The 56485-nt window shown below is 61.0% G+C and carries 57 protein-coding genes (2 of these 57 running past the window's edge); 25 read left to right on the forward strand and 32 right to left on the reverse strand.

Features of this window, described 5'->3' with window-relative positions; translation table 11 throughout:
• The 6 genes from PH603_RS13945 to PH603_RS13970 form a co-directional block, all read right to left on the reverse strand.
• Positions 1-537: the start of a M28 family metallopeptidase gene (locus tag PH603_RS13945; RefSeq protein ID WP_289503150.1), read on the reverse strand. It extends 1113 nt beyond the left edge of the window; 537 of the gene's 1650 nt are visible here — the first part of the coding sequence; the start codon lies at positions 535-537; its stop codon lies off the left edge, out of view.
• 106 nt (positions 538-643) lie between these two features.
• Entirely contained in the window at positions 644-1924 is a 1281-nt protein-coding gene (locus PH603_RS13950; RefSeq protein ID WP_289503151.1) for a DsbA family protein, read from the reverse strand.
• On the reverse strand, positions 1921-2448 hold the full coding sequence (locus PH603_RS13955; protein WP_289503152.1) for an NfeD family protein: 528 nt from the start codon (positions 2446-2448) through the stop codon (positions 1921-1923). The genes PH603_RS13950 and PH603_RS13955 overlap by 4 nt, the downstream gene beginning before the upstream one ends.
• A 25-nt stretch (positions 2449-2473) precedes the next feature.
• Positions 2474-3439 carry an SPFH domain-containing protein gene (locus PH603_RS13960; RefSeq protein ID WP_289503153.1) on the reverse strand — a complete coding sequence of 322 codons (966 nt, stop codon included), beginning with the start codon at positions 3437-3439 and terminating at the stop codon, positions 2474-2476.
• A gap of 117 nt (positions 3440-3556) precedes the next feature.
• The gene (locus PH603_RS13965; RefSeq protein ID WP_289503154.1) at positions 3557-4039 is read right to left on the reverse strand and encodes a peroxiredoxin; all 483 of its coding nucleotides are present in this window, start codon (positions 4037-4039) and stop codon (positions 3557-3559) included.
• A gap of 94 nt (positions 4040-4133) precedes the next feature.
• Positions 4134-4946 (reverse strand): protein-disulfide reductase DsbD domain-containing protein, encoded by an 813-nt coding sequence (locus PH603_RS13970; RefSeq protein WP_289503155.1) that lies wholly within the window; start codon positions 4944-4946, stop codon positions 4134-4136.
• A 177-nt stretch (positions 4947-5123) separates the two neighbouring features.
• Here PH603_RS13970 and PH603_RS13975 point away from each other — a divergent pair, with 177 nt between their 5' ends.
• Positions 5124-5687, forward strand: a complete 564-nt coding sequence (locus PH603_RS13975; protein ID WP_289503156.1) for a YqgE/AlgH family protein — start codon at positions 5124-5126, stop codon at positions 5685-5687.
• Positions 5688-5699: 12 nt separating this feature from the next.
• Here the strand turns inward: PH603_RS13975 and PH603_RS13980 are convergent, their stop codons facing one another.
• The 11 genes from PH603_RS13980 to coxB form a co-directional block, all read right to left on the reverse strand.
• The gene (locus PH603_RS13980; RefSeq protein WP_289503157.1) at positions 5700-6323 is read right to left on the reverse strand and encodes a PAS domain-containing protein; all 624 of its coding nucleotides are present in this window, start codon (positions 6321-6323) and stop codon (positions 5700-5702) included.
• A 124-nt stretch (positions 6324-6447) separates the two neighbouring features.
• Positions 6448-7686 (reverse strand): M16 family metallopeptidase, encoded by a 1239-nt coding sequence (locus PH603_RS13985; RefSeq protein ID WP_289503158.1) that lies wholly within the window; start codon positions 7684-7686, stop codon positions 6448-6450.
• Complete coding sequence (gene thrC, locus PH603_RS13990) at positions 7683-9080, reverse strand: threonine synthase (protein WP_289503159.1); 1398 nt, start codon at positions 9078-9080, stop codon at positions 7683-7685. The genes PH603_RS13985 and thrC overlap by 4 nt, the downstream gene beginning before the upstream one ends.
• Before the next feature lie 93 nt (positions 9081-9173).
• On the reverse strand, positions 9174-9881 hold the full coding sequence (locus tag PH603_RS13995) for an SURF1 family protein (protein WP_289503160.1): 708 nt from the start codon (positions 9879-9881) through the stop codon (positions 9174-9176).
• The gene (locus PH603_RS14000; protein WP_289503161.1) at positions 9871-10293 is read right to left on the reverse strand and encodes a DUF983 domain-containing protein; all 423 of its coding nucleotides are present in this window, start codon (positions 10291-10293) and stop codon (positions 9871-9873) included. The genes PH603_RS13995 and PH603_RS14000 overlap by 11 nt, the downstream gene beginning before the upstream one ends.
• The gene (locus PH603_RS14005) at positions 10293-11159 is read right to left on the reverse strand and encodes a cytochrome c oxidase subunit 3 (protein ID WP_289503162.1); all 867 of its coding nucleotides are present in this window, start codon (positions 11157-11159) and stop codon (positions 10293-10295) included. The genes PH603_RS14000 and PH603_RS14005 overlap by 1 nt, the downstream gene beginning before the upstream one ends.
• A gap of 58 nt (positions 11160-11217) precedes the next feature.
• A complete protein-coding gene (locus tag PH603_RS14010) occupies positions 11218-11784 on the reverse strand; it encodes a cytochrome c oxidase assembly protein (protein ID WP_289503163.1) in 567 nt (188 codons plus the stop codon).
• On the reverse strand, positions 11781-11909 hold the full coding sequence (locus tag PH603_RS14015) for a cytochrome c oxidase system small membrane protein (protein ID WP_289503164.1): 129 nt from the start codon (positions 11907-11909) through the stop codon (positions 11781-11783). Before PH603_RS14015 ends, PH603_RS14010 begins: the two co-directional genes overlap by 4 nt.
• Positions 11909-12832 carry a heme o synthase gene (locus PH603_RS14020; RefSeq protein ID WP_289503165.1) on the reverse strand — a complete coding sequence of 308 codons (924 nt, stop codon included), beginning with the start codon at positions 12830-12832 and terminating at the stop codon, positions 11909-11911. The genes PH603_RS14015 and PH603_RS14020 overlap by 1 nt, the downstream gene beginning before the upstream one ends.
• Before the next feature lie 42 nt (positions 12833-12874).
• The gene (gene ctaD, locus PH603_RS14025) at positions 12875-14482 is read right to left on the reverse strand and encodes a cytochrome c oxidase subunit I (RefSeq protein WP_289503166.1); all 1608 of its coding nucleotides are present in this window, start codon (positions 14480-14482) and stop codon (positions 12875-12877) included.
• Between the two features lie 22 nt (positions 14483-14504).
• Entirely contained in the window at positions 14505-15395 is an 891-nt protein-coding gene (gene coxB / locus PH603_RS14030) for a cytochrome c oxidase subunit II (RefSeq protein ID WP_289503168.1), read from the reverse strand.
• A gap of 310 nt (positions 15396-15705) precedes the next feature.
• On the opposite strand from coxB, the gene tldD reads away from it, so the two are divergent.
• From tldD to PH603_RS14060, 6 genes are all read left to right on the forward strand, one after another.
• Positions 15706-17142: a metalloprotease TldD gene (gene tldD, locus PH603_RS14035; protein WP_289503169.1), complete on the forward strand. Its 1437-nt coding sequence runs from the start codon at positions 15706-15708 to the stop codon at positions 17140-17142.
• A gap of 19 nt (positions 17143-17161) precedes the next feature.
• Positions 17162-17953: a 23S rRNA (adenine(2030)-N(6))-methyltransferase RlmJ gene (locus PH603_RS14040; protein ID WP_289503171.1), complete on the forward strand. Its 792-nt coding sequence runs from the start codon at positions 17162-17164 to the stop codon at positions 17951-17953.
• Positions 17950-18696 (forward strand): substrate-binding periplasmic protein, encoded by a 747-nt coding sequence (locus PH603_RS14045; protein WP_289503172.1) that lies wholly within the window; start codon positions 17950-17952, stop codon positions 18694-18696. The genes PH603_RS14040 and PH603_RS14045 overlap by 4 nt, the downstream gene beginning before the upstream one ends.
• A 29-nt stretch (positions 18697-18725) precedes the next feature.
• Positions 18726-20096 carry an alkaline phosphatase family protein gene (locus PH603_RS14050; RefSeq protein WP_289503173.1) on the forward strand — a complete coding sequence of 457 codons (1371 nt, stop codon included), beginning with the start codon at positions 18726-18728 and terminating at the stop codon, positions 20094-20096.
• An 88-nt stretch (positions 20097-20184) separates the two neighbouring features.
• Positions 20185-21582 carry a sulfatase-like hydrolase/transferase gene (locus PH603_RS14055; RefSeq protein ID WP_289503174.1) on the forward strand — a complete coding sequence of 466 codons (1398 nt, stop codon included), beginning with the start codon at positions 20185-20187 and terminating at the stop codon, positions 21580-21582.
• On the forward strand, positions 21579-22340 hold the full coding sequence (locus PH603_RS14060) for a hypothetical protein (RefSeq protein WP_289503176.1): 762 nt from the start codon (positions 21579-21581) through the stop codon (positions 22338-22340). Before PH603_RS14055 ends, PH603_RS14060 begins: the two co-directional genes overlap by 4 nt.
• A 62-nt stretch (positions 22341-22402) precedes the next feature.
• On the opposite strand, the gene PH603_RS14065 is transcribed toward PH603_RS14060, so the two are convergent.
• A complete protein-coding gene (locus PH603_RS14065; protein WP_353507420.1) occupies positions 22403-23032 on the reverse strand; it encodes a CoA transferase subunit B in 630 nt (209 codons plus the stop codon).
• Positions 23032-23736, reverse strand: a complete 705-nt coding sequence (locus PH603_RS14070) for a CoA transferase subunit A (RefSeq protein ID WP_289503180.1) — start codon at positions 23734-23736, stop codon at positions 23032-23034. Before PH603_RS14070 ends, PH603_RS14065 begins: the two co-directional genes overlap by 1 nt.
• A 244-nt stretch (positions 23737-23980) precedes the next feature.
• Here PH603_RS14070 and PH603_RS14075 point away from each other — a divergent pair, with 244 nt between their 5' ends.
• Complete coding sequence (locus PH603_RS14075; RefSeq protein ID WP_289503182.1) at positions 23981-24190, forward strand: hypothetical protein; 210 nt, start codon at positions 23981-23983, stop codon at positions 24188-24190.
• Here PH603_RS14075 and PH603_RS14080 read toward each other — a convergent pair.
• Positions 24187-24909 carry a helix-turn-helix transcriptional regulator gene (locus PH603_RS14080; protein ID WP_289503184.1) on the reverse strand — a complete coding sequence of 241 codons (723 nt, stop codon included), beginning with the start codon at positions 24907-24909 and terminating at the stop codon, positions 24187-24189. The two genes, PH603_RS14075 and PH603_RS14080, sit on opposite strands and share 4 nt — an antisense overlap.
• 134 nt (positions 24910-25043) lie before the next feature.
• On the opposite strand from PH603_RS14080, the gene PH603_RS14085 reads away from it, so the two are divergent.
• Positions 25044-25778 (forward strand): glutathione S-transferase family protein, encoded by a 735-nt coding sequence (locus PH603_RS14085; protein ID WP_289503185.1) that lies wholly within the window; start codon positions 25044-25046, stop codon positions 25776-25778.
• Positions 25779-25924: 146 nt separating this feature from the next.
• Here the strand turns inward: PH603_RS14085 and ppa are convergent, their stop codons facing one another.
• Both ppa and ubiA read right to left on the reverse strand, forming a co-directional pair.
• Entirely contained in the window at positions 25925-26452 is a 528-nt protein-coding gene (gene ppa / locus PH603_RS14090) for an inorganic diphosphatase (RefSeq protein ID WP_289503187.1), read from the reverse strand.
• A 31-nt stretch (positions 26453-26483) separates the two neighbouring features.
• Positions 26484-27407 (reverse strand): 4-hydroxybenzoate octaprenyltransferase, encoded by a 924-nt coding sequence (gene ubiA, locus PH603_RS14095; RefSeq protein WP_353507421.1) that lies wholly within the window; start codon positions 27405-27407, stop codon positions 26484-26486.
• Positions 27408-27536: 129 nt separating this feature from the next.
• Between ubiA and PH603_RS14100 the strand changes: the two genes are divergently transcribed.
• From PH603_RS14100 to PH603_RS14120, 5 genes are all read left to right on the forward strand, one after another.
• The gene (locus PH603_RS14100) at positions 27537-28271 is read left to right on the forward strand and encodes a 16S rRNA (uracil(1498)-N(3))-methyltransferase (RefSeq protein ID WP_289503191.1); all 735 of its coding nucleotides are present in this window, start codon (positions 27537-27539) and stop codon (positions 28269-28271) included.
• A 120-nt stretch (positions 28272-28391) separates the two neighbouring features.
• Positions 28392-28922, forward strand: a complete 531-nt coding sequence (locus PH603_RS14105; RefSeq protein WP_289503192.1) for a cysteine dioxygenase family protein — start codon at positions 28392-28394, stop codon at positions 28920-28922.
• 123 nt (positions 28923-29045) lie between these two features.
• Positions 29046-30410, forward strand: coding sequence for a glutamate--cysteine ligase (locus PH603_RS14110; protein WP_289503194.1), 1365 nt, complete (start codon positions 29046-29048; stop codon positions 30408-30410).
• A 9-nt stretch (positions 30411-30419) separates the two neighbouring features.
• Positions 30420-30902 (forward strand): GNAT family N-acetyltransferase, encoded by a 483-nt coding sequence (locus PH603_RS14115; protein ID WP_289503195.1) that lies wholly within the window; start codon positions 30420-30422, stop codon positions 30900-30902.
• 126 nt (positions 30903-31028) lie between these two features.
• The gene (locus tag PH603_RS14120; protein WP_289503196.1) at positions 31029-31865 is read left to right on the forward strand and encodes a flagellin; all 837 of its coding nucleotides are present in this window, start codon (positions 31029-31031) and stop codon (positions 31863-31865) included.
• 77 nt (positions 31866-31942) lie between these two features.
• On the opposite strand, the gene PH603_RS14125 is transcribed toward PH603_RS14120, so the two are convergent.
• The 3 genes from PH603_RS14125 to xseA all read right to left on the reverse strand — a co-directional run bounded on the left by PH603_RS14125 (position 31943) and on the right by xseA (position 35238).
• Entirely contained in the window at positions 31943-32896 is a 954-nt protein-coding gene (locus tag PH603_RS14125) for a CsgG/HfaB family protein (protein ID WP_289503198.1), read from the reverse strand.
• A 108-nt stretch (positions 32897-33004) separates the two neighbouring features.
• Positions 33005-33688: a TorF family putative porin gene (locus tag PH603_RS14130; RefSeq protein ID WP_289503200.1), complete on the reverse strand. Its 684-nt coding sequence runs from the start codon at positions 33686-33688 to the stop codon at positions 33005-33007.
• 74 nt (positions 33689-33762) lie between these two features.
• Positions 33763-35238, reverse strand: coding sequence for an exodeoxyribonuclease VII large subunit (gene xseA / locus PH603_RS14135; protein ID WP_289503201.1), 1476 nt, complete (start codon positions 35236-35238; stop codon positions 33763-33765).
• Between the two features lie 112 nt (positions 35239-35350).
• On the opposite strand from xseA, the gene purD reads away from it, so the two are divergent.
• From purD to PH603_RS14150, 3 genes are all read left to right on the forward strand, one after another.
• A complete protein-coding gene (gene purD / locus PH603_RS14140) occupies positions 35351-36634 on the forward strand; it encodes a phosphoribosylamine--glycine ligase (protein WP_289503202.1) in 1284 nt (427 codons plus the stop codon).
• Between the two features lie 105 nt (positions 36635-36739).
• Positions 36740-38551 (forward strand): potassium/proton antiporter, encoded by a 1812-nt coding sequence (locus PH603_RS14145; RefSeq protein ID WP_289503203.1) that lies wholly within the window; start codon positions 36740-36742, stop codon positions 38549-38551.
• Between the two features lie 13 nt (positions 38552-38564).
• Positions 38565-39395: a sterol desaturase family protein gene (locus tag PH603_RS14150; RefSeq protein WP_289503205.1), complete on the forward strand. Its 831-nt coding sequence runs from the start codon at positions 38565-38567 to the stop codon at positions 39393-39395.
• Positions 39396-39403: 8 nt separating this feature from the next.
• On the opposite strand, the gene PH603_RS14155 is transcribed toward PH603_RS14150, so the two are convergent.
• Positions 39404-40921, reverse strand: a complete 1518-nt coding sequence (locus tag PH603_RS14155) for a PAS domain-containing sensor histidine kinase (protein ID WP_289503206.1) — start codon at positions 40919-40921, stop codon at positions 39404-39406.
• Positions 40922-41170: 249 nt separating this feature from the next.
• Here PH603_RS14155 and PH603_RS14160 point away from each other — a divergent pair, with 249 nt between their 5' ends.
• From PH603_RS14160 to PH603_RS14170, 3 genes are all read left to right on the forward strand, one after another.
• Positions 41171-42379 (forward strand): efflux RND transporter periplasmic adaptor subunit, encoded by a 1209-nt coding sequence (locus tag PH603_RS14160; protein ID WP_289503207.1) that lies wholly within the window; start codon positions 41171-41173, stop codon positions 42377-42379.
• Positions 42380-42394: 15 nt separating this feature from the next.
• Positions 42395-45541: an efflux RND transporter permease subunit gene (locus PH603_RS14165; protein WP_289503208.1), complete on the forward strand. Its 3147-nt coding sequence runs from the start codon at positions 42395-42397 to the stop codon at positions 45539-45541.
• Positions 45542-45653: 112 nt separating this feature from the next.
• On the forward strand, positions 45654-46109 hold the full coding sequence (locus tag PH603_RS14170; RefSeq protein ID WP_289503209.1) for a VOC family protein: 456 nt from the start codon (positions 45654-45656) through the stop codon (positions 46107-46109).
• 3 nt (positions 46110-46112) lie between these two features.
• On the opposite strand, the gene ggt is transcribed toward PH603_RS14170, so the two are convergent.
• The 3 genes from ggt to PH603_RS14185 all read right to left on the reverse strand — a co-directional run bounded on the left by ggt (position 46113) and on the right by PH603_RS14185 (position 50089).
• Positions 46113-47867: a gamma-glutamyltransferase gene (ggt, locus tag PH603_RS14175; protein ID WP_289503210.1), complete on the reverse strand. Its 1755-nt coding sequence runs from the start codon at positions 47865-47867 to the stop codon at positions 46113-46115.
• Between the two features lie 97 nt (positions 47868-47964).
• A complete protein-coding gene (locus PH603_RS14180; protein ID WP_289503211.1) occupies positions 47965-48522 on the reverse strand; it encodes a PAS domain-containing protein in 558 nt (185 codons plus the stop codon).
• A 94-nt stretch (positions 48523-48616) separates the two neighbouring features.
• A complete protein-coding gene (locus PH603_RS14185) occupies positions 48617-50089 on the reverse strand; it encodes a flavin-containing monooxygenase (RefSeq protein ID WP_289503212.1) in 1473 nt (490 codons plus the stop codon).
• A gap of 97 nt (positions 50090-50186) precedes the next feature.
• Here PH603_RS14185 and PH603_RS14190 point away from each other — a divergent pair, with 97 nt between their 5' ends.
• Positions 50187-51575, forward strand: a complete 1389-nt coding sequence (locus tag PH603_RS14190) for a M20/M25/M40 family metallo-hydrolase (RefSeq protein ID WP_289503213.1) — start codon at positions 50187-50189, stop codon at positions 51573-51575.
• 3 nt (positions 51576-51578) lie between these two features.
• Here PH603_RS14190 and PH603_RS14195 read toward each other — a convergent pair whose 3' ends face one another.
• Together PH603_RS14195 and PH603_RS14200 are read right to left on the reverse strand one after the other, a co-directional pair.
• Positions 51579-52382, reverse strand: a complete 804-nt coding sequence (locus PH603_RS14195) for an enoyl-CoA hydratase/isomerase family protein (RefSeq protein ID WP_289503214.1) — start codon at positions 52380-52382, stop codon at positions 51579-51581.
• A 7-nt stretch (positions 52383-52389) separates the two neighbouring features.
• The gene (locus tag PH603_RS14200; protein WP_289503215.1) at positions 52390-53082 is read right to left on the reverse strand and encodes an SOS response-associated peptidase; all 693 of its coding nucleotides are present in this window, start codon (positions 53080-53082) and stop codon (positions 52390-52392) included.
• 67 nt (positions 53083-53149) lie between these two features.
• Between PH603_RS14200 and PH603_RS14205 the strand changes: the two genes are divergently transcribed.
• From PH603_RS14205 to def, 4 genes are all read left to right on the forward strand, one after another.
• Positions 53150-53620: an NUDIX hydrolase gene (locus PH603_RS14205; protein ID WP_289503216.1), complete on the forward strand. Its 471-nt coding sequence runs from the start codon at positions 53150-53152 to the stop codon at positions 53618-53620.
• A complete protein-coding gene (locus PH603_RS14210) occupies positions 53620-53856 on the forward strand; it encodes a DUF2842 domain-containing protein (protein WP_289503217.1) in 237 nt (78 codons plus the stop codon). Before PH603_RS14205 ends, PH603_RS14210 begins: the two co-directional genes overlap by 1 nt.
• Positions 53853-55268, forward strand: coding sequence for an amidohydrolase (locus tag PH603_RS14215; RefSeq protein WP_289503218.1), 1416 nt, complete (start codon positions 53853-53855; stop codon positions 55266-55268). The genes PH603_RS14210 and PH603_RS14215 overlap by 4 nt, the downstream gene beginning before the upstream one ends.
• Before the next feature lie 96 nt (positions 55269-55364).
• Positions 55365-55976 carry a peptide deformylase gene (gene def / locus PH603_RS14220; RefSeq protein WP_289503219.1) on the forward strand — a complete coding sequence of 204 codons (612 nt, stop codon included), beginning with the start codon at positions 55365-55367 and terminating at the stop codon, positions 55974-55976.
• Between the two features lie 48 nt (positions 55977-56024).
• Here def and PH603_RS14225 read toward each other — a convergent pair whose 3' ends face one another.
• A protein-coding gene (locus PH603_RS14225) for a phosphoenolpyruvate carboxylase (protein ID WP_289503220.1) crosses the window boundary here: on the reverse strand, positions 56025-56485 show its end. Its footprint extends 2344 nt past the window's final position; the window shows 461 of its 2805 coding nt (coding positions 2345-2805); its start codon lies beyond the right edge, outside the window; its stop codon occupies positions 56025-56027.

The raw sequence follows: 56485 nt of genomic DNA on the forward strand, positions 1-56485 counted from the left end.
CTCGCTGTTCAGGCCCTTGGGTGCGCCCGAGACAACAACAACGATTTTGCCATTGAGGTCCAGCCCGGCAAGGTCATCCCAGCCAGCCTCCGGCGAATAGACCCCGTAGCCCGCGAAAACGACATCACCCGTGGCGGTCATCGAGGGCAGTTTCACTTCGCCAGCCATCAGGAAGTCGGTGCCAAAGGCGAGCTTCTCGGCCTTGCCGTTCATCGTCAGCGTCAGCGACGAGGCTTCGTCATCGATCATCGCGCTGCGGAACGGCACCTGCTGGAAATAGGTGCCGTCGGCGGCGGCGGGTTTCAGCCCGATCAGCTCGAACTGGGTTTTCACATAATAGGCCGCGAGCGCATAACCGCGCGTGCCGGTGCGGCGACCTTCCATCAGGTCGTCCGACAGGAAGGCCATATCGGCCTTGATACGATCCTGGCTGAAGAGGGGCTCATGGCTCGCCGTCTTCGCATTCCCCGTGGTGGCGCAGGCTGACAGGAGCATCGCTCCGCCCATCAGTGCCATCATTGCCATTTTTGTTTTCATTTTGCGGTTTCCCCCGTCTTCATTCTGAATAGATCATTGGCCGAAACGAAATATTGGACCGTAACGCGGCTGTGCGCCACGTCAATTGGCCAAAAGTTGCCTGAAATCAGTCGTGCCGCAGGGCTTCGACAACGGCCCAGAGCCTGTCCTGCCCCCAAAGCGTGGTGCCGCCGACCCGGAAAGTGGGCACACCCCAGCTGCCGGCATGCAGCATGTCCTGCCGGTTGCGCTCGGCTTTCGCCCGCCAGCCGGCATCGACCTCGATCCGCGCAAGCCGCGCGGGCAGGCCTGCAGCTTCAAGGATATAGGCCATGCCCTTCTCGGAATTGCCGTCCACGCCCTCAGCCCATACGGCTGTCATGAAGGAGCGGAAAAAGGCCATGTCACTGCCGTCATTCGGCAGCGACATGCCGATACCCAGTGCACGCTCGGCGGCTGCCCCTACGGGGTCGACAATCGCCCCGAACGGGATACCCAGAAGCCGCGCCTCGCGCGCCGCATCGAACACGATATAGCGCCGCTTGGCCGCCGGCACCGGCAGGCCGCGCATCACCATCGGCAGCACGGGCCGCAGGCGCAGGGAAACGCCAGCGGCTTCCACGAGCTTCGCCGCCTGCTCCATCGCGAGATAGCTGTAGGGGCTGCGCACCGAGAAGAAGAATTCGACCGTACGACCGGTGATCGAACGGTCGAGGTTCGATAGCGCATATTGCCACAGGCGGGTCAGCTCGAAATGGGTTTCCCCGTCACCGAGCCCCAGCGCGTTCAGGCGGCGTTCCAGATGATCCAGCCGGTCGAGGCCCGGATAGAATTCCCCGCCATAATGGATCGTTCCGCTTGCGTAATGTCCAAGCCAGCGGAGCAGCTTCTGGTTTTCCTCAAGCCGCTGCTCGCCCATGTCGGCACCAGCACAAAGCTTGCGGATCGCCGTCACATCCTGCCGCCAGACCGCCGCCCCCACCTCCTCGGCAAGCCCGAAGAAATCCGGATGCGCCTCATTGGCGGCAAGGAAGCGGCTGGCCATGCCGATCGCCAGCCTGTCAGGCACCAAGGCCGTGTGCGGGAAGCCGAGGCCATAAAGCCGGGCGAGCCGCGCCGAATCGAGAATCGAATAGGCCTCGAATCGCGCCGGATCGGGATACATGGCAGCCGGCAGGCGTTCCACCACCCGCGGGCGGATCGTCACATCGAACCGCTCCTTCAGCTCGGGCAGCACCTGCACCATCAGCTGACTATAGGGATCATCCACGCGGTGGAAATAGGTCAGCTCATGGCCCTGACGGCGCACCCGGCGGGCGATTTCGGTGCCCATGCGCTGAAGATTGAGCCGCGCCTTGCTGGTGATCCAGCTCGCAGCCCCGGCCTTGACGAAACTCTCGAAACTCATCGCGAGGCATCGCCTCCCGGCAGCTGGCTGCCGCTGCGATCATCAACCGTGTCGATGCCCGCCGTGTTTTCAAGCGGAGCAACGATCAGGACAATGCCATCAACCGCCACCACGCGCACCGGTGTGCCGACAGCGGCATCCGGCCCTTCGGCAAGCCAGCGGCTGTCGCCCACCTGCACATGGCCGCGGCCGTTGGCGATGGCATCAACGACGACATAGACCTTGCCGACATGCCCCTGCCCCTTCCGGTTGACACTTGTCACGGTCGAGGACGTGTCGCGGCTGTAAATATAGCGGCTGGCAATATAGATGGAGGCACCGGCGAGGACTGCAAAGACAACGCCCTGCCCCTCAAGCCCGCTACCCGGCCAGATGAAGGCGAAGGCACCGGTGATGATGCCGGCGATGCCGATCCACAGGAGATATACGCCGGGCAGAACCATTTCCCCGGCAAGGAGCAGGAGCCCCGCGCCCCACCACAGCCAATGGGCGTTTGCCACAAGCCAGCCGCTTTCCAGTTCCATCGCTTATCCCCCTCGCTTTTTCTGCTTATGCGTTGCTGTCGGGTACGCTTGTCCGGGCGCCCTTATTGCGGGTCGGCTTGCCGGTCTCTTCAAGCAGTTCCTTGATGCCGCCGATGGCGCCGATCACGCTGGCTGCTTCCATCGGCATGAAGACGAGCTTTTCGTTCGGCGAACGGGCGAAGGATTCAAGCGCCGACACATATTTCTGGGCCACGAAGTAATTGATGGCCTGTGCATCGCCCTGCGCGATAGCGTCTGACACCATCTGGGTCGCCTTGGCCTCTGCCTCGGCTTCGCGTTCGCGGGCTTCTGCATCCTTGAAGGCAGCTTCGCGGCGGCCCTCGGCCTGCAGGATGGCAGCGCGCTTCTCGCCTTCAGCTTTCAGGATTTCAGCCTCGCGCTGGCCTTCGGCGGTCAATATCGCGGCACGCTTGTCGCGTTCGGCTTTCATCTGGCGCGCCATCGAATCAACGATATCGCGCGGCGGGGTGATGTCCTTGATCTCGATCCGGGTGATCTTCACCCCCCACGGGCGGGTGGCATCGTCCACCACGCTCATCAGGCGGCTGTTGATCTCGTCGCGTTTGGATAGAAGCTCGTCGAGGTCCAAGGACCCCATCACCGTCCGGATGTTGGTCATGGTGAGATTGAGGATAGCGAGCGTCATGTTCGAAACTTCGTAGGAGGCTTGTGCTGCATCCATCACCTGATAGAACACGACGCCGTCGGCCTCGACCATCGCATTGTCGCGGGTGATCACTTCCTGGCTGACAATATCCAGCACCTGTTCCATCACATTGACCTTGCGGCCAACCCGGTCGATGAGCGGGAAGATGAAGTGCAGGCCCGGCTGCAATGTCTCGGTATAGCGGCCAAGCCGTTCAACCGTATATTCGTAGCCCTGACGCACCGTCACGACGCCCGAAAAAACGAGAACGATGGCGAAAAAGCCCAGAAGAGCAACGATGATGCCCGGCAGTTCCAATTCCATGCGACTATCCCCCGATTTTGCCCGATAGGCTGACTGTGCCCTCTCCCCTTTGGGGATGCAAGGCTCATGAAAAAGGGCGGCCAAAGCCGCCCGTTTCCAACTGGATTATGGGATGGATCAGAGCTGGCCGAGCATATGGTCGGCGCTCGAAACCTGGAAGGCACCTGGCTCTTCCACATTGAGCGCGGTGACCTTGCCGTTATCGACAATCATCGAGAAACGCTTGGAGCGCTTGCCCATACCGAAGCCGGTGCCGTCCATTTCAAGGCCGAGCGCGCGGGCGAAGTCGCCGTTGCCGTCAGCCAGCATCGTGACCTTGCCGTCTGCCGTGTTGGCCTTGCCCCATGCATTCATCACGAACACGTCGTTCACGGCCACGCAGGCGATTTCGTCAACGCCTTTGGCTTTGATGTCAGCGGCTTTGTCGATGAAGCCCGGCAGATGCTTGGCCGAGCAGGTCGGCGTGAAGGCGCCGGGCACGGAGAAGAGCGCGACCTTGCGGCCCTTGAAGAACTCTTCGGTCATCACCGGGCCGGGGCCATCGGCGGTCATGGTGGTGAGCTTGACAGCGGGAATGGTATCGCCAACGGCAATGGTCATGATGTCTCTCCTTGACTGACCTGAATGTTCGGACTGCGAGACTAACCCTTTCGGGAAATTTGGCAATCGCTATCCGGGCGTCGCCGGTATGCGATCAGGGAATAGCGATGCTGCGGTCGATGGCATGGCCGCGACCGTCGGTGAAAGTCAGCCGTACCGTCTGCCCCTTGAGGCTGAGACCGGCCTTCTCGCCTGCGCGGGTCAGGGCTGTCGGTACCACAAACCGGGCTGCCATGCCGCCTTCCATCAGCCGGCGCTCGGCCACGCCGAACTGGATTGCCTCATCGCCTTCCACCAGCAGATCGGCGGCATCAAGCGCATCGGCGCCGCGAACGGTAACGATCAGCCGTTCGTGCCCCACCTGGCCTGTTGCCTGCACCTTTGCGACTTCCAGCCCGACGCCTGCATCACCTTCCCTGTCCGGGACAGCTTTCAGGGCGGCTTCCATGCGGATTGCAGCCGGGCCGGATTCCGACGCCGGCAGGCTGTAGCTGCCGTCATAGGGGATACAGATATCCTTGCAGACCATGAAACCGACCGAAACCGGATCGCCCACCTTCGCGTCCGCCTTGAACGGCAGGATAAGGCGGCCGTCATAGCCATAGGTGACAAGGCCGAAAAGTTCAAACCGGTGCGGCAGCGGATAAAGCGCCTCCACCGGGTTGCCGTTCACGGCAACGGTAACCGGCAGCCCGGCTTCACCGGGCGAACGCCAGTAGGTTTTCCAGCCCGGCGCCATTTCGGCTTCCCAGCCATAGACGGTTTGGCCGTTCATGTCCGCCGCCACGATGCGGGTACGAACGTGGGAATCATGCGCAACCCAGCCGCCGGCGTCCTGCGCACCCACGGGGGTCGCACTCATCGTTCCGGCAAAAAACACTGCCATCGCCACAGCCAGCTTTTTCAAAGCGCACAACTCCCTATCAAAGCATCAGGGCAAAGCCCGTTCGCGCCCTGTTTACCTGTAAGCCCGCCCCGCATCCAGCCAAACTGCATCACATTGGCGTCACCCCGATTCCGCCAGAGCCATTTGCCTCGCCCCTGAAAGCGAGTTAAGCTTGGCCCTTCTATGGAAAGGACTTCGATGACCTCCTCCCTTTCGCTCAGTGGTCAATTGCTGCTTGCCATGCCGGGCATGACCGACCCGCGTTTCGACCGTAGCGTCATCTATATGTGCACGCACGATGAGGCGGGCGCCATGGGGCTGATCATCAATCAGCCAATCGATTTCCTCACCTTCGAAGGCCTTCTCGAGCAGCTTGAAATCACGGCCGCCCCTGAAGTGCCGGAAGTGACCATCCATTGCGGCGGACCGGTGGAACCCGGGCGCGGCTTCGTGCTGCATTCGGCCGATTTCGTGCAGGAAAGCACCCTGATCGTCAGCGAAACGCTGGCCCTGACGGCGACCGTCGATGTGCTGAAAGCCATCGCGAGCGGCACGGGCCCGCGCAATCATTTGCTGGCGCTTGGATATGCGGGCTGGGGGGCTGGCCAATTGGAAAACGAGATCACCCAGAACGCGTGGCTCACAGCCGAAGCGGACGAGGAAATCATTTTCCATACGGAAGTTGACCAGAAATGGCCGCGGACGATGGCGATGCTCGGGATCGATATCTCGATGTTGTCGAGCCTCGCGGGCCACGCCTGAGCAAACCGGCGCCTAGTCCGCCCCTTGCCCTTCCAGACGCTTTTCCGGCATGCGGCCGACGGAAATGCCCTGACGGCGCGCCAGATGACGGATATCGGCTGGCACGGCCTCGTGGTCGAACGGCTGGCCGACATGCACTTCGAAAATCTCGTCGAATGCGATCTCGACCTTGCCCCAAAGGTTGGTGAAATCGCGGTTGCGGTTATCAAGCGGGCGCCAGACCTGAACAAAGACGCAACTTCCGGGGCGCTCTGATGATTTGTCATCAATGAAAGGCAGGCCGAGGCACGAAAGCGGCAATCCTGGATGAACGGCGCTCGTGAAACTTCCATTCAGGTAAAGCCCGGTGCGGTGGGCCATCGCCTGCTTGATGAAGGCAACGGCGATTTCGGCGATCCGCGCGTTGCTCGCCAGTTCGACAACGCGCCGCCCGCGAATGCCGCAGCCAAGCTCGGCTTCGAGCCCGCCCCCGCCCAAGCGGAAGCGCAGGTCGCCGTCATTATCCATTTCCAGGATTGTGATCCATGGCAGGAGGGCTGCAATCGCGCGCAACTCAAGCCGCGACAGGCGGGCTACCCCACCGTCCTCGGCAATAGCGTTCCACAACGCCAGAAAGCGTTCTTGCGACTGCAGCACCCGTTGACCCCCCTGATCAATCGGCGCGGAGTGTACCAGTATGACACACCAACGCCAAGCAAGAATCAGTATGAATTACAACGTTCCAGTGAATTTATTGGGAGGACCGCCAAGCCGATTGGCACTAGTACTGCATTTTTTCGATGATGCTGTCGCCAATTACAGCCATGGCGGGTGTTTTTTCTTGCGCAATACGGTGCGCGACAGCCTGAACGGCCTCGGGCGTTACCGCATCGATATCGCTGAGGATTTCATCCACCGGGATGATCCGGTCGAATAGCAATATCTGGCGGGCAAGCTGTTCCATGCGCGACGTGGTCGCTTCCATGCCCATCACGAGCCCGGCCTTGAGCTGGGCACGCGCAACATTGAGCTCGGCTTCCGGCAGCTCGGCAGCAAGCTTTTCAATCTCACCCCGGACGACCGGCAACAATTCTTCCGCCATTTCAGGGCCGGTGCCGGCATAGATGCCGAACATGCCGGTGTCAGCATGGCTCGAGGCAAAGGAATAGACGGAATAGACAAGTCCGCGCTTCTCCCGCACTTCCTGGAAAAGCCGCGATGACATGCCGCCGCCTAGGACGGTCGAATAAAGCTGCATCGGATAATAGTCGTCGTCATGGAACGACGGCCCGCCCCAGCCGAGGGTCAGGTGCACCTGCTCGAGGTCCCGGACATCGAGATGCCGGCCACCAACGAACTGTGCTTTCTGGTCGCTGCGCACGTCGCCCACCTGCACATGGCCGAAGGCGGCTTCCACGGCCTGCACGAACTCGTCATGGTCGATACTGCCAACGGCGGAGACAACCATATTGCGGCCCACATAATGCCGGTCGATATGGCCGATCAGGCTGTCGCGCGTGAAGCTGCGAACGGTATCTTCGGTGCCAAGGATGCTGCGCCCGAGGGGCTGCGCCTTGAAGCAGGCCTCCTGCAGATAATCGAACACGATATCGTCGGGCGTGTCGTTCGCCTGGCCGATCTCCTGCACGATCACTTCCTGCTCTCGGGTCAGCTCCGCAGGGTCCAGTTCGCTATGCAGGAGGATATCGGATAGAAGATCAAGCGCGAGCGGCAGATCATCCCGCATCACACGGGCGTAAAATGTCGTCTGTTCGCGGCTCGTATAGGCGTTCAGGTGGCCGCCTACGGCTTCGATCTCGAAGGCGATATCGCGCGCACTGCGGCGCTTCGTTCCCTTGAACACCATATGCTCAAGGCAGTGGGTGATGCCATTCAGCGCTTCGGTTTCGTGGCGCGCACCAACATCGACCCAGACGCCAACAGCAACCGACTGCAGCGTGCGGCGGGTTTCACTGACGACACGGATTCCGTTCGGCAGACGCGTCAGGCGTGCGGTCAAGAGCGACCTCCGGCCCGCATCAGGGCCTTCAGGGCATTAAGGTCATTCGGCAGCGTCTGGTAACGCTCCTCACGGCCCAGAAGATCGGCAAGGTGCGCCGGCAGCACCGGGTCAACGCCGACAGCCGCTTTCACGGCGGCACCGAACTTGGCGGGGTGTGCGGTCGACAGGGTCACGCGCGGCGTGCCGGTTGCGGGCAGGCAAACCTCGGCCGCGCGGATACCGACCGCCGTGTGGGGGTCAGCAACATAGCCGGACGCCTTGTACACCGCTTGCATCGTTGCGCTCGTTTCCTTGTCGTCCACACGGGCGGCTGAGAAAAGATCCTTCAGGGCTGCATATTCTGCAGGCGCAAAGCTGAAGGAACGGTTAGCAGCGAACGTATCCATATAGGCGCGCACGGCGGCACCGTCGCGGCCAGCCAGATCAAACATCAGGCGTTCGAAGTTCGAGCTGATCTGGATATCCATCGAAGGCGAGATCGTCGCATGCACATCGCCCATGGCGTAAGAGCCGGTCTTGAGCGTGCGGGCGAGAATATCGTTGGCGTTCGTTGCAATCACCAGTCGCTCGATCGGCAATCCCATGCCGCGCGCGATATAGCCCGCGAAAATGTCACCGAAGTTGCCGGTCGGCACGCTGAAGGATACGGGACGCTCGGGTGCACCCAGCGACACCGCAGCCGTGAAATAATAGACGATCTGGGCCATCACGCGCGCCCAGTTGATCGAGTTGACCGCACCAAGCGACACTTCATCGCGGAAGGCATGATCGTTGAACGCGGCCTTTACCAGCGCCTGACAATCATCGAAGGTGCCTTCAACGGCGATATTCACCACATTCGGGGCAAGGATCGTCGTCATCTGGCGGCGCTGCACTTCGGAGACGCGACCCTTGGGGTGCAGCATGAAGATCGAGACATTCTCGCACGCCCGCACGGCTTCGATAGCAGCCGATCCGGTGTCGCCCGAAGTGGCGCCCAAAATGGTCAGGCGCTTGCCCTGCCGTGCCGTGAAGTGATCAAAGAAGCGACCAAGAAGCTGCAGCGCGAAATCCTTGAAAGCGAGCGTCGGGCCGTGGAACAGCTCGAGAAGCCAGTCGTTCGCGCCAATCTGGTTGAGCGGAGCAGTGGACGCATGGCGGAAAGTATCGCCGTAGGTTTCGTCCAGCATCGCCTTCAGCTCGGCGTCCGTCAGGCTGCCTTCCACGAAGGGACGGATCACCCGGAAGGCGGCTTCGGCATAAGGCAGGCCGCGCAGCGCGCGAATATCATCGAAGGACATTTTCGGCAGGCTTGCCGGCATATACAGGCCGCCGTCACGGGCGAGACCGGTCAGCGTGACCTCTTCGAAAGACAGGGTATCGGCAAGGCCGCGGGTCGATACATATTTCATGCTTGGACGCTTCCAACTATCGGCTGTTCAAACGGGGGAGAGTCTTAGGGGCTCAGGCGCGGGAACGCAAGCAATGTCCGCTTTTCCTGTGGCTTAGCTTTTCCGTGCCCGGCGCACGCCATAAGCCACATAGACCCCGACAAGGGTGAGGGCGAGACCGAACCAGGTCATCGCATATTCGAAATGGTTATTGGGAATATCCACCCGCGCCTGCCCGGCTTCCGGCAGCGGTGCATCCTGCCACGGGTCCGCGATCACCCGGAAATGATAATATTCCTTGGTGCGCAGCCCGAAAACAGCCGCCATCTCGTGCACATCGGCTGTATAGAACACCCGCTTTTCCGGCTCGTTTTCTGGCGACATGAAGCCCGGTACGGCGCTCACACGGAAGACCCCGCTGAGGGCCACTTCCTGCCCGCGCGGCAGCGGCACGTCCATCTGGTCCATCGGTACCCAGCCGAAATTGACCATCACCGCCATGCCAAAGCGCGTCTTGACCGGCAGATACAGGTGATAACCGCCCTTGCCCGTCTGGTTCGTGGCGAACACCGGCAGGGGATCAGCATCGGCGACGATGCCTTCAAGGCTCACCCGGCGCCAGTCAAGCATGGTCGGATCGTCCACATGCACCGGCAGCGGCATCGGATCGGTCGTCAGCCCCACATGGATACGGTTGAGAAGCGCCCGTTTTTCGGGAATACGGCCAATCTGCCAACTGCCGAGGCCGATGAGGATGGCAAGGGCGACAAGCGTGGCGATGGTCAGCCCCATGCCGGGGCGGAAGCGGCGCTCACTCGTCATCGTGCAGTCGGCCTTCATGGGCATCGTGGCGAACTTGCAAGGCAAAAAGGATGCCCTTGAAAACCCGCAGCATCCACAGCCCGAGCCCGGACACAAACACCGGCCACAGGATGATATGCACCCAGGTGGGCGGCGCGATTTTCACTTCCACGATGATGGCGGCGATCGTGACGATGGCGCCAAGGATCAGGATCACGAAAACGGCGGGGCCGTCGCCGGGGTCAGCGGAGGAAAGGTCACGGCCGCAATCAGCGCAGCGCTCGTTCAACGCCAGCGAAAAGAAGCTCGGGAACAAGGCACCCTTGCCGCAATAGGGGCAACGGCAGCCAAGACCGGCCTTAAAAGGCGACACCGGCCCGGGCTTGCCGCCCGGACCGGTGTGCATCGTATCGTTTTGGCCTTCGTCAGCCATCAGTGCGGCGTACCGCCATAGACGACATAGACGAAGATGAAGAGGAACAGCCACACCACGTCCACGAAGTGCCAGTACCAGGCAGCAGCCTCGAAGCCGAAGTGATGATCTGGCTTGAAGTGACCGCGGTAAGCACGACCAAGGCAGACGGCAAGGAAGATGGTGCCGACAAGGACGTGGAAACCATGGAAGCCCGTCGCCATGAAGAAGGTGGCGCCGTAAATGTTGCCCGAGAATGCGAAAGCTGCATGGGCATATTCATACACCTGGACGCAGCTGAAGAAGGCGCCAAGGAGAACGGTGCACCACAGGCCCTTCTTGAGGCCGTCACGGTCGCCGTGCAGGATCGCATGGTGCGCCCAGGTCACGGTCGTACCCGAGAGCAGCAGGATCAGCGTGTTCATGAACGGCAGGTGCCAGGGGTCGAAGGTCTCGACGCCGGCCGGCGGCCAGGCTGCATCGGTGCTGATCACATCCCAGAAGCTGCCCATGTCAGCGATATGATGCAGCGGGTACATGGCAGCGCCGAAGAAGGCCCAGAACCAAGCCACGAAGAACATCACTTCCGAGGCGATGAAAAGGATCATGCCATAGCGCAGGCCGATGCGGACAACGGGCTTGTGGTCGCCGCGTTCGGCTTCCTTCACCACGTCTTTCCACCAGGCGAACATGCTGTAAATCGTGCCGAGGAAACCGGCACCGAAGAACCACAGGCCGAACGACGCGCCTTGCGCACCAAAAAGGGTGGCTTCCGGTTTCATGCTGAAGACGGCACCAACCATCATGAACAGAACAGCCAACGAGGCCACAGCCGGCCACGGGCTGGGGTCTACAAGATGGTAGTCGTGATGAACATCGCCCGCCATAAAGTCTCTCCTTGAATAGCACCGGTCAGGGCCGGCGTTTCCATACCCTATACTGACCTCAACGCCCGCTGGCTACTTCCTTTTCGTCCTTGACGAAAAAGGTGTAGGACAGGGTCACTTCGGTCACTTCTTCCACACTGCGATCCTCGACCATTGCGGGATCGATGAAATAGACAACGGGCATCATCACCCGCTCGCCCGGCTGCAATGTCTGCTCGGTGAAACAGAAGCAGTCGATCTTGGCGAAATAGCCGCCAACCTTCAAAGGCGCCACATTATAGGTCGCCGTACCGGTGATTGCCCGGTCTGTCGGATTGTAGGCTTCATAATAGGCCAGCGCCTGCTCGCCCAGACGCACGGTCTGGTCATGCTGCGCGGGTTTGAACTGCCACGGCATGTCGCCGTTGAGGCTGGCATTGAAGCGCACGCGCATGGTGCGATCAAGCACTTCGCCGGTCACCCCTTCAGCGCGCGAGGTGGTGCCGCCGTAGCCGGTCACCTGGCAGAAAAGCTTGTAAAGCGGCACAGCGGCATAGGATGCGCCAACCATGCCAAGCGCCACAACACCGACAATGATACCAACCCGGTTGTTCCGGCTGATCGATTTGTCCACAGGTGCGGTCACGGGCTCAGAACCTCGATCTTGAAGAAGCTGACAACACCGATGAAGATCACAAGAGCTGCGAGCGCGAGGCCCACCGCACGGTTGCGCTTCTTCATGCGGGCGTGCATTTCCGAATAATCGTCCATCAGGCTAACATCCTCGATACGATCTTCTCGCCGGCCAGAACCGCGAAAATGGTGAAGAGATACAGGATCGAGAAGGCGAAAAGCTTGCGGTCCGCCTTTTCAACCTTGCGCCAGACCTGCACGGCAAGGGCGACAAGCACCAGACCGAACAGGATGGAAACGGCGCCGTAAACAGCACCTGCGAAACCCATGCCCCACGGCGCCACGGCAATCGCGGCGGTCAGTAGGGCATAGAGAAGGATCTGGCGGCGCGTTTCGTCCTCGCCGGCCACCAGCGGCAGCATCGGCACGCCAACGCGCGCATAATCCTTCGAGATGAACAGCGACAGCGCCCAGAAATGGGCGGGCGTCCACAGGAAGATGATCCCGAACAGCACGAGCGATTCCAGGCTGACCGTATCGGTTGCCGCCGCCCAGCCGATCACCGGCGGGAAAGCGCCTGCAGCCCCGCCGATCACGATATTCTGCGGCGTGCGGCGCTTCAGCCACATCGTGTAAACGACGACATAGAAGAAGATGGTCAGCGCCAGCAGCACGGCAGACGTGATGTTGACGGCGAGCCCCAGAAGCACAACGGACGCCACCGAAAGCACCATGCCGAAGCCGAGTGCGGTTTCCGGTCCCATGCGGCCAGCCGGGATCGGGCGGCCTGCGGTGCGGTCCATGATCGCGTCGATATCGGCGTCATACCACATATTCAGGGCACCGGAGGCACCGGCACCGATGGCGATCAGGAGGATCGCGGTGGCAGCCAGAACGGGGTTCATGGTGCCGGGTGCCGCAATCAGGCCCACGAAGGCCGTGAAAATGACAAGCGACATCACCCGCGGCTTCAAAAGCGCGAAGAAATCATGCGCTTCGGCCTCCCGCGCGCCGGTTTCACCGGATGCGGAAGGCCGATTTGCTTGTTTCAAGGCTGTCATACTCTCAGCCAATTGCAGTTCCTTCAAACGAACCGGACAGTCTTACTTGATGTGCGGCAGTTCGTTGAACTGGTGGAACGGCGGCGGCGACGAGAGCGTCCACTCAAGCGTCGTGGCACCTTCGCCCCACTGGTTGTCCGCAACGGTCTTCTTCGTGAAGAACAGCGTCTTGGCCATCACCACGATGAACAGGAGCACGCCAACAGCGGTGATTTCATAACCGATGGACGAGATCTTGTTGTAGTAGGCGAAGGCATCCGGATAGTCGACATAGCGACGCGGCATGCCCTGCAGGCCAAGGAAGTGCTGCGGGAAGAAGATGGTGTTCACGCCGATGAAGGTGATCCAGAACTGCAGCTTCGAAAGGAACTGCGGATACTGTTTACCCGACATCTTGCCAATCCAGTAGTACAGGCCGGCAAAGATACCGAACACGGCACCAAGCGACAGTACATAGTGGAAGTGCGCAACCACATAATAGGTATCGTGCAGCACGATATCAGCGCCGGCGTTCGACAGGACAACGCCCGTAACACCGCCAACGGTGAAGAGAAGGATGAAGGCGATGGCATAAAGCATCGGTACTTCAAACTTGATCGAGCCGCCCCACATGGTGGCGATCCACGAGAAGATCTTCACGCCGGTCGGCACTGCGATCACCATCGTGGCAGCCACGAAGTAAGCCTTGGTGTCGACGTCGAGGCCAACGGTGTACATATGGTGCGCCCACACGACGAAGCCGATGAAGCCGATGGCCGCCATTGCGTAGGCCATCCCGAGGTAACCGAAGATTGGCTTTTTCGAGAAGGTCGATACGATGTGGCTGACGATACCGAAGGCCGGCAGGATCATGATGTAAACTTCAGGGTGACCGAAGAACCAGAACAGGTGCTGATACAGGATCGGGTCGCCGCCACCAGCCGGATTGTAGAAGGTGGTGCCGAAGTTGCGGTCGGTCAGCAGCATGGTGATGGCACCGGCAAGAACCGGAAGCGACAGCACCAGGAGGAACGCGGTGATCAGGATCGACCAGGCAAAGAGCGGCATCTTGTGGATGGTCATGCCGGGTGCACGCATGTTGAAGATGGTGGTGATATAGTTGATCGCCCCCATGATCGACGAGGCACCAGCCACGTGCAGCGAGAAGATCGCCAGATCCATCGACGGCCCAGGGTGGCCGATGGTGGAAAGCGGTGCATATGCCGTCCAGCCGCCGCCGAAGCCGTTCATGCCGCCCGCACCCTCAACCACGGTCGAGAGCAGCAGCAGGATGAATGCCGGGGGCATCAGCCAGAAGGATACGTTGTTCATGCGCGGGAACGCCATGTCCGGCGCGCCGATCATCAGCGGTACGAAATAGTTGCCGAAGCCGCCGATCAGCGCGGGCATCACCATGAAGAACACCATGATGAGGCCGTGGCCGGTGGTCAGCACGTTGAACATGTGACGGGCATGATCCTCGGTGATGCCGAGGACCGAGGGCAAGAACTGGACGCCGGGTTCAGCGAGTTCCATCCGCATCAGGCCAGACATGCCGAAACCGATCATGCCAGCGATGAAGGCGAACCACAGATACATCACGCCGATGTCCTTGTGGTTGGTGGAATATACCCACCGACGCCAACCAGTCGGGTTTCCGTGAGCAGCCATTGCTCTATCCTTTCCTGATCACTCAGCGACCGAGTGCAGTGGTGCGCGCGTCGGCATATTCAGCCTTGGCATGCTCCACCCACTTGGCGAAATCTTCTTTGGTCATAACCTCGACCACGATCGGCATGAACGCATGGTCCTTGCCGCACAGCTCCGAGCACTGACCGTAGTAGGTGCCGGGCTTGTCAGCTTCGAACCAGGTTTCGTTCAGGCGGCCGGGAACGGCGTCAAGCTTCACACCGAAGGCCGGAACGGTCCAGGCGTGGATCACATCGGAAGCGGTCAGCTGCACTTTCACCTTGGTGTTTGCCGGCACCACAAGGCGGGTATCGGCATCCAGAAGGCGGGCATTGAGCGTGGCCGGCTTGCCGAGGAAGCCCGTGAGGGCTGCTTCGTATTCGGCACGCTCGCTGGCGTTCACGAAGGCGCTGTCCGGCACGACAACCGAGGTGAACTCGATGCCGTCATGATCCGGGTAGCTGTAGGTCCAGTTCCACTGGTTGCCGGTCACACGGACGGCAAACTCGGTTTCAGGAACCACGTCTTGATAATAAAGCAGCGGCAGCGAGGTAAAGCCGATCACCACAAGGATCAGGATCGGAACCACAGTCCACACGAACTCGATGATCGTGTTGTGACTGGTTTTCGAAGGAACCGGGTTGGCCTTGGCGCGGTACCGGAACATCACCCAGAACATCAGCACGAAAACAAAGATGGTGATGACGGTGATGATCCACATCAGCATGATGTGGAAGTCGTCGATCCGCTGGGCCTGCTCGTTGGCCGCCGGGATGAGCCAGTGGCCGCCATCGACGGGCATATGCTCTGCGGCATCGGCGAGCGCCGTGGCTGCGAAGCCGAACGCTGCTGCAACGGCAGCCACGATTCCGGCGAATAGCCTTTTGACGATCATAGTAAGCTTTCCTCTTTTTCCACCCAATGGGACGGGTTTCCGCCATTTCCGGAGTATTTTCCGGCTAAGCGAAATGGCCTGCGCGACACCAAGACCGGTGCCGATAACAGACCTGAATGCGGCGACGTTATACCAGACGATTACGCACGCTCAAGCCTCATCAAGGGCTTGCTGCCATTTTTCTGCCGCAGGGCTTAAAATTCGGCAGCGCTTCTGGCATAGACCCCGAGCCCACCCCATTATAAGGTGAGAGAAACCGGCTTGTCGCGTGCCAAGGCATCTGCGTCTGCCCAGTAACCGGAGACCCTTCATGGCCGAGACCGCCCCAGCCCTCGATTTCTTCTTCGCCGAAAACGGCCTCGACGAGGCGCGTACCCTGCAGCTTGTGGACGATGCACTGGCCGGCATGGACGACGGAGAACTGTTTTTCGAGGCAACACAGGCCGAGTCCTTTTCTTTCGATGATGGCCGCCTGAAGGCCGCAAGTTTCGACAGTGCGCAGGGATTCGGCCTTCGTTCCGTCCTTGGCGAGTCGACCGGTTATGCGCATTCAACCGATATGAGCGAGGAAGCGATCCGCCGTGCCGCTGAAACCGTGCGCGCGATCCAGACGGGGGCAAGTGGCTCGATGGCGATTGCGCCTGCGCGGTCGAACAAACGTCTTTACGGTGACCATAACCCGCTTCTCGGCATCGATTTCGCGAAGAAGGTGAAGCTTCTGGAGGAAATCGACGCCTTCGCCCGCGCCGCCGATCCGCGCGTAAAGCAGGTTTCCGCCGCCCTTGTCGGCAGCTGGCAGCAGGTGGAGATCATCCGGGCCGGCGGACATCGGGTGCGCGACATCCGCCCGCTCGTGCGGCTCAATGTCTCGGTCATGATGGCGGACGGCGACCGGCAGGAAACTGGCTATGACGGCGCCGGCGGCCGCCGCGACTATGATTTCCTTTTCGACGAAAACCAGTGGCAGGCGCAGGTGCATGAGGCAATCCGGCAGGCCAGCGTCAATCTTGAAAGCGTCGATGCGCCCGCAGGCGAGATGACCGTGGTGCTTGGCCCCGGCTGGCCCGGTGTGCTGCTGCATGAAGCCGTCGGCCACGGGCTTGAGGGCGACTTCAACCGCAAGAAAACCTCGGCCTTCGCCGGGCTTCTGGGTGAACAGGTTGCTGCCAAGGGCGTAACCGTGGTGGACGATGGCACCATCGAGGCACGCCGTGGGTCGCTTTCGGTCGACGACGAAGGCACGCCCACCGAGCGTACCGTGCTGATCGAGGATGGTATTCTGAAAGGCTATATGCAGGACCGGCTGAACGCCCGCTTGATGGGTATGAAGCCCACCGGCAACGGCCGCCGCCAGGGCTTCTCGCACAGCCCCATGCCGCGCATGACCAACACGTTCATGCTGGCCGGCAACCATGACCCCGCCGAGATCGTGGCAAGCGTCAAGGACGGTCTTTACGCCGTCAACTTCGGGGGCGGACAGGTGGATATCACGAGCGGCAAGTTCGTCTTCTCCTGCACCGAGGCCTACCGCGTGCGGAACGGCAAGGTGATGGAGCCGGTAAAGGGCGCCACGCTCATCGGCAACGGGCCGGATGTGCTGAAACGCGTGTCGATGATCGGCAATGACCTGAAGCTTGATAACGGCGTCGGTATCTGCGGCAAAGCGGGGCAAAGCGTGCCTGCAGGTGTTGGCCAGCCGACGCTGAAGATCGACGGCCTGACCGTCGGCGGCACGGCTGCGGCCTGAACGGAGAAGTCACCCTACCATGCTCTCCTACCAGCACAGCTATCACGCCGGGAATCTGCCCGACATCCACAAACACGCCGTTCTGGCCACCTTCCTGAAGGCCATGACCGAAAAGCCCAAGGCCATGACCGTGGTGGAAACCCACGCCGGACGCGGGCTTTATGATCTGGGTGGCATGGAAGCCCAGAAGACGGGCGAGGCCAGCGAAGGGATCGTGCCGCTTCTGAAAAAGAAGCTGTTGCCTGCCGACCACCCGTTCCTCACCGCCGTTGCCGCCACCCGCAAGGCGCATGGGGCCAGCGCCTATCCGGGATCGCCGCTGATCGCCCAGCATCTGCTGCGCGAAGGCGATATCCTGCATCTAATGGAACTGCACCCGCAGGAGCATGCCGCACTGCGTGAAACTGCCCGCGCACCGGGCGTGAATATTCACCGCCGGGACGGCTACGAGGGCGTGCTGTCCGTCTCGCCGCCCACGCCGCGGCGCGGCCTGGTACTGATTGACCCGAGCTACGAGATCAAAAGCGAATATATGGAAGCAGCTTCCTTCATCAAGGAACTGCATGCCAAATGGCCGGAAGCCACCATCCTCCTCTGGTATCCGATCCTGAAGGCGGGCCTGCACGAGCTGATGCTTGATGCACTTGAAGGCACCGACCTGCCGGGCGTCTGGCACGATCAGGTGTTGTTCAGCGACACGAACCTGCGCATGCTCGGCTCCGGCCTTTTCGCCGTCAACCGGCCCTATGGCATCGACGAGAGCCTTGGGGAAATTTCCGCGGCTGTTTCCAGACTGGCGGGCAATCCATGATCCGTGCCTTTGGCGTTTCGCTTTGTCTGTTGATGAGCGTCGCGGCAAAGGCAGACGATGCGCCGCCCATTGCCGTGCCCTATTACGAATATCCGCCCAAGATGGTGATCGTGAACGGCGTGCCCACAGGCAGCTATATCGACACATGGAAAGCGATTGCCGAAAGGGCCGGTGTCCAGCTTGAATGGATGCCCTCATCAATCTCCGAAGAAACCGCCATGCTGGATCGCGGCACCCGGCCCATGTGCAACACCGGGCGGCTGATGACCGAGGAACGCCGCAAGACATGGGTCTTCCTGCCCTATGTTTATGACTGGCTGGCCGAGGATGTGATCGTCACCAGCCCCGCGTTCAGGCAGCGCATCGCAGCGCACCCGCACCTGAGGGACCTTCTGACCGATACGAGCCTGCATCCGACCTTCGTCGGCGGGCTGGCTATCGGTGAAGGCGTTGAAGGCGCGAAGGCCAACCGCTCGCACTGGCGCGATCTGGATGTGAAATCCGAAGCACAGGCGGTGCGTATGGTGGGGGCGGGCCGCGCCGACTATACATTATCAAACGCCGATCAGTTTGCCGAAGCCGTCCGGGATGACCCGGCACTTGGCAAGCTTGTGACGTTGCGGCTGCCCGGCATGTATCCGCGCACGCCAGTTTCCATTGCCTGCACGCGCGGCACACCGCCAGCGCTGATCGAGGCAATCGGCAAGGCAATGCAGGAACTGGGATACGTACCTGCCCCCTGACGGGCGAGCGAAGGCGTAAGGGGGGCAGCATGGCGGAAACACAGGAACAATCAGAAACTGGCATCGATGGCCGCCGCCCGGTCAGCAACCTCACCTACATGCTGGCCAGCATCCTGATCTGCAACCTGCCCTTCATCGGATTCTATATCATCGGCAGCGCCCCGCGCCTGCCCTTCATCCTGGCCTATACCGTCCTCGCCATCCTTGTTGGTGTGCGGCCCCGTATCCTCTATCTCCTCGCCTTCTGGGCCATGCTGATTTACGACCTGCTTACAACGGCTGCCGGGGTCTTCTATTTCTCGGTCGAGGAAATCGCGGCGGCGGCCAAGTTCCTGCCGATGCTGAGCCCGTCCGAAGGTTTTGCCTTCTATCTGCCGTTCGTTGCCATTCTTGTATGCGGCACGCTCGCGACCCTTGGCGCGCTGCGCTACCGCCCCGCCAATCCCGTTCGGCTGATCCTGCCGTTCATCGGCCTCACGCTGGCTGTGGGGGCGGTAGAACATCTGAATGTCGCCCTCAGCGGCTATCACCTTGGCAAGGCAATGGGACAGGACAAGCCGTTCGAATCCGCCGTGAACGCCTCGGGCTTAGAAGCCCGTGTCGAAGCCCTGCCGAAGGGGCGCAAGGCACTTCTGGTGATGGTGGAAAGCTACGGCCTTTATCTTGACCCCGCGATCAGGGCGCAGATTGCTGCCCCCCTTCACGCCCCTGCCTTGCAGGAACGTTTCTCCATTCGCGAAGGCACCACCACATTCCTTGGCCACACGACCGACGCTGAAATGCGGGAACTCTGCGGCACGTGGGCCGGATACCGCGACATCGGCGCGCCCGACAGCCTGCCCATCGGCCCCTGTCTGCCCCAGCGACTGGCGGGTGCTGGCATTGAAACAGTCGCCATCCACGGGTTCTGGAGCGCCATGTTCAACCGCGCCGACTGGTTCCCGAAGATCGGCATCGGTCGCAGCATCTTTTATGAACAGATGAAAGGCTTGGGGCTTGAAGAATGCCGGGGCGTCTTCATCGGCCCGTGCGACCCTGAAATGCTGGACAGCAGCGTCGTGGACGAACTCACAAGCGGCGACACGAAGCTTGTCTATTTCCTTACGCTCACGAGCCATCTGCCCTTTGTGGCAACCGATCGCTACGACACACCCTTCCCCTGTGGCACGGACACATCGCCCATCACCGATTACCAGGCCTGCAAGCAGGCGAACTATCTGCACAGCTTCTTCGTCCATCTGGCCGGCACGCTGGCGCGCGATGACCTGCCGGTCGATACGATCCTGCTGGTCGGCGACCATGTGCCGCCGTTCCTGAAGCGGGACGCCCGCGCCCTTTTCGATCCCGGCGTCGTGCCATGGGTCGCCTATGACCGGCACGCAGAAAAAAGCGCGAACTGACTGATTTTATTCAAACATAAAGCGCTTCTTAACGGTCACGTGTCACGCTGGGCTCAAATCGGCAAAACGGGCGGGGGTCCGGACGGGCATGACTTTAGTTGAGACGCAAAAGGCGGCTGCACAGGCAGACAATCGCCGCCCTATCGGCAATTTCGCCTACATTCTGGCCTGTCTGGTGATCTGTAACCTGCCGTTCGTCGGCTTTTACATCATCGGCACCGGATCGCGCGCCAACTATCTGGCGCTTTATGCACTGATGGGCATCCTCCTCGCCCGCAAGGCAAAGCCTGGCTATGTGGTGCTGTTCTGGCTGATTTTCCTATCGGATATCGTCTCGACTGCGGCACGGATCTTTTCCTTCTCGCTTCTCGAGTTCACCGCCGCCTTCCGCTTCATCCCGATGCTGACACCGACGGACGGCCTTGCCTTCTATGCGCCTTTCGCCCTGCTGTTTGTCGCGGGTATTGCCGTCACATGGGGTATCTATCGCTACCGCCCGGCCACACCTGACAAGCTGACCATGCCCTTTGCCCTTGTCACGCTCGTCGCCGTTGGGGCCGAGCATTTCGTGGCCTCCGTGCCCGCAGCCAACATCTATGGCCCCGGCGACGCGCCGTTCCAGTCGGCCATGATGCAAACAGACTTCGAGGCGCGCACGCTGGCGCTTCCGGAAAATGGCAAGACGCTGCTAATCGTCGCCGAAAGCTACGGCGACTATCTGGACCCCGCCATCCGGCAGGCCATCAGTGCGCCGCTGATGTCAGCCCCGGTGACCGCACAGTTCGATGTGCAGGAAGGCACCTCCCGTTTCGCCGGCCACACGCCGCAGGGCGAACTTCGCGAGCTTTGTGGTCGCTATCTCGATTACGAGGATATCGACGCTGCAGCGAAGGCAGATATGCCCTCCTGCCTGCCCGAACAGGCGAGCGAAGCCGGCGTTGAGACAGTCGGCATTCATGGCTTTTCCGGGTGGATGTTCGACCGCACCGAATGGTATCCGCTGGTCGGGTTCGACCGCATGGTCTTCGCCGAAGACCTTCAGAACCAGCAACTCAAGGAATGCAAGGGTATCCTTGTTGGCCTCTGCGATATTCCGCTTCTGGAAACCCGAATCGCCGAGGAACTGCAGGGGGAAGGACGGAAAATGGTCTATTTCCTGACCCTCACAAGCCACCTGCCCTTCGTCGCTCACGAATATGGCGAGCCGTTTGACTGCGAAGGGGAAGACCGCGCAATTGCGGATTTCCAGGCCTGCCAGCAAGCCAACTATCTGAACGGCCTGATGGGCCGGGTGGCTGCACTGATCGCAAGTACGGGCCCCGAGCTTGATTCGGTGCTGATTGTAGGTGACCATCGCCCGCCTTTCATTAAGCGCGATGCGAAGGAAATGTTCAGGGTCGATACTGTTCCCTATTTCTATCTGACCCGAAAGCGCAACGACGTCGCCCACGGCGACGTGGCAGAGAATGTGGAGTCCGGTGTATGAGTAAGGCTTGGGGAAGCCTCGTATCGCTTGTGTTTCTGAGTGCCCAGATTCTGGCCGCGGACGACAGGCCCGCGATCAACGTGACCTATTACGACTATCCGCCGACCATGAAGATCGTCGATGGCCGTCCGGCCGGCCCCTATGTGGACCAGATCGTCAGGGTTGCCGAAACCGCCGGCCTCACAATCCATTGGCTGCTGACCACCATCAACACCGAAACAAAGATGTTGGATCAGGGCGTGCGGCAAATTTGCACAACAGGACGCCTGCACAATGAAGATCGCGCTTCGCGCTGGCTTTATGTGCCCTATGAATGGGATTGGTTGCCCGGTGACATCATCATCGCCCAGCCCGACAAAGCGACGGCTGTGGCCGAGCATGCCCACATACTCGATCTGTTGCATGATCGTAGCCTGCACCCGATGATGGTGGGCGGCAGCACTTTTGGAAACGTGATCGACAAGGCTATCAAGTACCGCGACCACTGGATTGCAAACGATGTAGGCTCGGAAATCCAGGTAATCAAGCTGCTGGCCGCGGGCCGCGCTGATTATACGGTCATTGCCTTCGACCAGTGGGAGGAAGCACTGGCGGCTGACCAGAGCCTTTCGTTCCTTTCCGCCTTGAAGATCGACGGTGTCCTGCCACCTGCCCCAATATACCTGACCTGCAGCAAGGCGACCGATCCAATGGTCATCACCAAGCTGGGCGAGGCCATGGGCAAGCTCGGCTACAAATACCGACCCGACATCCACTGACCAGCAACAAAAAGGGCCGGCAACCTTGCAGCTACCGGCCTTTTCCAATTCCTTCTACAAGATCAGCTGACGAGCGTGGCTTCCGTCTTGGCCTTAACTTCGTCAAGCGTCACGCCGTCGGCAAGCTCGACAACCTTCAGGCCGCCTTTGACCACATCGAACACGCCAAGCCCCGTGATGATGCGGTCCACAACGGCAGTGCCTGTCAGCGGCAACGTGCAGGTCTTCAGGAGCTTCGACTCGCCCGCCTTGTTGGTGTGATCCATGATCACCACAACGCGCTTCACACCGGCCACAAGGTCCATGGCGCCGCCCATGCCCTTCACCATCTTGCCGGGGATCATCCAGTTGGCGAGATCGCCGTTTTCGGCCACTTCCATGGCGCCGAGGATCGACAGGTCGATATGCCCGCCGCGGATCATGCCGAAGCTGTCGGCCGACGAGAAATAGCTGGTGGTGGCGAGTTCGGTGATCGTCTGCTTGCCGGCGTTGATGAGGTCAGCGTCTTCCTCGCCCTCATAGGGGAACGGCCCCATGCCGAGCATGCCGTTTTCGGACTGCAACGTCACCTCGATCCCATCCGGGATATGGTTTGCTACAAGCGTCGGGATGCCGATGCCGAGGTTCACATAGAAACCGTCTTCGAGTTCACGGGCGGCACGTGCCGCCATCTGGTCGCGGTCCCAAGCCATCATGCGGTCTCCTTCTTGCGCACGGTGCGCTGTTCGATGCGCTTCTCGAAGCTGCCCTTGATCAGGCGCTGCACGAAAATGCCGGGGGTGTGGATATGATCGGGGTCAAGGCTGCCGGCGGGCACAATCTCCTCGACCTCGGCGACCGTCACCTTGCCGGCAGTTGCCATCATCGGATTGAAGTTCCGCGCCGTTTTCCGGTACACGAGATTGCCTTCGGTATCGGCTTTCCATGCCTTCACGATGGAAAGGTCGGCCACAAGGCCGGTTTCCATGATGTAGGTTTCGCCGCCGAAGTCCTTGTGTTCCTTGCCCTCAGCAATCAGGGTGCCCACACCGGTCTTGGTGTAGAAACCGGGAATACCGGCGCCGCCTGCGCGGATGCGTTCGGCAAGCGTGCCCTGCGGGTTGAACTCAAGCTGCAGTTCGCCCGCCAGATACTGGCGTTCGAATTCCTTGTTCTCGCCCACATAGGACGAGATCATTTTGCGGATGCGCTTGGCATCCAGAAGCACACCAAGGCCGAAGCCATCGACGCCGCAGTTATTGGAAATGACCGTGATATCCTTCACGCCGCTTTTGAGAAGCGCCGCGATCAGATTCTCCGGGATGCCGCAAAGGCCGAAGCCCCCCGACATGATGGTCATGCCGTCAAACAGCAGGCCTTCCAGCGCTGTTCCGGCATTATCAAACACTTTTCTCATGGCCACTCCCCAGGCTTGTTGGCACCGCTGGCGCCAAAATTTCAATGAGCGTTGAAAATCGATAACGATTTTTTGCACTGCACGCAAGACGGAGTAGCTTTGAATATGCCGTATTTCGGCCTATATTGAAGGCACAAATATAAAAGCCGGATCACATTCCGGCGACAGCGAGCGGAGACCAACCATGATGCGCATCCTGTGCCGCACAATAGGCACCTTTTTCTGTCTGATCGGAATAGTCGGCATGCTGACGCCCATTCCGCTTGGCCTCATCTTCTTCATTATCGGCCTGATGTTCCTGATCCCGTCGACCCCTTCGGCGGCAACTGCCGTGCGTTGGGCGCGCCGCAAGTCGGACATTTTTGACCGTTCGATGGATGCCGTCACCGTGCGCCTGCCGGTGCCCTACCGCCGGGTATTGCGCCAGACCGAGATAGATTTCTACGAGGTTTAAGCCAGGCTTGCGCCTTCATCGGGGCAAGCCGCCCGACGCTCGCGGCTGGCTTCCTCGAACCAGCGGCGCACCAGATCGTCGCGCCTGCCCGGGTAGCGCGCCCCCACAAGGCTTTGCGAGACCATCCTGTCCGGCCGGAAGTTCCTGAAGCTCCGCCGCATCTCGCACCAGGCGCCGAGCACTGCCGAGTTGCCGAAAAAGACCAGCGCGATCGGCCAGATGGTCCGTTCCGAGCGCTCCCCTTTTTCATTGATATAGGCAATCGTCACCTTCTCCTGCCCCCTGATGGCGCCACGGATTAAGGTGAGGTCGATAGGCCCGGCGAGCCGGTCATCAATCGGTGCAGCGAAATAGGCAGTGGCTTCCATATCGGCCCGCACGTCTTCGGGCAGCACGGTGCGCACCTTGGCAAGCAGCGATTCGGCTGCCCGGATCAGCGCCTTGTCGCCGTACCGGCCGGCGAGTTTGGCGCCGATCACCACGGCTTCCACCTCTTCGGTTGTCAGCATCAGGGGCGGCAGGTGATAGCCGGCGTGCAGCACATAGCCGATCCCGGCCTCGCCCTCGATGGGGACGCCGTCAGCCTGCAGGCCGGCGATATCGCGGTAAACGGTCCGCACGGAAACGCCGATTTCTGCGGCGATATGGTCTGCCGTTACCGGCCTGCCGTGGCGCCGCAGTATCTCGATCGTTTCAAAAAGACGGTCGGCTTTGCGCATGAAAACCCCTCGGGTCAATTTTCTGCACCCTATCTTAAAGCTACTGACAAGCCCTGTCAGCAGCCTGTCAGTATGGTGCCCCTGTCGCCGATCGACAGCGGCGACGCGAGATCCAGAACAAGGGGACCCGAGACATGACAAGCGAGACTTTCACCCTCCTGCAATTCCCGACGGCACCGGGTGCCGTCAATCTTTCCTGCTTCTGTATCAAGGCAGAAATCCTGCTGCAGATGACAGGGGCGACTTACCGGACCGACGAAACCGAAGACTTCATGAAAATGCCCAAGGGCAAGTTTCCCGTGCTTCGGGCCGGCGACAAGCTGATCCCGGATTCGGAATTCATCCGGCACTATCTTGAAGAAACGCTTTCGAAAGATCTGGACGCCGCCCTCACCCGCAGCGAACGGGCCGTGGCCCATGCCTTTGCCCGCATGATCGAGGAACGGCTTTACTGGGTCGCGGTCTATAGCCGTTGGGTGGACCCTGCCGTGTGGCCGATCCTCAAGGAAGCCGTCTTCGATGACGTCCCGGCCGAGATGCGGAACGAAGTGGCTGACGGCGTGCAGAAGGAAATCCTGCGCGACCTGCATGGCCACGGCCTTGGCCGCCACAGTCAGGAAGAAATCTATGGCCTCGGCGCGCGGGACATTGCCGCCATCGCCGATTTCCTGGGCGACAAGCAATGGATGATGGGGCCGGGTCTTTCGAGCCTTGATGCCGTCGTCATCGGCCTGCTTGGCAGCATCATGGGCGCGGGCCTGCCTTCGCCCCTGATTGCCGAGATCGAACGCCATCCGAACCTTGCCTGGTACGTGGAACGTGGCCTTGGCCGTTTCTTCCCGGCCGTTCAGATGAAAAAGGCAAGCTGAGGTTCCTTGCCCACCTCCCGCCTTCCCCCGAAAGGCGAAGGGCCGCCCGGTTTCAGCCCCGAGCGGCCCTATTTTTTCGGGGCCCCTGAAACAGAAAAGCCGCCCGGTCGCCCGGACGGCTTTTTTATCGGTCATGCGCGCGAGGCTCAGCCCTTGTAGTTGGCCATGCCTTCTTCCACGAGCTGGGCGGCTTTCTCAGGGCCTTCCCAGCCAACAACCTTCACCCATTTGCCTTTTTCGAGGTCTTTGTAATGCTCGAAGAAGTGGGTGATCTGGTCGAGGAAGATCTGCGGCAGCTCGTCGTAGCTCTTCACGTTCGAATAGAAGGGGTGCAGCTTGTCGACCGGCACCATCAGGAGCTTCTCATCCATGCCGCTTTCGTCTTCCATGATGAGGACGCCAAGCGGACGGCAGCGCACAACGCAACCGGGCATGAAGGGGGTGCGGTTGGCAAGGAGAACGTCAACCGGGTCGCCATCGTCCGCCAGCGTGTGCGGGATGAAGCCGTAGTTGCAGGGATAGCGCATCGCGGTGTGCATGATGCGATCCACAAAGAGGGCGCCCGATTCTTTGTCCATCTCGTATTTCACGGGCTCGGTGCCGGCGGGCACTTCGATGATGACGTTGACGTCCCAGGGGGCGTTTTCGCCAACCTTGATCTTGCTGATATCCATGGGGAGGATCCTTGCTTTACTTGGGTAGTGGCTAACCCCACATCCGGTCCGCGACGATGCCGATGAAGACGATCCAGCCGAAATGGATGTTGGAGCGGAAAACTCTCAGGCACACTGCCGGGTCATCGATATCGACGCGCACGATCTGCGCGCCAAGGTGAAGCCCCGCAAGCGCGATGCCGATGTAGTAGATTTGGCCCATGTTTGCAAGCAAACCCGCACCGACAAGGCAGGCGAGAAAGAGGCCATAAAAAAGGGTAACCCAGCCCTTGGTGCCGGCGCCCAGCCGAAGGGCCGTGGACTTCACGCCGATCAGGGCATCGTCTTCCTTGTCCTGATGGGCATAGATCGTATCGTAGCCGAGCGTCCATGCAGGCCCGCCAGCATAAAGGACGATAGCCCAAAGGGGCAGCTCGCCCATTGCCGCCGCTGCGCCTAAAAGGGCGCCCCAGTTGAAGGTGAGGCCAAGCCACGCCTGCGGCCACCAGGTGATCCGCTTCATGAAGGGGTAGCCGGCGACAAGCAGCAGCGACGCCGCGCCCACCATCACCGCAAACTGATTGAAACTGAGGAGGACCGCGAGCCCCACAAGGCACTGTGCCCCAAGAAAGACCCACGCACCTTTCAGCGTCACCTCACCCGCCGGGATCGGACGGCTGCGGGTACGGGCGACCTGCCCGTCGAAATCGCGGTCGACGATATCATTGTAGGTGCAGCCGGCCCCGCGCATCACGAGCGCACCGATGGCAAAGAGGGCGAGATACAGGATATCCGGCCCGCTGCCTTCAGGGGCCGCCATCGCGAGCGCCCACCAGCAGGGCCACAGAAGGAGCCATGTGCCAACCGGCCGGTCCATCCGGGCAAGCTTCAGCCACGGCCGCCAGCTTGCGGGCGCGTGCCGGTAAACCCAGCTTCCCTCGACCGCATCGGCGGTTTTTTGCACTGTCACGGCCATTGCTGCCCTCATGTTTCCATACCCTGCCCCTTTGTGCCATGCCTGCCGCCAAGTCAAGCACGGCTTGACAGCCGCCCGCCCCCGTCGCAGTTCTTGGGGTGAACCTAACGGGAGACGATGATGCGCGCCATGAGCGGGATCAGGCTTTTTGTGGAAGACGACCTGCCGGGCGCGGGGCTCGTGACCCTGTCGGCCGATCAATCCCACTATCTGGGCAACGTGATGCGCGCCCGCATCGGCGACAGCGTCCTTCTGTTCAACGGACGGGACGGCGAGTGGGAAGCCTCGGTCGCCGAGATCGCCAAGAAGGCTGTCACACTCAGCCTCAAGGCCCGCACTCGGGATCAGGCCGCCTCGCCGGACCTGTGGCTTTGCTTCGCGCCCATCAAACGCGCGCGGCTTGATTATATCGCCGAGAAAGCGACCGAGCTTGGCGTCTCTCACATCGTGCCGGTGATGACCCGCCGCACCAACGCCGGCCGGGTGAATACCGACCGCCTGCATGCCAACGCCGTGGAAGCCGCCGAACAGTGCGAACGGCTGGACGTGCCCACCCACACCGACCCCCAGAAACTTGAAAAGCTGCTGGCCGATTGGCCCGAAGGCCGCCGCCTAATGTTCTGCGACGAGGACCTTTCCGGCAAAAGTGCCGTCGAAGCGCTGCGCGAAACGGCGAGCAACACGACCGATCCATGGGGCATCCTCATCGGCCCGGAAGGTGGGTTTGATGACGCCGAACGCGCCATGATCCGCCGCATGCCACAAACGATAACAGTTTCTCTCGGACGGCGAATCCTTAGGGCTGATACTGCAGCCATGGCCGCAGTCGCGCTATGGCAAGCCGCGATTGGTGACTGGAAGTAGAATCATTTTCTACAAATTATCGAGATAAATTCGAACTTCGCAAACACTTTTCGGGCATAGGGTGGTATTGTATCCCACATAATTGCAGCAAGACGCGAATATGATTTCAGGGAATATGCCATGCCGCGCGATACTATTTTTCTGCAAACCAGCCTCAGCGACTTTATCGTTCGCCTGACTGCAGCGCTCGACGCCGACGGCTCCACCCCGAAAGATACTGTCGCCGCCCTGATGCGTGACATGATCGACGAGATCGACCTCGCCCCCCACCTCACCTCCCCCGCCAATGACTGCGGCTACAGCCGCAACATCGTCCACACCGACCCCAAGGGCCGCTTCAGTGTGCTCGCCATCGAGTGGCTGCCCGGCGCCATGACCGCCATCCACGGCCACCGCGCCTGGGGCTGCGTTGGCGTGGCCGAGGGCACCATCGGCTGCGACATGTTCGAACTGGTGAATGAAGAGACCCATCAGGTGCGCCTGTCGGACTTTATCGAAGCCGGGAAAGGCGCCATTGCCGCCGTCGACCCCAAGCCCTGCGGCATCCACCGGCTGTATAACCGTGGCACCAGCCGCGCCGTTACCCTACATGTGTACGGGATCGACCTTTCGACTGACCCCTGCTGCATCAACGTGCCTTACCATTTCTGACACGCGTCCGATCACGGGTTAGCCTTCCTTTCGTCACGACCCCGTGACGAGAAATAAGATTTCTTGTACGGCCAACTTTCAGCGCTTATGAGGGTTTCAACATAGAAACCTGAGGGCAGCGAAATGTCAGAGTACGGTCCAATCATTGAATCGAAAGCCGAACTCACGGCTTATCTGGAAGGCGGTTCCAAACCGGATCGTGCCAGTTGGCGGATCGGGTCGGAGCACGAAAAGTTCGTCTTCCACCGTGCCGACAATGCCCCGCTCGCCTATGAAGGAACCGATGGTCGCCCCGGCATCCATGATGTGCTGAAGGCTTTTGTGGATCGTGGCTGGAACGGGATCGGCGAAGGCGACCATATCATCGCCGCCGAAAAGGACGGCGCTTCCATCACGCTGGAGCCCGGCGGCCAGTTCGAGCTTTCGGGTGCTCCCCTGGAAACGCTGCATGAGACCTGCAACGAGACCTCGGCGCACCTGCGCGACGTGAAAGCGATTGGCGAAACACTCGGCATCGGCTTCCTCGGCCTTGGCTTCCACCCCGTGTTGAAGCGCGAGAATGTGCCCGTGATGCCGAAGGGCCGTTACAATATCATGCGCGCCTATATGCCCACCAAAGGCAGCCTCGGGCTCGATATGATGCTGAGGACCTGCACCGTTCAGGTGAACCTCGATTTCGCGGACGAAGCCGACATGGTGGAAAAGTTCCGCCTCAGCCTCGCCCTGCAGCCGCTCGCCACCGCGCTTTTCGCCAATTCGCCCTTCAAGGAAGGCCGCCCGAATGGCATGAAAAGCTACCGCAGCCACATCTGGACGGATACCGACCCCGACCGCTGCGGCATGCTGCCCTTCGTGTTCGAGCCCGGCATGGGCTTCGAGCGTTATACCGACTATCTTCTTGATGTACCGATGTATTTCGTGAAGCGCGACGGCAAATATATCAATGCCGCCGGCCAGTCCTTCCGCGATTTCATGGCGGGCAAGCTGCCGGCCCTGCCGGGCGAGAAGCCGACGATGGAAGACTTCAAGGATCATATGACCACCGCCTTCCCGGAAGTGCGCCTGAAGCGTTATCTGGAAATGCGCGGGGCCGACGCCGGCCCGTGGTCGCGCCTTTGTGCCCTGCCCGCTTTCTGGGTCGGCCTCCTGTATGATGCGAACGCCCAGACCGCCGCTTATGACCTTGTGAAAGGCTGGTCGGTCGCCGACATGGAAGCCCTGCGCGTGGACGTGCCGACGCATGGTCTTGACGCCACGATCCAGGGACGCAGCCTGCAGGATCTATCGCTGGACGTGCTGAAGATCGCCGACAGCGGCCTCAAGGCCCGCAATATGGCATCAACCTGCGGGGAAACCGAGCAAGGCTTCCTTGCCGATCTTTTCGAAACCGCCCGCTCGGGCAAGGCGCCCGCCGATATCCTCATGGACCGCTATAACGGTGAATGGGGCGGCGACGTGACCCGCGTATTTGCAGACTTCGCCTACTGAGGGAGACCTATGAGCCAGATCGACATTCGCCTTGGCAGCAAGGCCGACGTACCCGTCATCCTATCTTTCATCAAGGAACTCGCGGAGTATGAGCGCCTGTCGCATCTGGTGGTCGCAACCGAGGAAACGCTTGGGGCGGCGCTGTTTGGCGACCGCCCGCAAGCCGAGGTGGTGATTGCGGCACTGGGCGGCAAAGACGTGGGCTTCGCCCTCTTCTTCCACAATTTCTCGACCTTCCTTGGCAAGCAGGGCCTTTATCTTGAAGACCTCTATGTCCGCCCCGAAGCGCGCGGTGCTGGCGCCGGCAAGGCGCTTCTGAAGCATCTCGCCAAAATAGCCGTCGAGCGCGATTGCGGCCGTTTTGAATGGTCGGTCCTCGACTGGAACGAACCCTCGATCCAGTTCTACAAATCGCTGGGCGCCAAACCGATGGACGAATGGACCATCTTCCGGCTGGACGGCGACGCGCTCACCGCACTCGCGGGCAACTGACCCCTCACGCGACCAATTCCCTCGCCCCGAAAATTCTGATAATCTCCGCCCTATCGGCCACGAAAGGCCGGGTCGGCAAAAGGCCGGCCAGAACAAAAATGTTCGGTAAGCGAAAGAACACGCGTTATGGCCTTCTCGGTCAATACGAACCCCAGCGCCCTTCTGGCGCTGCAGATGCTGTCCAAAACCAATGCAAGGCTCGAAGTCTTGCAGCGGCAGATTGCGACGGGTCTCAAGGTTTCTTCCGCCAAGGATAATGCTGCCGTTTTTGCCATAGCCCAGCGCATGCGGGGCGAGGTCGCCGGGCTCAATGCCGCGCGCGGCTCCATTGACAGGGCACTTTCCGAAGTTGATGTGGCGCTCGCCGCCGGCGAAGCCATTTCCGACCTGATGATCGAGATGAAGGAACTGGTGGTTGCCGCCAAAGACCCGGGACTCGATAGCGCCAGCCGCAAGTCGCTCAACGACGAATTCATCCAGCTGCGCGACCAAATCAATTCGATTGCCAACAACGCCACCTTCAATGGCCGCAATGCGGTGAAGAATGGCGGAAACTCAATTCAGGCCATTACGGATTCGACCGGCTCTGCCGCCAATGTCATCACGATTGCTGCGCAGGACTTTTCGCTGGAAGGCAACACGGTCAATCTCCTGAGCCTCACCTCCAACATTTCTAGCATCGAAGGCGCGGGCTCCGTGCAGGCACTTCTCGAGACCTCGCTTGATAATGTGAACGAGGCGCTTTCCAAGCTTGGTGCCGGCGCCAAACGGCTTGAAATCCAGAAGGAATTCACCGGCAAGCTGCAGGACAGCATCAATGTGGGTATCGGCAATCTTGTGGATGCCGATATGGCCCGCGTGTCAGCCGAATATAATGCCCTTCTGGTGCGCCAGCAGCTGGGCCTGCAGGCGCTGGCCATTGCCAATCAGGGCCCGCAGCTGATCCTCGCCCTCTTCCGCTAGTTCCCCCCAAGACGACCCCAAAGAAGAAAGGGCCCCGACGGGGGCCCTTTCACTGTCATCAGCAGATTGGTGAAGGCTTATTTCGCAAGCTCGAAGAGGATCGAGGAAACCCAGCCCTTGTTGCCAAGCTCGTCTTCCACTTCCCACATCACGCCTTCCTTGTTGCCGGTCGGATACAGCATCATGCCGGGGTCAACGGGGCGCACAACGGCGCTCGCCGGGTCAGCCGTCGTATACATGCGGCCCGGCTTCACCATATTGACTGCCTGGCTGAAGTTTTCTTCCGAAGCGTTGTCCGGCAGCGCACTGAACTGCGAGACGAGATCGGTGTAGGCCTGCAGATAGGCGAGCGTGATCACCTGCCCGATTTCGGTATTCTCATAGCCGGACGCGCCAGCCGCACCAAGGAAACCGCCCGAGAAGAGACCGCCACCGGCGCCCCAGCCGAGGTCTTTCTTCTTGGCATGGCCTTCCACCATCGCGACCTGCTCGGACGAGCGGACGTCGGTGACGGTGAGAACGACGTTTGCCGTTTTCTTCTTGATGCTGATCCCGCCGGCGATAGCACCAGCGGTACGACCGCCAAGCAGGCCACCGACAAGGCCGCCGATGGCGTTGCCGCCAGCCGACGAGTTCGAGGACACCAGATCAGGCACCAGCACATAGTCGGCCGCTTTCATCTGGCCTGCCCCGATGTTGGAGCCCCGGCGCAGGTCGCCGCCCGAGGCAAGCGCACGTTCGGCCTGCAGTGCCACCATGCCCTTGCCGCGATCGACAAGCGTAAAGCAGCCGGATTTCATCACAAAAACCTTGATCAGCGCCTCGGGGCTGCCGAGCTCATACTGGCGCCACCACTGGTTTTCCGGCTCCACAACGGCAAGCGCGCCGAGCTTCTTGTCGCAATGGGGAATCTGTGCGGATTTTTCGTCTTTTACCTTCTGAACATCCTTCGCGAGGACGGAGGAAGGCGTAATAAGCATCGCCACAGTGGCAAAAACAGCCGCCACGGGGCCCATAGTTCTGATAGTCATTGAGCACCCCTGCTGAGTATGTATCGGGACGCAAAGACTACGCCCGGATCAGGGGATTGTCCAGTTAACGAGACACCTCAGGCGGTATAAAAAACCACCCCGCCCGGCTCAGAAATAGAAGCGCGCGCCGACGCTGACCGTGCCCGAGGCGCGGGGGTCGTTTTTCGATGTATCGTCATACATCAGCGTCAGTTCTACCCGATCCAGAAGGAAGGCGGAAAGCCCGACACCCCAGTCCCAGAGGTTGGCGCGGCCATCGCTGCGCATGTCATAGCCCAAACGGGTGACGAAGGTCAGCTCGGGCAAGTTCGGGACCGGCACTTCGAGGTCGGAAAAGGCATAAAGGCTTGCCACATCCGGCGTGTGCCAGCGCCCTTCGGGCGACCAGGCAAGTCCGCCACGGACGAAGAAAAGCCCAAAGTCACGCGCCATGCTGCCACGAACGCCCGGCAGCGTGCGGGTGCCATCGTCGCCGTGATACATGTCAAGCTCGCCCGAGATATCATAGATCACGGTGCCTTTGTCGACGCGGTAGCCCGCGAAAAACTCGGTTTCCACCTGCCCGCCCAACCGGTCGTCAAAAGTGGCCGCCAGCATGCCGCCATAAAGCCCGCTGGTGTGATAGGCAGCAACTGACCCGAGGGCGGCGAAATCCTTGTCGGAAAGACTGATGCCGCGGTCACGGTAATCGCTGACAACGCCGACATAGCCTTCAAGATCGATATCGCTTGCCTGCACGGCAGGGGCCGCCGCCACAAGGGCCAGGGCCGTCAGCATGTAACGTGTTGTCATTCTTTCCTCTCCTCGCTGCCTGTTTTCCCTTCTCTGCGGGGCAAAGCGGGCAAAAATGCGGCAGACTGCGCCTTTCAGAACAGGCTGCCCTGTCCGGCGGGTGGTTCCTTGCGCTTCGGTGCCGGTGCCGGTTTGGGCTTCGGGGCAGCAACGGACTTCGCGCCCGCCTCGCCGCCGTCGACCTGCATGCTAACAGACCCGTCCCGGAAACGCACATCGACACGGTCTCCGGCACCAAGCGAAGCCGCTGCCGTCACCGGCTGGCCATCAGCGTCCGTGACCATCGTATAGCCGCGCTCCAGCACCCGCTCGAACGACAGGCTTTCAAGGATTCGGCCCTGCGCCACCAGCCGTTCGCCAAGCCGGTCCAGCTTCGTGGCATAAGCCGGATTGAGCCGCGCCGAAACACTCGTCAGGCGTTCGTTCCGGTAGCGGATCGATTGCTTCAGCGACGACAGGCTGAGTGCCCCGACGAGCCGATTGAGCCGCGATTCCTGCGTGCGCGCCACGGCCATCAGGGCGCGCGGCAAGCGTTCCGAAAGCTCGTCACAGCGCTGGCTGGCGAGCCCCAGAAGATCGCGCGGCTTGGGCAGCGCGCGGGCCAGATGCGTCAGTCGCTCGCGTCGGTCGGTGATCAGCCGACCACGCTGGAACGCCAGCCGCTTGCCGAAATCGGCAAGCGTATAATCGAGATCGGCCTTCACCGGCACTGCCATCTCGGCCGCCCCCGTAGGGGTGGGTGCCCGCAGGTCGGAGGCGTAATCGATCAGCGTCGTATCGGTTTCGTGGCCCACCGCTGAAATCAGCGGAATGGTGCTTTCAGCCGCCGCCCGCACCACGATTTCCTCGTTGAAGGCCCAGAGGTCCTCTATGGAGCCACCGCCGCGCGCCACGATCAGCAGATCGGGCCGGGGCACAGCACCCATGCCATCAATGGCATTGAAACCCCGGATGGCTGCAGCCACCTGCCCCGCCGCACCCTCGCCCTGCACCAGCACAGGCCAGACAATCACATGGCGCGGGAAACGGTCGCTCAGCCGGTGCAGGATATCGCGGATTACCGCCCCCGTCGGCGACGTCACCACACCGATCACCTGCGGCAGATAGGGGATGGGCTTCTTGCGCGAAACCTCGAACAGGCCTTCGGCCGCCAGCTTCTTCTTGCGTTCCTCAAGAAGCGCCATCAGGGCGCCGGCGCCGGCTGGCTCCATTTTCTCGACGACCATCTGGTATTTGGAGCGGGCCGGGTATGTTGTCAGCTTGCCGGTGCAAACCACCTCAAGCCCGTCTTCGGGGTTAAAGGCAAGCTTGCGGGCCTGCCCCGCCCAGCAGACGCCGTCCATCACCGCATTCTCGTCCTTGAGGCCGAAATAAAGGTGGCCGGAAGCCGCGCGCTTGACACCCGAAAGCTCGCCGCGCACCCGCACATGGCCGAAGATATCCTCGACCGTGCGCTTCAGATTGTTCGAAAGCTCGGAAACGGTGAAGGCATGGGCATTCGTCGCGTTTTCCGCGCCTTGGCCGCCCCAGCCTTCGTCATCGTATCCCATTGCTGTCGTTCCCCCTTAAAGGCTTGAGTGATGGTGAACCTATGCTACAAGGGGCCGGCATTTCAAGCCCGGCGCGGCCTGCCGGGCTCTTTCAAGTCTGGCGAGGTGGCATATGAATATTCTTCTGATCGGATCGGGCGGCCGGGAACATGCGCTTGCCTGGAAAATCCGCCAGAGCCCGATGGTCGATACGCTTTATGCCGCCCCCGGCAACGGCGGGATCGATGCCGTCGCCACCAATGCGGGTCTGGACGTAACCGACCATGCCGCCATCATCGCCTTCTGCCGCGAAATGGCCATCGAACTGGTTGTTGTCGGCCCCGAGGCACCGCTCGTTGCCGGCCTTGTCGATGACCTCCGCGCGGCAAACATCAAGGCCTTCGGGCCCACCAAGGCGGCAGCCCAGCTTGAGGGTTCCAAAGGCTTCACCAAGGATATCTGCGCCCGCTACAACATCCCGACCGCCGCGTACAAGCGCTTCACGGACGTTGCCGCCGCCAAGGCCTATGTAACCGAGCAAGGCGCGCCTATCGTGATCAAGGCGGACGGCCTTGCCGCCGGCAAGGGCGTGATTGTCGCCATGACGCTCAAGGAAGCGCTTGAAGCCATCGACGATATGTTCAGCGGCGAGTTCGGCGACGCCGGCGCCGAAGTGGTCGTTGAAGCCTTCCTTGAAGGCGAGGAAGCCAGCTTCTTCGCGCTTTGCGACGGCAAAACGGCCCTCGCGCTTGCCACAGCACAAGACCACAAACGCGTGGGCGACGGCGACACCGGCCCCAACACCGGCGGCATGGGCGCCTATAGCCCCGCCCCCGTGATGACGCCTGCCCTGTGCGACCGCGTGATGGCGGAAATCATCGAGCCGACCGTGAAAGCCATGGCCGACATGGGCCACCCCTATACGGGCGTTTTCTTCGCCGGGCTGATGATCACCGACAAAGGCCCGGAGCTGATCGAATATAACTGCCGCTTCGGCGACCCCGAATGCCAGGTCCTGATGACCCGCATGAAAAGCGACATCGTGCCGCTGCTCATGGCTGTGGCCACCGGCGACCTTTCGAACGCTGCCGTCGAATGGTCGGATGACCCTGCCCTCACCATCGTCATGGCCGCCAAGGGATACCCCGGCGCCTACCAGAAAGGCAGCGAGATCAAAGGGATCTCAGAAGCCGAAGGCAAAACCGGCGCTCATGTCTTCCACGCAGGCACCAAGGCGGAAGGCGGCCATGTGCTGGCCACCGGCGGCCGCGTGCTGAACGTAACAGCGACCGGCAAAACCGTTTCCGAAGCGCAGGCCAAGGCCTATGCCGCCGCCGATATCATCGACTGGCCCGAAGGCTTCTGCCGCCGCGACATCGGCTGGCGGGCGGTGGCGCGGGAACGCGGCGAAGCATAAGCCACCAATAGCATTTGCGCACACTGCAAATGCCCGGTAGATCATAAGGTAAGAGGCCGCCACGCATCTGGCGCAGGTGGCCCGCAACCGAACAGCCGGGGCCTTATGATCGACGCCATCAACATTGGCATCCTTGTCGTATCGCTTTTGATCGTGATCGCCGTATTCACGAGCCTCTTCAGCTCGCGCTTCGGTGCCCCGCTGCTGCTTGTCTTCCTTGGCGTCGGCCTGCTGGCCGGCGAAGACGGGCTTCTTGGCATCCAATTCGACAATGCGGCGACGGCCTACTTCATCGGCTCCATCGCGCTTGCGCTGATCCTCTTTGACAGCGGGTTCGAAACAAAGCTCGCGAGCTTCAAGATCGCCGCCACGCCTGCCATCACGCTAGCCACCGCCGGGGTATTGCTGACCACCGGCATCATGGGCGCGGCTGTGCATTATCTGTTTGATCTGCCTTGGCTTCTCGCCCTCCTTTGCGGCGCGATTGTAAGCTCCACGGACGCCGCTGCCGTCTTCTTCCTGTTGCGGCTGGGTGGCATCCATTTGCGTGATCGGATGCAATCCACCATCGAGGTGGAATCGGGCTCGAACGACCCGATGGCCATCTTCCTCACCATCATGCTCGTGGAGCTGATTGCCGCCCCCGCGGGCGAGACGCACACGGCATGGAGCTTCGTGCAGATCCTGTTCCAGCAGATCGGTTTCGGTATCGCACTTGGCGTCGGCGGCGGGCTTGTGATTGTCGAGCTTGTGAACCGCGTGAAGCTTGATGCGGCCCTTTACCCCATCGTGCTTCTGGGCTCGGCACTCGCTCTGTTCGGGCTTGTCGGCACGCTTGGTGGCAGCGCCTTCCTCGCCGTTTATGTAGCAGGGCTGTATGCGGGGAACGTGCCGCTCCGGAACGCCGGATCGCTCCGCCGCTTCCAGCGTGTGACCACATGGCTGGCGCAAATCGGCATGTTCCTCACGCTGGGGCTTTTGGCCACGCCGTCCGAATTCGGCGTCGTGCTGGTGCCTGCACTTGTTTTGACGGTCATCCTGATTTTCATTGCCCGCCCTGTGGCCGTATGGGCCTGCATGTGGTTCTTCGATTTCAGCCGGGCCGACATCACCTTCATGTCGTGGGTGGGCCTGCGCGGGGCGGTGTCGATCCTCCTCGCCATCGTGCCGCTTCTGGCTGGTATCGAAGGCGCGCAGATGGTGTTCAATGCCACTTTCATCGTGGTGATGGCTTCGCTGGCTATCCAGGGCTGGAGCATCGGCCCGGTGGCCCGGTGGCTGAAGGTGACCGTACCCCCGCGCGAAGGCCCGGTGGAGCGGATCGACCTGCCCTTGCCCGTGGAAACCGATCAGGAAATCCTTGTTTACAAGGTCCATCCCCAAAGCCGGGTCGCCAAGGGCGAGCTGATCCCGCGCTGGGCCATGCCGTCCCTGATCTTGCGGGACCGGCAACTGCTGCAGTCCCACATGGCCGGCAACATCAAGGCGGGCGATCACCTTTATGTCGTCACCGCACCCGGCCGGGCCGGGCTTCTGGACCAGCTTTTCGCCGGGCCTGCTGCGGACGACCATGACCGTGACCTGTTCGGGGACTTCATCCTGTCGCCTGATGCGCTGCTCGCCGATGTTGCCCGGCTATATGGCTTCCCGCTCAAGAAAGGCGACGAGGAAGTGACCGTCGCCGGCGCCATCAAGCGCGAACATCACGGCCTTCTGGAACGCGCCGACCGGGTCGCCTACGGCCCGGTGGACCTGATCGTCCGTCATGTCGACGACCGCCACCGCATCACGGAGGTTGGCCTGTCGCTTGATGCCGACGACCTGTCCCCTAAACCGATTGTTAAGGACGGGCTGCTAGACCGCTTGAAGGCAAACCTCGCGGCCCGGCGCAAACAGCGCGGCAGCGAGGACAAATAAGGCGAGACGGCATATGGACCTGATGATTGCAGGATGGGAACGGCTGGAAGGCGCGACACTCGACCTGCTGCTGGCGGCCTGTTTCTTCGTACCGCTCGGGCTCCTCGTCAACTGGCGCAGGCTGCGCGCCGGGATCGCCCCTTTAAGGGAAGAAACACGGTTCAATCTCACCGTCTTTGCCATCGACGTCCTGTTTGTGACGCCGATTATCGTGATGCTCGTGTATCAGATGCGGCTGGCCATGCCGGATAGCCTGATCCCCGGCCTGACGCCCGAAACCTATGCGCTAATCGGCATTCCCCTGACGGCGTTTCTGGCGGTTTTCGCAGGTGACGCGACCAGCTATTTCCGGCACCGGCTGGAACACAGCAGGCTATTGTGGCCCGCGCATGTGATGCATCACAGCGACCGCGCCATGACGTTTCTCGCGATCTTCCGCTTTCATCCGGTGAACCGGCTGACCACTGCCCTGATCGACGGCTTTGTGCTTGCGGCCCTCGGCTTCCCGGCATGGGCCGTCGTCATCAACAGCCTTGTCCGGCACTATTATGGCATGTTCATCCATGCCGACCTGCCTTGGACCTACGGCCCGCTCGGGCGCTTCTTCGTTTCACCTGCCATGCACCGCTGGCATCATGTTCGGGAAGGGGCAGGCGTCGGCAGCAATTTCGCGACCGTCTTTTCGATCTTCGACCAGCTTTTCGGCACCTATTATGTGCCCGGCCCCTGCCGCGAGCCGCTGGGCGTGACCGAGGCCGCTGGCAAAGGCGTTTCCGGCCAGCTGGCGCACCCGATCAGGATCTGGAGCCGCGCACTGACCCCTCGCCGTCCCGAAGAGGCTTGACCCGCCGCCTACTGCTGTTCGTGCTTGGATTTCTTGGGCTTCACCTTGTCGCCCGGGAAAACAACGCTGATCGAGGTGCCGACACGCGGCACGCTGTCGATCCCGACCGTTGCCCCCATCTTGTCAGCAAAGGCGATCACCAGCGGCAGGCCGAGGCCCGAGCCTTCATGGTTGCGGGCAAGGCCACTGTCCACTTGCCCGAAGGGCCGCTTGGCGACACGGATTTCATCCGCCGTCATGCCGATGCCGGTATCTTCCACAATCAGCGCCGCACCGCGGCCGAGGGTGCGTTCGAACTTCAGGGTTACCGTGCCGCCGGCTTCGGTGAATTTCACGGCGTTCGACAGCAGGTTGAGGCATATCTGCCGGAACAGGCGTTCGTCCGCTTCCACATAGATGCTGTCGTCGATATCGCGCACCAGCGTGACGCCGCCGTTTTCGGCGCGCTGCTCCATCAGGTGCGTGACCAGATCGAAGCTTTCAACCGGATCGATCCAGGTAAGCGAAGCTTCCAGTCGGCCGGCCTCCACCTTCGACAGATCGAGGATATCGTTGATGATGGACAGGAGGTGCGTGCCGCTGTTGTGGATATCGCGGGCATATTCGGCATAGCGGGCCATGCCAATCGGCCCCAACATCTGTTCGGCCAGAATCTCCGAGAAGCCGAGAATGGCATTGAGCGGCGTCCTGAGCTCATGGCTCATGTTCGCCAGGAACTCGGATTTCGCGCGATTGGCGATCTCGGCCGTGTCGCGGCTGCGGGCCAGTTCCTGCGCCTGCACGATGTCTTCGGTCACGTCGCGACCGATCAGCAACAGCACCGGTTCCGGCGCGGTTTCGATCTTCTGGGCGAAGAGGCGGAAATGGCGGATCACATTGCCACGCGCCAGCACGGTGGCTGGCACATCGGTCATCGAAGCCGTCATCTTCAGCTCTTCCGAGAAGCGGCTGTTGAACATGGGATCTGCCCACATGCAGATTTCCTCGGCCGTCTTGCCGATCACGTCGTCGCGCCGGCGGCCAAGGACATTGAGGAAACTGGGGTTAACATCAAGGAAGCGACCGTCCTTGAGGCTGGATAGCGACATGGCATCGGGCATCAGGCGAAAGACATTACGGAACAAGGCTTCCGAACGTGCCCGCCCTTCGCGCTCCTGCACTGTCTCAGTTACATCCGTGATGCTGCAGACAACAGCCTTGCGACCACCCCACAGCGTGGCGCGGGGGCCACAAGAAAGCCAGCGCAGGCGATTCTCGCCGTCGATCACCCTGATTTCATGGAAGCCGGCACCAGCATCACAACCATCAGGTGACAGGATCGCATCTAACCCGTCGGCGTCTTCAGGATGGACCCAGCGGCGCAGATCGACGTCCGCCAGCTTCCGTCCACCGGCCTGCAGCCCGAGAATTTCATAGAGGCGCCCATTGGCAAAAAGCACCGCATCTTCCGATACGACCAGAATGCCTTCAGCAAGTGAATCGAGAAGGACGGCGAGACCGTCCCTGAATTCCAGCTCGATCGACACAATACTCCCCCGGAAAGGGTTGGCGCAGGAGCGGTTTGAAAATTCGGAACCGCCCAGTGCAACATCATAGAAAGACTTGGGGTTTAAGGGAAGCACGAACATGACAACGGTTACGATAGGGCATACATCGGACTGATATAGTCCCGCCCCGACATTTAGCCGTGACATGTATATAGATTTGATATATACCTGCTGACATAAACAACAGGGCTCGAAAAAGAGCCCGCAAACAGCGAAAGCGAGGACACAGTGAGGAAGATTCTCAAAGTCGCAGCACCTATCGCGGTGCTGGTGGCTGGTGTGGCAGCATTCCAGATTCTGGATGCCACCAAGCCGCAACCCGAAAAAAACGAAGACAAGCCCCGCCCGACGTCACTTTATGTCGATGAAGTGCGCTCTGAAACCGTGACCGTCGGCGTGAAAACGCAAGGCGAAGTCAGCGCAAAAACGCAGATCGACCTGATCCCGCAGGTTTCAGGCCGTATTGTGAAGGTTTCGGACGCGTTCGCGGCTGGCGGCACCTTCCGTCCGGGCGATGTTCTGGTCCAGATCGACCCCGCGGACTATGAGCTGGCGGTGACCCGCGCCCGCGCCCGCATCGCCGAAGCGCGCGTGAAGCTCGATCAGGAACTGGCCGACGCCGAAATCAAGCAGAAGCAGTGGAAAGACTGGGTGAAGGACGGCGAGCCGACCCCGCTGGCGCTGAACAAGCCGCAGGTCGCTGAAGCCGAAGCCAAGCTCCGCGCTGCTGAAGCCGATCTGGCCGAAGCGCAGCTTGCCCTCAGCCGTACCCGCATCACCGTGCCCTTCAATGGCCGTGTGGTTGCCCGCAACATCGGCGTTGGCCAGGTGGTGAATGCCGGCACCTCGATCGGCCGCGTGTTCGCGACCGATGTTGTCGAAATCAAGCTGCCGCTGACCGACAGCCAGATTGCCGAACTCGGCCTGCCGATCGGCTTCAACGCCAACACCAACAACCCCGCGCCGGTTGTTACCCTTTCGGCAACGCTTGGCGGTCGCCAGCATGTCTGGGAAGGCTCGCTTGTCCGCACGCTTGCCGACGTCGACAAAGACACCCGCCTGATCTACGCGGTCGCTGAAGTTCAGGACCCTTATGGCAAAAGCGCCGATATGGGCATGCCGCTTGCGGTTGGCCTTTTCGTGAACGCTGAAATCGCCGGCACCAGCTCGCGGGCAGCCCTTGTGATGCCCCGCGTGGCGCTCCGTGGTGAAGACAAGGTCTATGTCATCAACAAGGATGACAAGCTTGAAATCCGCCCGGTGGAGATCGTTTCCACGTCGGTCGACACGCTGCTTGTCTCCGAAGGCGTTGCAGCCGGTGAACGCGTTGTCGTGTCGCCCGTGCATTCGGCCTTCGATGGCATGCATGTTGTGCCCATCATCCGCACCGTGGAAAACGAGTCGGCCGCAGAATCCGCCACTGTTGCGTCGCGCTGATAGGGGGACCGCATCATGAATGGATTGATCGAATGGTGGGCCCGCAACCCGGTAGCCTCCAATCTCCTGATGATCGGCCTCGTTATTGCCGGCATCCTTGGTTACAACCGTATGGAACGGGAACTGGACCCCACGGTCCTGTTCTCCGGGCTTGAGATCGAAGTTTCCTGGCCGGGCGCTGCGCCGCAAGAGGTCGAGGAACAGATTGTCATGCGCATCGAGGAAGCGATCAGCGACCTCGACAATATCGAATGGGTCCAGTCCAGGGCCAGTGAAGGCTTCGGGGGCATCTATATCCTCGCCGACAGCAAAGTGGACTTCACCCAGTTCATGAATGACGTGAAGCTGCGGCTTGATTCCATCGCCACCTTCCCGCGCGACATGGATCAGGTGCAGGTACGCCAGTGGGTGAACCGCAACGAATTCATCCGCGTCGCCCTGCATGGCAACGTCAGCGAGCGCGAACTGAAGCGTACCGCTGAAAAACTGCGCCGTGAAATGGCAGGCCTGCCCGGCCTTTCGCTGGTTGAGCTCTTTGGCACACGCCGCGAGGAAGTGTCGATCGAGGTCAGCGAGGAAGCCCTGCGCCGCTACAACCTGAGCTTTGCCCAGGTTGCCGATGCTGTGCGTGGCAACTCGATCAACTTGTCGCTCGGTTCGGTTCGCACCGAGGCAGGCTCCAACTCGCTCCGCACCCGCAACATGGCGGACACCGAGCATGACTTCGACAAAATCATTATCCGCCAGACAGAAGATGGCGGTATCATTCGCGTTGGCGACGTTGCCAAGGTGATCGACGGGTTCGAGGAAGAGGAAATCCTCGCCACCCTCAACGGCGAGCCTGCCGTTCTGCTGCAAGTGATGACCACCGAGACGATGGACGTGGTGAAAGCGTCTGCATCGGTGAACAAGTGGCTCAAAGACCGCTCCGACAGCCTGCCTGCCGGCATGAAAATGACGCTTTGGACCGATGCTGCCGAAGACTTCAACGGCCGCATGACCACCATCGTCAATTCGGCCATGCAGGGCCTTGCACTGGTGATGATCGTGTTGCTGCTGACCCTGCGGCCCATTGTGGCCTTCTGGGTGACCGTCGGCATCGCCACCGCCTATGCAGGGGCCTTCGTGCTGCTGCCGACGGTCGGCATCTCGCTCAACATGCTCTCCACCTTCGCCTTCCTGCTGGTGATCGGTATCGTCGTTGACGATGCGATCGTGGTGGGCGAGAGCATCCACACGGAATCGCACCGCACCGGTGGCGGCATCACCGCTGCCGTCCTTGGCGCCCAGCTTGTTGCCAAGCCGGTGATCTGTGCGGTTCTCACCACCATCATCGCCTTCCTGCCGTGGATCTTCCTCTCGGGCGGCACCAGCGAATTTACCCGTCACATCACCTGGGTGGTGATCCTGGCGCTGACCTTCTCGCTGGTTGAGGCCTTGTTCATCCTGCCGGCGCACCTTTCGAAACTGAAGCCGCGCGAACATGCGGCAGGCTTCAGCCTGATGCAGAAGCGCATTTCGGATGGCATCATTGCAAGCGCCCACACCTTCTATCGCCCGATCGGCGACTGGGCCGTGCGCAACCGCTATGTCACCTTCTCCGCCTTTGTCGTCGTTGTGATGGTCGGCTTCGGCCTTCTGGCAACCGGCTGGGTAAAAACCAGCTTCATGCCCGATATCGAGGCCGAGGAAGTGGTCGTGAATGTGGACCTGCCCGATGGCACGCCCTACAGCCGCGCCCTCGAAATCCTTGCCAAGCTGCAAACAGCTGAACAGGCACTTGTCGACGAAGTGGAAAAAGCTTCGGGCGGCGAAAAGGAAATCGTGGAAAACTGGTACACCCGGTCTCGCCGCGACAACGTGATCGCCATCGTGAAGCTGGCACCGCCTGAAAAGCGCGATATGTCGGCCAAGCAAGCCGCTGAACGCCTGCAGGAACTGATCGGCGAGATTCCGGACGCTGAAGCCGTGTCGGTGCAGTTCACGCTCGGCAACAACGACCCGGATTTCGAAATCTCGGTCAGCCACCCGGATCTCGATATCCTGCGGGAAGCAACGTCCGACCTCGTGACCTACCTGCGTCGCTACTCGGCCCTTGTGAACCTGCGCGATAACCTCCGGGACTCGAGCGAGGAAATCCGCGTTCACCTGAAGCCTGGCACCGAAAAGCTCGGCCTCACCCTTGCCGATGTCTCGCGTCAGGTACGTCAGGCTTACTATGGCGAGGAAGTCCAGCGCCTGCCGCGTGACGGTCAGGACGTGCGGGTGATGGTCCGCTATCCGCTGACCAGCCGCCGCAACATGGAAAGCCTGAAGGATTTCCGTGTACGGACCATGGATGGCCGCGAACTGCCGCTGCTGGCGATTGCCGACCTCGAGTTTGCGCCCGGCATCAGCCAGATCAACCGCCGGGACCGCCGCCGTGCCTCCCGCATCAGCGGTGACCTGACCGAGGATATCCGCGGCCAGATCATGGAAGACCTAGAGAAGAACTTCTATCCAGACTGGCAAAAGCGCTATCCGGGGATCAAAACCGGTGCTGTCGGCCAGGCCGAAGGTGAAGCGCGCTTCATGGAAGAGGTGATGAGCCTCTACACTATGGCACTCTTCGGCATGTATATGCTGCTCGCCGTGGTGTTCCGCAGCTATTTCCAGCCGGTGGTGATCATGATCGCCATTCCCTTTGCCGTCGTCGGCGCCATCGTCGGCCACATGGCAACGGGAACCACCATGGCGATCTTCAGCTACTTCGGGATTGCCGCTGCCGCCGGCGTGGTGGTGAACGACAACCTCGTGCTGCTGGACTATTTCAACAAGCTCGTTGAACGTGGCATGAAGCCCGCACAGGCCATCGTGGAAGCCGCTGTCTCGCGCTTCCGTCCGATCCTGCTGACGACGCTGACCACCATCATCGGCCTTGCGCCCATGATGCTGGAGGAATCGATCCAGGCCCTGTTCCTGAAGCCGGTGGTGATCGCCCTCGTCTTCGGTGTCGCCATCGCCTTCTTCGTCACGCTCTTCTGCGTGCCGGCGCTCCTCATCATCGGGGAAGACGTGAAGGCCGGCTTCCGCTGGATTGGCCGCAAGCTGAAGGCCCTGTTCTTCATGCTGATCGGTCGCAAACCGGCAACCGAAGCCCAGGATCCGGTTCAGGCTGAATAAGCCTGCATTCCGAACAACACAATGAACCGCCGCGCCCGCCCGGACGCGGCGGTTTTTCTTTTATCTGCCCCATGCTAGGCTTGCGCCGCAGCGATCAAGGGGGAGACCGGACATGAAACCTGCACCGAAGGATTGGCCGCGCCTGTCGTCATCCATCTTCTATGAGGATGCGCCGATCATGATCGACTGGCTGATGAAGGCTTTCGACTTCAAGCTGAAGATCAGGGTGGAAGGTGAAACGCCGGGTGTGATCATGCATGCCGAGCTGACCTACGGTGAGGCCATCATCATGGTCGGAAGCCACAGCAAACTTGTCGGCGAACGGTTCGGCACGTCATATCTCAGCCCCCGCGAAGCAGGCGGCTGCACCCAGTCCCTGATGCTATATGTGCCCGACATTGAAGCGCATCATGCGACAGCCAAGGCCGCCGGCGCGAACATCCTCGCTGAACCGGCAATCAGTGACTATGGCCCTGAATACTGGTCCGACAAGGCCTACGGGGTACTAGACCCCGAAGGCCATCTCTGGTGGTTTGCCGAGCGGCTGAGAAACCCGCCCGGCATCTGACACTCAGAAACCGGCGGCGAGCGAACCCGGGCGGCGCGGATCGGCCGCCCCCTCCAGCACGCCGTCCGGGCGGCGCAGGATCGACTGGGTTGAGCCGAGAACGCGGTCCCAGCTTTCGGTTTCGTCCAGCACGCCCTTCACCTGATGCCCCATGGTGCCGAGGATACGGGCCGTGTCGATCGAATGGCCGGGCTCCATCAGCAGGCGGTCGGGATACCATTGGTGGTGAATGCGCGGCATGGCGGTCGCTTCCATCATGTTCATGTCGAACTCCAGAACATTCAGCATGGTCTCCAGCGTCACCGTGATGATGGTGGAACCGCCGGGGCTGCCCGTCGCCATGAAGGGCTCGCCGTTCTTGAGCACCAGCGTCGGCGTCATCGAGGACAGCGGCCGCTTGCCGGGCTCGATGGCGTTAGCCTCCCCGCCTAGAAGCCCGAAGGCGTTCGGCACGCCGGGCTTGGAGGAGAAGTCGTCCATCTCGTTGTTCAGCAGGAACCCGGCACCATCGACCGAGCGACCATTGCCGTAGCTGAAGTTCAGCGTATAGGTGTTCGAGACCATGTTGCCCCAGCGGTCGGCCGTCGAATAATGCGTCGTCTGCGGGCTTTCATAGGGCAGCCTCTCGGCCGGCAGAATTTCACTCGACGGCGTCGCGTGGTCGGGGTCGATCTTTGCGCGGATCGCGGCGGCATAGGCCTTGTCGGTCAGCGCATCTACCGGCACATCGAAGAAGTCGGGATCGCCAAGATATTTGGACCGGTCCGCATAGGCATATTTGAAAGCCTCGGTCAGGCGGTGGATATAGGCCGCACTGCCATGGCCCATCGACTTCAGGTCATAGCCTTCAAGGATATTGAGGATTTGGATGACGTGCACCCCGCCCGATGACGGCGGCGGCATGGAAACCACCTCATAGCCCTTGTAGGTGCCGCGCACCGGCGTGCGCTCGATGGCCTTGTAATTCTTGAGGTCATCATGGGTGATAATACCGCCGCCTGCTTCCATGGTGGCAACCATCTTGTCGGCAACCGCACCTTCATAGAATCCGGCAGCGCCCTTGTCGGCGATGGTTTTCAGTGTTTTTGCCAGATCCTTCTGGCGCAGGATTTCACCCGCGCGGTAGGGGCTGCCATCCGCCTTGAAGAAATAGCGGGCGGTCACCGGATCGGCGGTCAGGCGTTTCTGGTAGCGTGCCATTGAATCCGCCAGTGCATAGCTCACCGGGAAGCCTTCTTCCGCCAGCCGGATCGCCGGGGCCATCACCTTCTTCAGCGGCATGGTGCCATATTTGGCGAGCGCCTCGGTCATGCCCATCACGGTGCCGGGCACGCCCGATGCCTTGTTGCTGAACCAGGTGAGCTGCGTATCGACGTCACCCGCCGCATTCAGGAACATGTCGCGGTGCGCGCTCGCCGGCGCCATTTCGCGGTAGTCGATGGCAATCACGCGGTTTTCCTTTTTCAGGTAAACCATCATGAAGCCGCCACCGCCGATATTGCCTGCCTGCGGATGCGTGACTGCAAGCGCAAACCCGGTGGCAACTGCGGCGTCCACCGCATTTCCGCCCGCCTTCAGGATTTCAAGCCCCGCTTCGCTCGCGTGCCCTTCCTGCGACACCACCATGCCACGTTCGGCCAGAACGGGATGGAACCGACTTGTATAGTCGATGATCGGCGTATCGCCGTCTGCCGCCATCGCGGCAACCGACCAGAACGGCAGGAGAAGCAGGACAAAAAGGACGCGCAGCAAAGACATGGATTTCCCCCGGGGAACAAATTTCATCATGGGCAAGTTGCCGCATGATAGCGGTCAAGGCCGGTTCGTCCAGCCCCTAGCAGCAATGTGAAAAGCTTCAGGCGGGGATAAGTTGCACGGACGGGATCGATGCGTAGGCGGGATCGATGCCCTGCCCGAGGTCCACCAGCATCCGCTCGCGCACTTCCCCGATCCGGGCAACCGGATTGGTCAGCGCGTTGTTGTAGGGGATATCGAAATGCAGGAGGACCATCAGCTCGTTTGGCTTCCCATCTTTGTGCGAGAAGGGAAGGTGGAGGAAATGGCTGTCATAAGCCTCGCTCTCGGTGACCCATTCACGGGTGCCCGTCAGCCCCATGGGCCAACTGAGCATGCTGGCGTAAAGGTCTTTCAGAAGATCGATATCTTCCTCAAGATGGCTGCCGTTTTTAAAGAAGTTGCGATGGGTGATTTCTTCGCCAAGCCGATCGACAATTTCAGTGCCGGCAAGCCGCACGACAAACTCGTCGGCGTCGTCACGTTCAACGATGATCATGCGGGGCAACAGGTGGCGGACACGGACAGGACGGAAGTCGGCGCGACTCGGCACCAGCTTGTCCCCCCGCAGTTCCTGCCAGTAGGCGATGAACTCTCTGAAATGGCTCAGCACTGCCACGAAAACTCACCCTATTCGACCCTGTTCCCGAGTATCTGCGAGCGAGCGTTAATAGAGTGTAAATTTCCTAAAATTGTAACTATCTGCCCAAGGCCTATGACCAGCGATAGTCGGCGGCCTCGAATTCTTTCATCCTGAGATGGTATTGCAGGCTGAATCCGGGCCAGATCGTCGTATTCTTGCCGTTCGCATTCAGATACCAGCTGTTGCAGCCGGTCATCCAGATGGTGCGCTTCATCATTTCCTGGATTTCTGCGTTATAGACGGTCTGCCGCGTATCGGTAACCTCGATACGTCCTGCCCGGCGGGCCTTAGCCTCCGCCAGACAATCGAGGATATAGCCAATCTGGGCTTCCAGAATGAAGACGATCGAATTGTTGCCGAGGCCTGTGTTCGGCCCCGCGAGCAGGAATAGGTTCGGGAAGCCTGCAACAGCGACGCCCTTGTAGGCCTCCGCTCCGCCCTTTTCGGCCCACACATCCTTGATATCGCGCCCGCCGACACCGGCGAACAGGCCTCTATGGAAGGGCTCGGCGGCTTCAAAGCCGGTACCGAAGATGATCACATCAGCAGGCCGCAGCACGCCGTCCTTGCCGATGATTCCCTCCGCCGTGATCCGGTCGATCCCTTCCGTGACAAGCGAAACATTGTCGCGCGCGAGGGCGGGATAATAGTCGTTGGCAATCAGGATACGCTTGCAGCCCGGCAGATAATCGGGCGTGACTTTTGCGCGAAGTTCGGGGTCACCGATATGCTCGGCGATATGCTCCACCCCCATCTTTCGGGCGCGTTCCATGAAGCTCGGGCGACGCACGAAGCCGATACCGCGCATCTCATAGGTCCAGTATTGCCAGTAACGCCACAGGCGCTGGGTGAAGGGCAGCGTGCGGAACATCCATTTCTCGAAGGCCGTTACGTCGCGGTCCGGTTTCGGCATCACCCACGGCGGTGTGCGCTGGTAAAGGTCAACCTGCCCTGCCGCCGGCGCGATCTGCGGCACAAACTGGATGGCGCTCGCCCCCGTGCCGATCACCGCAATCCGTTTGCCCGCAAGGTCCACATCATGGCGCCACTGGGCCGAGTGGAAGGCTGGCCCCTTGAAATCCTTCAGGCCCGGCAGATCGGGCACCACGGGTTCATGCAGCGGCCCAAGGCCGGCGACCACATAGCGCGCCTTCACGGTTGCCCCGTTGCTGAAATTCAGATGCCACAGGCTGGTTGCCTCATCGAAACGGGCGGCGGTCAGCTCGTGGCCAAACCAGATGCGGTCCATCACGCCATAGCGGCGGGCCACATCCTCGATATAGTCGCGGATTTCCCGCCAGCCCGAAAACATGCGGGACCAGTTCGGATTGGGCGCGAAGGAGAAGGAATAAAGGTGCGAAGGCACGTCGCAGGCGCAGCCCGGATAGGTGTTTTCCCGCCAGGTGCCGCCCACCCTGTCGGCCTTTTCAAAGACCGCGATATCCCGGTATCCGGCCTCCAGCAGCTGCACGGCCATGCCGATGCCGCCAAAGCCGGTGCCGACAACGGCAACCTCTACGCTATCCAGCGCTTCACTCCCCATCCCATCCCCCTACGTTCGACATTCGAACTGCTGAAACTTCCGCTTCCCCCGCGTTGGCCACAGCCTATAGTCACGCCTAACGGATGGGAGTGAAAAAATGAAACGAATTCTGATTTCCGCACTGCTGATGGCCGCCACATCGCCGCTCGCGCTGGCGGCTGACCGCAATGCGAACGAACAGGCGGCGGTGGATCTCTACAAGGAAGTGGTCGGTTTCCGCTCGGTCGAAGGCCGGGGCGGCATGCGCCCGCTTGCCAAAATGCTGGCTGACCGCTTTGTGAAGGGCGGCTTCCCGGCGGGTAGCGTTCATTATCTCGAAATGCCGAACGATACGGCAGCCCTTGTTGTCCGCTATGAAGGCAGCGACGCCACGCAGAAGCCGGTTGTGCTGATGGCGCATATGGATGTGGTTGAGGCCCTGCCGGAAGACTGGCAGCGCGATCCCTATACGCTCATTGAAGAAGACGGCTATTTCTATGGCCGTGGCACGATGGACAACAAGGAAGGCGTCACTGTCCTTACCCACAATTTCCTGCGCCTGAAGGCAGAGGGCTATACGCCCGACCGCACGCTGATCATCGCCTTCTCGGGCGACGAGGAAACCCATATGGCGACGACCGAGGCGCTATATACAAAACATCTCGACCTCACGAACGCCGAGTTTGCCCTCAACACGGATGGCGGCGGCGGCACGATGGATGCTGCTGGCAACCCACTCGGCGCCGGCGTCCAGACCGGCGAAAAAACCTACATGAGCTTCTCGCTCACCGCCCGCAATCCGGGCGGCCACAGCTCGCAGCCGCGCGACGACAATGCGATCTACGATCTCGCCGCCGCGATCATGAAACTGAAGGCCTACCGCTTCCCGCTGAAGCATAACGACACGACCGTCGCCTTCATGAAGGAAATGGCCACCCGCGAAAGCGGTGAACTGGGCAAGGCACTTGCTGCCTTCGCCAGCGACCCGAGCGACAGGAAGGCCGCCGACGTGATCTGGAAATACCCGTCCTATGTCGGCATCACCCGCACCACCTGTATCCCGACGCTGTTGAAGGGCGGCCACGCCGAAAACGCGCTACCGCAATCAGCGGTCGGCACTGTCAATTGCCGGGTCTTTCCCGGCGAAACGGTCGCTGAAGTGAAGGGCCGCATCGAAAAGGCTATCGACAATGGCACCATCGAAGTGACGGTCCTCGACAAGCCCGCGCCAAGCCCCGTCTCGCCGCTGCGCGACGATGTGATGGGTATGATTACGGCGTCGCTGCATACCCAATATCCGGGGGTGAAGATCACACCCTACATGGCGCCTTATGCGACCGACGGCAAATGGTCCCGCCTGGCCGGTATCCCGACCTACGGCGTGTCCGGCCTGTTCCTCGGGCCTGATGACGACCGCTCCCATGGGCTGGATGAGCGTGTGCCGGTGCAGTCCTTCATCAAGTCGAACGCATATTGGTACGATCTTCTGAAACGCGTCGGCGGCTGAGCCTCAGCCGTTCCATTTGAAATCGGGTTGGCGCTTTTCGAGGAAGGCGCCAATCCCTTCGGCGGCATCGGCGCTATCGTGCGCGTCCAGAAACATGGTGGCGGTGACAGCGTCGTCATCCACCTGCCCGTCTGCGATCAGCCGCAGCGTCTTCTTGATACCCCGCACCGACGACGCTGCGTTGGCCGCGATCCGGCCGGCGAACGCGAGCACGGCACCTTCCAGCTCCTCATCATCCTGCACGCTATCGACAAGCCCGATGGCAAGTGCGGTGCGCGCATCGATCACCTCGGCGGTCATCAGCATGCGGCGCGCCGCTGAAAAACCGACAAGATTGACGAGTTCCCGCGTGTCATTCAGCGGATAGACAAGGCCGAGCTTTGCGGGTGGAATGCCAAAACGCGCCCCCATCCCGGCAAAGCGGAAATCGCAGTGGATGGCAAGCCCGCAGCCGCCGCCCATCGCCGCCCCCCGCACCATGGCGATGGTAGGCTTGCTCGTACGGGCAAGGCTCCGCTGCGCATTGCGGATTGCCTGCCGGTTGGCCTCGCGCCGTTCGGGATGCTCGGCAATATCCTTGAGTTCGGCAAGATCAGCGCCCGATGCAAACGCCATCTCACACGTGCTGGCCACCACAATCGCGCGGACATCGGGGTCCGCATCAAGTGCCGCCGCGGCCTTCGGCACGGCTTCCCACATCGCCTGCGTCATGGCGTTGCGTTTGTCCGGCCGGTTGATCATCAACCAGCCAATCGGCCCATCAGCGCGGATATGGATCGGGGAAGCGGGGTCGTTCAGGTTCATCATATGTCACCTAGAAAAGGCTCGTCTGGCGTTCATGCTCGGGCGGGTCAAGGCATTCAGGGCCATCGAAGCGGACATTGCCAACACGGGTGGAAACCGGCCGCGCATCGAACGCCCGCTCGCCCACAAAGGGAAAGTCTTCCAGAAAACGGCGTGGCAGCGGATCATGGGTCGTCAGCCATGCATCATGGTCGGCATTTGCCACCACCATCGGGCGGCGGTGATGCACGCTGGACAAGGGGCCGGTTGCGGGTGCTGTCAGGATTGCCATTGTCTCCAGCCAGTGTTCGCCCCCGGGGCCATGCCATGTAGACCAGACGCCCGCAAACGCCATCAGGCTGCCGTCGGATGGGCTGATCAGATAGGGCTGCTTGCGCCCGCCCTCGGTTTTCCATTCATACCAGCCGTTCATTGGTACAAGGCAGCGCTTGCGCTTGATGGAGGCACGGAAATAGGGCTTGGCTTCAACCGTTTCGATCCGGGCATTGATCACCGGCTCCTTCGCCGGGTCCTTGATCCATTCCGGCACAAAGCCCCATTCGACGGCCACGAGCTCGGGAATTCCCGCGTCGTCATGCCGCACCACCAGCACAGGCTGCTTCGGGGCGATATTGTAGCGCGCAGGGAAATTGGCGTCCGCCTTCACCTTGAAAACGGCGCGCATGGCGTCAAGCGGCGATGTCATCAGATAACGGCCGCACATCAGCCTTGCCTCCTTATCAATCGCGAACCAGTATAGGGCCCGACCTGAGACGAGGGGAAGACAAGCTTTGACAGATGCACGGGAAAATCCCGACCGGCCGGTGGTTGCGGTGGGCGTTGTGGCCTTCCGCGGCAGCGAAGTCCTGCTAATCCGGCGCGGCAAACCGCCGAAGGAAGGCGACTGGAGCATTCCAGGCGGCCGCCAGCAGCTGGGCGAAGGCACCCGCGCAACAGCCGCCCGCGAAGTGCAGGAAGAAACCGGCCTTGATGTCGCGGTTGGCGAGCTGATTGACGTTGTCGATTTCATCGAACCCGGCGACGGCGGCAGGCCACGCTTCCACTATACCCTTGTCGACTATATGGCCGAGGTACTGGCGGGCGAACCAACCGCCGGCGACGATGCCGTCGAAGCGGCCTTCCTGCCGCTCGACGAAGCTTTCCGGCGGCTGAAATGGACTGAAACGCGGCGCGTGATTGCACTCGCCGCCCGGCGCCGGGGTCTCGCCCTGCCTGCCGGTTTCGAGAATGAGGCAGCCTGATGGAACCATCCCGCCCCAGCAGCCGTAACGCTATCGGCGTGCTTATCCTGATCTTCGGCCTGATGCTTTATGCGTTTGGCGCCGCCGCCATCGGCGACCTGATCAACGACTGGCATGTCGCCATCCAGTTTATCTACTATGCCATCGCAGGCATCCTGTGGATCTTCCCGGTCCGCCGCCTGTTCCTGTGGATGGCGCAATCCAAAAACCGATCCAATGGGGGACAAACCGAATGAGAAAACTGACCGCATGGGCGCTCGCCGCCAGCGTTTTCACCGCACCTTGCATGGCCGCAGATGCCACACCCGATGGTGCCGTCAGCTATGACCATATCGCCAAGATGTCGCGCTCGATCTGGGACTATGCCGAGGTAGGCTACAAGGAAACCAAAAGCAGCAAACTGCTGCAGGACACGCTGAAAAAGGCCGGTTTCAAGGTCGAGGCCGGTGTGGCCGATATCCCGACCGCCTTTGAAGCCACCTATGGCTCCGGCGGCCCGGTGATCGCCATCCTCGCCGAATTCGACGCCCTGCCCGGCATCAGCCAGGATGCGAGCCCCGAGCGCCACATTCTGGAAGAAAAGAAAGCGGGCCATGCTTGCGGGCATAACCTCTTTGGTGCGGGTTCGGTGGAAGCTGCGATCTCGGTTGCCAAATGGCTGAAGGCAACGGGCACGCCCGGCACCATCCGCCTTTACGGCACCCCGGCTGAAGAAGGTGGCTCCGGCAAGGTTTATATGGTGCGCGCCGGCCTCTTTAACGATGTCGATTTCGTGCTGCACTGGCACGCTGGCGACCGCAACATGACCTCGGCAAGTTCGAACCTCGCCAACAAGTCGGCCAAGTTCCGCTTCCACGGCCTGTCTGCCCACGCTGCAGCTGCCCCGGAAAAAGGCCGTTCGGCGCTTGATGGCATCGAAGCCATGAACATGATGGTCAATATGATGCGCGAGCATGTGCCCGAGGAAAGCCGCATCCATTATGTGATCACCCGTGGCGGCTCGGCCCCGAACGTGGTCCCGGACTTTGCCGAGGTTTATTATTATGTCCGCAACCCGGATGCCGAGGTGGTGAAAGATATCTTTGACCGCGTTGTGTCGGCTGCAAACGGCGCGGCCATGGGCACCGGCACCACCGTTGACTATGAAATCGTTGGCGGCACCCATGCCCTTCTGATCAACGATACGCTGGCGCAAGTCGCTGACGAGAAGATGCGTGAAGTTGGCGGTGTCACCTACGATGCCGAGGAACAGGCCTTCGCCAAAACCCTTTATGCGACGCTGAAAGGCGCCGACATCACCATCGACAGCGCCCGCGACGTGCTGCCCTACGGCACCACCCGGTCGAGCGGATCGACGGACGTTGGTGACGTTTCGATGGCCGTGCCGACCGTTGGCATCCGCACCGCAACCTGGGTTCCGGGCACGCCGGCGCACTCGTGGCAGGCGATTGCCGCAAGCGGCATGTCGATCGGCTACAAGGGTGCCACGGTTGCCGCCCGCACACTCGCCAAGGTCGCGGCTGAACTTTACACCAACCCGGAACTTCGCGAGAAGGCGAAGGCCGAGTTTGAAAAACAACGCGGCGAGGACTTCAAATATGAAGCCCTCCTCGGGGACCGTCCGCCGGCCCTGAACTACCGCGACTGACGCTTATAGCCATTGCACGCGCCCGCCATTGCGCGTACAGGAGGGGGAAATTCGAACACGCCTGCGCCCACGCGCATCGCATACGGAGTTTCCCCCATGGCACTTCTTGAACTTGCCTTCTACCCGAACCCGGTCCTGAAAAAGCCTGCGGCCACCATTCAGGTGGTGGATGACGCCGTGAAGGCGCTTGCCGCCGACATGCTGGAGACCATGTATGACGCCCGCGGCCTCGGCCTTGCCGGCCCCATGGTTGGCCGCTCGGAGCGCATCTTCGTGATCGACCTGCAGGACGACGGCGTGAAAGCACCCAAAACCTACATCAACCCCGAAGTCGTCTGGGCCTCGGACGAGCTTCAGGAAGTGGTGGAAGCCTCGCTTTCCTATCCCGGCATCGAAGCCCCCATCGCGCGCCCCAAGGCCATCAAGATCGCCTACACGAACCTCGATGGTGAAATGGTCGTGGAAGAAACTGACGGCTTCCTTGCAACCGTGATCCAGCACGAGATGGATTATCTGGAAGGCAAGTCCTACCTTGACCTCCTGAAGCCGGTGAAGCGCAACTTGCTGATCACCCGCATGCAGAAATATATGAAGCGTCTGGCGCGCGGTTCCCATGTGCACGGCCCCGGCTGCGGGCATGACCATGACCATGATCACGACCATGACCACGATCATGGCCATGTGCACGGGCCGAACTGCAATCACTGAGATCAAGACACTGACGCCGGGCAATCCCCGGCGTCAGTCTTTTAAGGGTCAGCCGATGGCGCCGATCTCGAGGCCGATAAGGCCGGTGATATCGAGCATCAGCTCGTAGGCCTCGCGCATGGGCTCGAAGATCGTCGCGCGTTCCTTCTTGTAGCCCGCGCGTTCGCTGCTGTCGGTCGAGGGCTCGCCGAAATCGGCATCGCTGTCGCCGTTCGTGGTGGCAGGGAAGATATCCTTCAGCATCTGGATCGTGGCCGGCACATCCATATGCAGCAGGCGTTCGACCAGTTCGTCGAGCGAGACATTGAGCCGCGTCGAGAAGCGCGGCACTTCCATCGCTTTCAGGAACACGAAATGCATCAGCGCAAGCCGCAGCATGTGAAGCTGCGCCATCGTGGTTTGCGGGTTCGCCGAATGCCCTTCGAACATCGGCAGGGCATCGCGCAGTTCGCCCTCGTCGCGGCGCAACCGGCGGATCAGCGCCCCGATGTGGGGGCCGCCGCCCATGC

The organism is Gimibacter soli (assembly GCF_028463845.1).
GTDB classification, from domain to species: domain Bacteria; phylum Pseudomonadota; class Alphaproteobacteria; order Sphingomonadales; family Kordiimonadaceae; genus Gimibacter; species Gimibacter soli.

Bases quoted from the DNA above. Each gene is read 5' to 3' on its own strand.
- PH603_RS13950 (WP_289503151.1), bottom strand. From the start codon at position 1,924: ATGAGTTTCGAGAGTTTCGTCAAGGCCGGGGCTGCGAGCTGGATCACC.
- PH603_RS13955 (WP_289503152.1), bottom strand. From the start codon at position 2,448: ATGGAACTGGAAAGCGGCTGGCTTGTGGCAAACGCCCATTGGCTGTGG.
- PH603_RS13960 (WP_289503153.1), bottom strand. From the start codon at position 3,439: ATGGAATTGGAACTGCCGGGCATCATCGTTGCTCTTCTGGGCTTTTTC.
- PH603_RS13965 (WP_289503154.1), bottom strand. From the start codon at position 4,039: ATGACCATTGCCGTTGGCGATACCATTCCCGCTGTCAAGCTCACCACC.
- PH603_RS13975 (WP_289503156.1), top strand. From the start codon at position 5,124: ATGACCTCCTCCCTTTCGCTCAGTGGTCAATTGCTGCTTGCCATGCCG.
- thrC (WP_289503159.1), bottom strand. From the start codon at position 9,080: ATGAAATATGTATCGACCCGCGGCCTTGCCGATACCCTGTCTTTCGAA.
- PH603_RS13995 (WP_289503160.1), bottom strand. From the start codon at position 9,881: ATGACGAGTGAGCGCCGCTTCCGCCCCGGCATGGGGCTGACCATCGCC.
- PH603_RS14000 (WP_289503161.1), bottom strand. From the start codon at position 10,293: ATGGCTGACGAAGGCCAAAACGATACGATGCACACCGGTCCGGGCGGC.
- PH603_RS14005 (WP_289503162.1), bottom strand. From the start codon at position 11,159: ATGGCGGGCGATGTTCATCACGACTACCATCTTGTAGACCCCAGCCCG.
- PH603_RS14015 (WP_289503164.1), bottom strand. From the start codon at position 11,909: ATGGACGATTATTCGGAAATGCACGCCCGCATGAAGAAGCGCAACCGT.
- PH603_RS14020 (WP_289503165.1), bottom strand. From the start codon at position 12,832: ATGACAGCCTTGAAACAAGCAAATCGGCCTTCCGCATCCGGTGAAACC.
- ctaD (WP_289503166.1), bottom strand. From the start codon at position 14,482: ATGGCTGCTCACGGAAACCCGACTGGTTGGCGTCGGTGGGTATATTCC.
- coxB (WP_289503168.1), bottom strand. From the start codon at position 15,395: ATGATCGTCAAAAGGCTATTCGCCGGAATCGTGGCTGCCGTTGCAGCA.
- tldD (WP_289503169.1), top strand. From the start codon at position 15,706: ATGGCCGAGACCGCCCCAGCCCTCGATTTCTTCTTCGCCGAAAACGGC.
- PH603_RS14040 (WP_289503171.1), top strand. From the start codon at position 17,162: ATGCTCTCCTACCAGCACAGCTATCACGCCGGGAATCTGCCCGACATC.
- PH603_RS14045 (WP_289503172.1), top strand. From the start codon at position 17,950: ATGATCCGTGCCTTTGGCGTTTCGCTTTGTCTGTTGATGAGCGTCGCG.
- PH603_RS14050 (WP_289503173.1), top strand. From the start codon at position 18,726: ATGGCGGAAACACAGGAACAATCAGAAACTGGCATCGATGGCCGCCGC.
- PH603_RS14055 (WP_289503174.1), top strand. From the start codon at position 20,185: ATGACTTTAGTTGAGACGCAAAAGGCGGCTGCACAGGCAGACAATCGC.
- PH603_RS14060 (WP_289503176.1), top strand. From the start codon at position 21,579: ATGAGTAAGGCTTGGGGAAGCCTCGTATCGCTTGTGTTTCTGAGTGCC.
- PH603_RS14065 (WP_353507420.1), bottom strand. From the start codon at position 23,032: ATGGCTTGGGACCGCGACCAGATGGCGGCACGTGCCGCCCGTGAACTC.
- PH603_RS14070 (WP_289503180.1), bottom strand. From the start codon at position 23,736: ATGAGAAAAGTGTTTGATAATGCCGGAACAGCGCTGGAAGGCCTGCTG.
- PH603_RS14075 (WP_289503182.1), top strand. From the start codon at position 23,981: ATGCTGACGCCCATTCCGCTTGGCCTCATCTTCTTCATTATCGGCCTG.
- PH603_RS14080 (WP_289503184.1), bottom strand. From the start codon at position 24,909: ATGCGCAAAGCCGACCGTCTTTTTGAAACGATCGAGATACTGCGGCGC.
- PH603_RS14085 (WP_289503185.1), top strand. From the start codon at position 25,044: ATGACAAGCGAGACTTTCACCCTCCTGCAATTCCCGACGGCACCGGGT.
- ppa (WP_289503187.1), bottom strand. From the start codon at position 26,452: ATGGATATCAGCAAGATCAAGGTTGGCGAAAACGCCCCCTGGGACGTC.
- ubiA (WP_353507421.1), bottom strand. From the start codon at position 27,407: ATGGCCGTGACAGTGCAAAAAACCGCCGATGCGGTCGAGGGAAGCTGG.
- PH603_RS14100 (WP_289503191.1), top strand. From the start codon at position 27,537: ATGAGCGGGATCAGGCTTTTTGTGGAAGACGACCTGCCGGGCGCGGGG.
- PH603_RS14105 (WP_289503192.1), top strand. From the start codon at position 28,392: ATGCCGCGCGATACTATTTTTCTGCAAACCAGCCTCAGCGACTTTATC.
- PH603_RS14110 (WP_289503194.1), top strand. From the start codon at position 29,046: ATGTCAGAGTACGGTCCAATCATTGAATCGAAAGCCGAACTCACGGCT.
- PH603_RS14115 (WP_289503195.1), top strand. From the start codon at position 30,420: ATGAGCCAGATCGACATTCGCCTTGGCAGCAAGGCCGACGTACCCGTC.
- PH603_RS14120 (WP_289503196.1), top strand. From the start codon at position 31,029: ATGGCCTTCTCGGTCAATACGAACCCCAGCGCCCTTCTGGCGCTGCAG.
- PH603_RS14125 (WP_289503198.1), bottom strand. From the start codon at position 32,896: ATGACTATCAGAACTATGGGCCCCGTGGCGGCTGTTTTTGCCACTGTG.
- PH603_RS14130 (WP_289503200.1), bottom strand. From the start codon at position 33,688: ATGACAACACGTTACATGCTGACGGCCCTGGCCCTTGTGGCGGCGGCC.
- xseA (WP_289503201.1), bottom strand. From the start codon at position 35,238: ATGGGATACGATGACGAAGGCTGGGGCGGCCAAGGCGCGGAAAACGCG.
- purD (WP_289503202.1), top strand. From the start codon at position 35,351: ATGAATATTCTTCTGATCGGATCGGGCGGCCGGGAACATGCGCTTGCC.
- PH603_RS14145 (WP_289503203.1), top strand. From the start codon at position 36,740: ATGATCGACGCCATCAACATTGGCATCCTTGTCGTATCGCTTTTGATC.
- PH603_RS14150 (WP_289503205.1), top strand. From the start codon at position 38,565: ATGGACCTGATGATTGCAGGATGGGAACGGCTGGAAGGCGCGACACTC.
- PH603_RS14165 (WP_289503208.1), top strand. From the start codon at position 42,395: ATGAATGGATTGATCGAATGGTGGGCCCGCAACCCGGTAGCCTCCAAT.
- PH603_RS14170 (WP_289503209.1), top strand. From the start codon at position 45,654: ATGAAACCTGCACCGAAGGATTGGCCGCGCCTGTCGTCATCCATCTTC.
- ggt (WP_289503210.1), bottom strand. From the start codon at position 47,867: ATGTCTTTGCTGCGCGTCCTTTTTGTCCTGCTTCTCCTGCCGTTCTGG.
- PH603_RS14185 (WP_289503212.1), bottom strand. From the start codon at position 50,089: ATGGGGAGTGAAGCGCTGGATAGCGTAGAGGTTGCCGTTGTCGGCACC.
- PH603_RS14190 (WP_289503213.1), top strand. From the start codon at position 50,187: ATGAAACGAATTCTGATTTCCGCACTGCTGATGGCCGCCACATCGCCG.
- PH603_RS14195 (WP_289503214.1), bottom strand. From the start codon at position 52,382: ATGATGAACCTGAACGACCCCGCTTCCCCGATCCATATCCGCGCTGAT.
- PH603_RS14200 (WP_289503215.1), bottom strand. From the start codon at position 53,082: ATGTGCGGCCGTTATCTGATGACATCGCCGCTTGACGCCATGCGCGCC.
- PH603_RS14210 (WP_289503217.1), top strand. From the start codon at position 53,620: ATGGAACCATCCCGCCCCAGCAGCCGTAACGCTATCGGCGTGCTTATC.
- PH603_RS14215 (WP_289503218.1), top strand. From the start codon at position 53,853: ATGAGAAAACTGACCGCATGGGCGCTCGCCGCCAGCGTTTTCACCGCA.
- def (WP_289503219.1), top strand. From the start codon at position 55,365: ATGGCACTTCTTGAACTTGCCTTCTACCCGAACCCGGTCCTGAAAAAG.